This window comes from Streptomyces griseus (assembly GCF_900460065.1).
GTDB classification, from domain to species: domain Bacteria; phylum Actinomycetota; class Actinomycetes; order Streptomycetales; family Streptomycetaceae; genus Streptomyces; species Streptomyces griseus.
Genome location: NZ_UAVD01000058.1, coordinates 1 through 55612 on the forward strand (window position 1 = coordinate 1; position 55612 = coordinate 55612).

The following is a 55612-nucleotide window of genomic DNA, read 5'->3' on the forward strand; positions in this document are numbered from 1 at the left end:
CGCCGGCGCCGTGTGGGCCGCCGACGACGAGGAGGCGGTGGCCTTCGCCCGCCGGATGGACACCGGGCAGGTCGACATCAACGGCGGCCGGTTCAACCCGCTGGCCCCGTTCGGCGGTTACAAGCAGTCGGGGGTGGGACGCGAGCTGGGCCCGCACGGTCTGGCCGAGTACCTCCAGACCAAGTCGCTCCAGTTCTGAACCCCGTAACCCCGCTGACAGAGGAGCCTGTTCGTGGTCCGCGCCGCCGTACTGCCCGCCGTCGGAGCTCCGCTGGAGATCACCGACATCGTCCTGCCGGAGCCCGGCCCCGGCCAGGTGCGCGTCTCCCTCGCCGCCGCCGGCGTCTGCCACTCCGACCTGTCCCTGTCCAACGGCACCATGCGCGTCCCGGTGCCCGCCGTCCTCGGCCACGAGGGCTCCGGCACGGTCCTGGCGGTCGGTGAGGGCGTCACGCGGGTGGCCCCCGGCGACGGCGTGGTCCTCAACTGGGCTCCCTCCTGCGGGGCTTGCTTCCACTGCGGGATCGGCGAGGTCTGGCTCTGCGCCGACGCCCTGAAGGGGACCGCCGGCCTCCACGCCCGTACGGCCGACGGCACCGACCTCCACCCCGGGCTCAACGTCGCCGCCTTCGCGGAGGAGACCGTCGTCGCCGCGAACTGCGTGCTCCCCGCCCCCGACGGCATCCCGCTCACCGACGCGGCCCTCCTCGGCTGCGCGGTCCTGACCGGCTACGGGGCGGTCCACCACAGCGCACGGGTGCGCGAGGGCGAGAGCGTCGTCGTCCTCGGCGTCGGCGGCGTCGGCCTCGCCGTGCTCCAGGCCGCCCGCATCGCGGGCGCCTCCCGGATCATCGCGGTCGACGTCTCCCCGGCCAAGGAGGAGCTGGCCCGGCGGGCCGGGGCCACCGACTACGTCATCGCCTCCGCCACCACCCCGCGCGAGGTCCGCGCACGCACCGGCGGCCAGGGCGCCGACGTCGCGGTGGAGTGCGTCGGCCGGCCCACGACCATCCGGGCCGCCTGGGAATCCACCCGGCGCGGCGGGCGCACCACGGTCGTCGGGATCGGCGGCAAGGACCAGGAGGTCACCTTCAACGCGCTGGAGATCTTCCACTGGGGCCGCTCCCTGACGGGCTGCGTCTACGGCAACAGCGACCCCGCCCGCGACCTGCCCGTCCTCGCGGGCCACATCCGCGCGGGCCGCTTCGACCTGTCGATGATGGTCACCGAGCACATCGCCCTGGACGCCATCCCCGCCGCCTTCGACAACATGCTCGTGGGCAGGGGCGGCCGGGCACTGGTGGTGTTCTAGGGCAGGTCTGTCCGCAACGTCTCGTGCGGCACGACCGCAGGGCGGACGAGGAGACCGGGCGGACACTCCCCACCGGCCCGGCGGTCAGAAGTCCGTGGTCCGGGAGGTGGACGTCACCGGCCCCAGCAGCCGCGCGTCCATCTCGCCCTCCTCGAACAGCCGGGAGGCCGGGCCCACGATCAGCGGGTCCGGCCTGCCGACCACCTCCGGGTCCTTGCCGGGGTAGTCGAAGCGGTCCAGCACATGCCGCATCGCCTCCAGCCTGGCCCGCTTCTTGTCGTTGCTCTTCACCACCGTCCAGGGCGCGTCCGCCGTGTCGGTGTGGAACAGCATCAGCTCCTTCGCCTCGGTGTACGCGTCCCACTTGTCCAGCGAGGCCAGGTCGACGGGGCTCAGCTTCCACTGCCGTACGGGGTCGATCTGCCGGATCATGAACCGGTTGCGCTGCTCGTTGCGGGAGACGGAGAACCAGAACTTCACCAGGTGGATGCCGTCCCGGGCCAGCATCCGCTCGAAGCCCGGCGCCTGGTGCATGAACTCCAGGTACTCACGGGTCGTGCAGAATCCCATCACCCGCTCGACCCCGGCCCGGTTGTACCAGGAGCGGTCGAACAGCACGATCTCCCCGGCGCTCGGCAGATGCGCCGTGTACCGCTGGAAGTACCACTGGGTGCGCTCCCGTTCGGTCGGCTTCTCCAGGGCCACCACCCGCGCGCCCCGCGGATTGAGATGCTCGGTGAACCGCTTGATCGTGCCGCCCTTGCCCGCCGCGTCCCGCCCCTCGAAGAGGATCACCAGCCGCTCGTCGCGCTCCTTCACCCAGTGCTGGAGCTTCAGCAGCTCGATCTGGAGCGCCCGTTTGGCCTTGTCGTAGTCGCGGCGGCGCAGCTTCCGGTCGTACGGGTAGTCCTCGCGCCACGCGTCGCGGGCATGGCCCTCCGGCGTCACGAGGACCGGATCGTCGTCCCCGCTGTCGACCACGCCGAACCCGCCCAGATACGGTCCGCCGTGCCGGGCCGCCCGCTCGCTCGCCCCCGGGGCGTCGGGCGCGTCCCGTCCCGCCCGGCCCCCGGTCCCGCCGCGTGCCGTGCCGCCGGTCCCGCTACGTCCGTTCCGCTTGGCGCTCCTCGTCATGACGGGGTCCCTCCACCGGCCGGGCCGGATTTCCGCGTGTGGACCCAGTCTGCTGACGGCTCCGGGAGACCGCCACCCCGACCAGGCACAGCACGCCGCCCAGGACGCCGAGCGGCGTCGGCACCTCGTCCAGCAGCACCCACGCCATGAGCACGACGATGGCCGGGACGGCGTACGTGGTGGCGCCCATCCGGCCTGCGGTGGTGCGGGCCAGGGCGTAGCCCCAGGTGGTGAAGGCCAGCGCGGTCGGGAAGACCCCCAGATAGATCATGTTCAGCGTCGCGGACAGCGGGGCGTCGGCCGCCTCGGAGACCAGTACCCCGGTGAACGGCAGGCAGGCGACGGCTCCGATCGCGCAGCCGAAGGTGTTGATCTGGAGCGAGGAGCCGTGGGCGAGGGCCGCCTTCTGGCTCACCACGCCCAGCGCGTAGGCCACGGCGGCCAGCAGGCAGAGCGCCACGCCCAGCACGGAGGAGGTGCCGTGCCCGGACATCGCGAGGCCGACGACGACCGCGCCCGAGAACGAGATGCCCATGCCCAGCAGCAGGCGGCGCGGCAGCCCCTCGCCGAGCAGGCGGGCGCCCATCAGGGCCATCAGGATGGGCCCGATGTTCACCAGCATCGCCGCCGTCCCGGCGTCGACCTCCTGCTCGCCCCAGTTGAGCGCCACCATGTACAGCCCGAACCACAGCACGCCGGACGTGATGATTCCGCGCCAGGCGCCGCGCCCGGGCAGCCCCTCCCGCCGTACGAGGAGGATCGCCCCCAGGACCAGCGCACCCGTCACCAGCCGCCCGAGGGCGAGTGCGCCGGGGGAGTAGGACTCGCCCGCACTGCGGATGGACACGAAGGCGGAGGCCCACAGCACGACGGTGGTGCAGGCGGCGGCGGTGGCCCGCAGGCGATGGGCCGGCGGGGCGACCGGAAGGGGCGTCGGGGTCGTCGTCATGCCCACGACCGTAGAGCCGGAACGCCCGGACCCCCACTCAATTGCCGAGGACCGTCAATCGGCGGCCGGGCCGGACGGGCGCTCGCCCGCGGGCCGCGCGTACGGGCCGTACTGGATCGCCAGCCCGTCCAGCAGGGCCCGCAGCCCGGTCTCGAAGGCCCCCTCGTCGACCTGGCGGCGGTGGTCGGCCAGCAGGTGGGCCTGGCCGAGGTGCGGGTAGTCGGCGGGGTCGTAGGCGGTCTCGTCGTCCACGAAGCCCCCGGCGAAGGAGCCCAGCGCGGAACCGGTGATGAAGTAGCGCATCAGCGCCCCGATCCGGGTGGCCTGCGCGGGCGGCCACCCCGCGCCGGTCATCGCCCCGAACACCGCGTCGGCGACCCGCAGACCGGCCGGGCGGCGGCCCGGGCCCCGGGCCAGGACCGGGACGATGTGCGGGTGCGCGGCGAGGGCGGCCCGGTAGGACAGCGCCCAGTCGTGCAGGGCCTCGCGCCAGTCGCGCGGGTCCGACTCCTCGAACATCGACAGGTCGACCTGCGCGGAGACCGCGTCGGCGACGGCGTCGAGGATCTCCTCCTTGTTGCGGAAGTGGTTGTAGAGCGAAGGCCCGCTGACCCCCAGGACGGCCGCCAGCCGGCGCGTGGAGACGGCGTCGAGCCCTTCGGAGTCCACGAGCGCGCTCGCCGCCCCGACGATGCGGTCTCTGCTGAGGAGGGGCTTGCGCGGTCGGGCCATGCGGCTCATAGTAGGGCCTGCGAACCAGAAACTAGCAGTGCTAATTAAAGTGCGCCCGAGCGGCGCCCGGGAAAGGCATGGGAGGCCACGATGGACCTGACGCTCAGCGAGGAGCAGGAAGCCGTCCGCAAGCTGGCCGAGGAGTTCGTCGCCCGCGAGGTCGCCCCCCATGTCGTCGCGTGGGACCGCGCCGAGAACGTCGACAAGTCGATCGTGAAGAAGCTCGGGGACCTCGGCTTCCTCGGGCTGACCGTCCCCGAGGAGTACGGCGGCTCCGGCGGCGACCACCTCTCCTACTGCCTGGTCACCGAGGAGCTGGGGCGCGGCGACTCCTCGGTGCGCGGGATCGTCTCCGTGTCGCTCGGGCTGGTCGCCAAGACCATCGCGTCCTGGGGCGACGAGGACCAGAAGCGGACCTGGCTGCCCCGGCTCACCTCCGGCGAGGCGATCGGCTGCTTCGGCCTCACCGAGCCCGGCACCGGCTCGGACGCCGGGAACCTCGCCACCCGGGCCGAGCGCGACGGCGGTGACTACGTCGTCAACGGCACCAAGATGTTCATCACCAACGGCACCTGGGCCGATGTGGTGCTGCTTTTCGCGCGGACGAACGACGCCCCCGGCCACCGGGGCGTCTCCGCCTTCCTCGTCCCCACCGACACCCCCGGCCTCACCCGCCGCACCGTCCACGGCAAGCTCGGCCTGCGCGGCCAGGCCACCGCCGAACTGGTTCTCCAAGGCGTCCGGGTACCCGCCGGGGCCCTTCTCGGTCCCGAGGGCAAGGGCTTCTCCATCGCCATGTCCGCCCTGGCCAAGGGGCGGATGTCCGTCGCCGCGGGCTGTGTGGGCATCGCGCAGGCCGCCCTGGACGCGGCCGTGCGCTACGCCGGTGAGCGCGAGCAGTTCGGCAAGGCCATCGCCCGCCACCAGCTCGTCCAGGAACTGCTCAGCGACATCGCCGTCGACGTGGACGCCGCCCGGCTGCTGACCTGGCGGGTCGCCGACCTGATCGACCGGGGCCAGGAGTTCGCCACCGCCGCCTCCAAGGCCAAGCTGTACGCCTCGGAGGCCGCCGTCCGCTGCGCCAACAACGCCCTCCAGGTCTTCGGCGGCTACGGCTACATCGACGAGTACCCGGTCGGCAAGCTGCTGCGGGACGCCCGTGTGATGACGCTGTACGAGGGCACCAGCCAGATCCAGAAGCTGATCATCGGCCGGGCGCTCACCGGCGTCTCGGCCTTCTGACCGGAGCGCGGGTCCGTACGGCGTCCGCGGGTTCGTACGGGTGTCTGAGTACCGGCCTGAGTACGGGCGCGGATGTGGCGTGCGCCACGTCGGCGGATGCTGACCCCATGAGTGACACGACATCGGTCAAGCAGCAGAGCACCGCCGCCTTCTACATGCAGGCCGTCGCCTCCTTCATGGTGGCGATCGGCGCGGTCGCCTTCGGTATCTTCTTCCTCGACGCCGACGCCTGGGTGCGCGGCTTCCTCGCCATCGGCGTGCTCTACCTCGTCACGTCCTGCTTCACGCTCGCCAAGGTGATCCGGGACCGCCAGGAGGCCGGGCAGATCCACAGCCGGGTCGACCAGGCCCGGCTGGAGAAGATCCTCGCCGAGCACGACCCGTTCCAGAAGCTCTGACCCGTACCTCGGGCGGGACAACCCCTAAGCGCTTGCTCAGGTTCGGGGTATGGTGTGCGTCCTGTTGACGGAGAGGGGTCCTGGCGATGAGTACGGCGGAGGAGACGAGCGGCGAGGACGCGCCGTGGGGCGAGGTCACTCCGGAGGCGGCCAGGCGGCTCCTCGTCGCCGCCGTGGACGCCTTCGCCGAGCGCGGGTACCACGCGACCACCACCCGTGACATCGCCGGCCGGGCCGGGATGAGCCCGGCCGCGCTCTACATCCACTACAAGACCAAGGAAGAGCTGCTCCACCGGATCAGCACGATCGGCCACGAGCGGGCGCTGCACGTGCTCGAAGCCGAGGCCGACCGGGACGGCACGGCCGCCGACCGCCTCGCCGGGGCCGTCCGCTCCTTCGTCCGCTGGCACGCGGAGCGGCACACCACCGCCCGGGTCGTGCAGTACGAGCTCGACGCGCTCGGCGAGGAGCACCGCACCGAGATCGTCGCGCTGCGGCGCAGGAGCGACGCGGTGGTGCGGCGGATCATCGGCGAAGGGGTGCGGGACGGTGAGTTCGACGTCCCCGACGTCCCCGGCACCGCCCTCGCGGTGCTCTCCCTCTGCATCGACGTGGCCCGCTGGTTCAACGCCCGGGGCGCCCGCACCCCCGACGAGGTCGGCGAACTGTACGCCGGCCTCGTCCTGCGGATGGTCGGAGCGCGGCAGGTCCGGAAGTAGCCCCGGCTCCGGCGGCGGTCCCGGCGCCTCAGAAGTAGTAGCGGGACACCGACTCGGCGACACAGGCCGGCTTCTCGGCGCCCTCGCGCTCGACCGTGACGACCGCCGTGACCTGTACGCCCCCGCCGGTCTCCGCGACCTCGCGGAGCACCGCCGTCGCCCGCAGCCGCGAGCCGACCGGGACGGTCGAGGGGAAGCGGACCTTGTTGGTCCCGTAGTTGATGCCCATCCTCATGCCCTCCACCCGCATCACCTGCGGTACCAGGGCGGGCAGCAGCGAGAGCGTCAGATAGCCGTGGGCGATGGTCGTGCCGAAGGGCCCGTCCTTCGCCCGCTCCGGATCCACGTGGATCCACTGGTGGTCGCCGGTCGCGTCGGCGAACCGGTCGATCCTCTCCTGGTCGATCTCCAGCCAGTCGCTGTGTCCCAGCTGCTCGCCCACTCCGTCCCGCAGCTCCTGCGCGGACGTGAAGATCCTCGGCTCTGCCATGTTCCCGGTTCCTGCCTTCCGGCTCGGCGCACCATCAGGCGCGATGTCTAAGCGCTTGCTCAGCATCGTTGTGCGGCGCGTTCCTGTCAACGACATGGCAGTAGATTCGAGGGGTGCCCCAGATTCCACAGACACTCCACGAACTGTCGGTCGGCCAGCTCTCGGCGCGCAGCGGAGCGGCCGTCTCGGCCCTGCACTTCTACGAGGCCAAGGGCCTGATCAGCAGCAGCCGCACCAGCGGCAACCAGCGCCGCTACTCGCGGGACGCGCTGCGCCGGGTCGCCTTCGTCCGGGCGGCCCAGCGCGTCGGCATTCCCCTGGTCACGATCCGCGAGGCACTCGCCGAACTGCCCGAGGAGCGCACGCCGAACCGCGAGGACTGGGCCCGCCTCTCCGAGGTCTGGCGCAAGGAACTGGACGAGCGCATCGGGCAGTTGCACCGCCTGCGGGACCATCTGACCGACTGCATCGGGTGCGGCTGCCTGTCGTTGGAGAACTGTGTGCTGTCCAACCCCGACGACATCGTCGGTGAGCGGATCACCGGTTCCCGGCTGATGCCCGAGGGCCGGAAGCCGCCCAGGCGCACGTAGGCCCTCCGCCCGGCCCCCGCGTGCCCGGCGCGGTCCCCACGAAGGGCCCCGGTTCCCGGAGCGCGGGCGCCCGTCCTCACGCCGCCGTCGTGGCCGGCCTCCGGTGCCGGGGCAGCCGCGCCCTGGCCAGGGTGCGATCGGTCAGCGCGGGCTGCGGCACCGCGATCCCGCAGCCCGTGCACACCGGGCCCGCCCACGGCGCCTCGCCCCGCTCCTGCCGCCACTCGATGCCGGTGTCCGCGCAGACCGGGCACGCGGAGCCGGGGCCGGCTCCCAGGGCTGCGATCAGGCGGCGCAGGACCTCGGCGAGCGGCTCGGTGGGATGGATGTCCGGGTCGGAGCAGCGGGCCACCCCGTGACCGCCCCAGGTGCGGCGGTGCCAGTCGTCGAACGCACCGGGCCGCCGCAGCCCCGCGTGCTTCTCGCGCCGCCGCCGCTCGGCGAACCCCGCCTCGTACGCGAGCCAGACGGCCCGCGCCTCCTCCAGCTCGTCCAGCGCTTCCACCAGGCGCACCGGATCGGGCGCCCGGTCCTCGGGATCGATCCCGTGCCGGGCGCACAGATGGTCCCAGGTCGCCCGGTGCCCGTACGGGGCGAACCTCTCCAAACACTTGCGCAGCGAATACCGCCGCAGGGCCAGATCCCCCATCGGATCGCGGACCTGTCTCGCAAGACTCCGGAAACCGGCCATGACACCGCCACCTCCGTCGCTCGTCCTTGGACGTCAAGGAATGGACGTACGCCTGCCCGTTTCGGCTCCATCGAAAGATGAAATCCGTCCATTGGCCGAGACTTCCCATCAAGGAGGGGGTGCACGGGCTGGAGCGCAGCGGCGCGCGGACGGGTGGTGCGAAGGCGCACTCCCGGTACGGGCGGCGAAAGCCGATGGCGGAGTCACGGTCCCGTGCGGTTGGGCCGCCCCCCTGGCAACAGCTCGTCCGCGCCTGGAGAAGGTCACCCCCGACAACGTGCTCGCCGCCTGTCGGCCGGAAGTCGCGCCCGGGCAGCGCAGGTTCGTCTCCCCGGTCGCGCAGTCCCTGGCCGAGGCCCAGGTGCACCCCGTCGCCCGGCCCCGGCTGATCTGCGACGGCGAACACCTCGGCGACCCGGACCTCACGCCCCGACCGGACGCCGGGCCTACCCTCCGTACCGCAGATACCCGCGGCGCTTCGCCCGGAACGCCGACAGGTCCCGCTGCCATGCGCGCACCACCGCGTCGGTGTCCGCCCCCGCGTCGATCATCGTGCGGACGCGGGTGTTGCCGGTGAGCTTGTCGATCCAGTTGTCCGGCCGCCAGGCGAAGCCGCTCCAGGTCTGCTTCGCCGTCACCAGCAGGGCGATCCCGGTGCGGACCGGGTCGAAGACCTCCCGGTCCCGGACGTGCACCTGCACCCCGCCCACCGTCTTCCCCGCGAACTTGGAGAACGTCGGCGCGAAGTACGCCTCGCGGAAGGCCACCCCCGGCAGTTCCAGGGCGTTCGCGGCGGCCGCCCAGCGGTGGTCGACGCCCTCCGCGCCGAGGAGTTCGAAGGGGCGCGTGGTGCCGCGGCCCTCGGAGAGGTTCGTTCCCTCGAAGAGGCAGGTGCCGGAGTAGACGAGCGCCGTCTCGGGCGTCGGCATGTTCGGGCTCGGCGGCACCCACGGCAGCCCGGTCTCGTCGAAGAAGTCCGAGCGCCGCCACCCCGACATCGTCACCACGTCCAGCCGCACCGGATGCTCGCGCAGGAACTCCGCGTTGAAGAACAGCGCCAGCTCCGCCACCGTCATCCCGTGCGCCTGGGCGATCTCCCGGCGGCCGACGAACGTGCCGAACGCCGGGTCCAGCACCGGGCCCAGCGCCGCCCGCCCGGTCACCGGGTTCGGCCGGTCCAGCACCACGAGGCGCTTGCCCGCGAGCGCCGCCGCCTCCATGCAGTCGTACAGCGTCCAGATGTACGTGTAGAAGCGCGCGCCCGCGTCCTGGATGTCGAAGAGGACCGTGTCCACGCCCGAGGCGGTGAAGATGTCCGCAAGGTCCTGCCCGCTCTTGAGGTACGTGTCGTAGACCGGCAGCCCCGTCGCCGGGTCGTCGTAGCGGCCCTCGGAGCCGCCCGCCTGGGCGGTGCCCCGGAAGCCGTGCTCGGGGCCGAAGACGGCGGTCAGCTCCACCCGGGCGTCCGGGTGCATCACGTCGACGATGTGCCGGACGTCGGCGGTGACGCCGGTCGGGTTGGTGACGATCCCGACCTTCTGGCCCCGCAGCGACCGGTAGCCGTCGGCCGCCAGCCGGTCGAAACCGGTGAGCACCCGGCCGCGCCCGTGCCCGGAGCCGCGCCCGGGGGCGGCCCCCGCCGCGGCGGGACCGGTGCCGGCCGCTGTCGCCGCGAGCGCGCCCAGGGCGCCTCCCGCGGCCAGCACACCACGTCGGGACAGGCTCATTCCGCTACCTCCATGATCGCGCCGACTGTCATGGCCACGCACGCTAGCGCGGGCCGGGGCCGCACGGAACGACCTGGACCGCGCCGGATTCCCCGAGCCGGTCGCCGTGCCCCGCGCGGCCCGCCGCCGGCCTGCTCCCACGGCTGCCCGGGGCCCCGGCCGGCCCGTTCCCGCCCCCTTCCGGATCACATACCGACCGGTTAGTCTGCCCGTGCAGCCGGATGGGAAGGGCGGGATGACGATGGGTACGGTGCAGGGCGCCGGCGTAGTGGTCACAGGGGCCGGAGGCGGCATCGGGGCCGCTCTGGCCCGCAGGTTCGCCGCCGGGGGCGCACGGGTCGTCGTCAACGACCTCGACCCCGCCCGGATCGAACCGCTCGCGGCGGAGATCGGCGGCTTCGCCGTCGCCGGGGACGCCTCGGGTGTCGTGGACGCCGCCCGGGAGGCGCTGGGCGGCACGGTGGACGTCTACTGCGCCAACGCCGGCCTCGCCTCGCCCGGCGACGCGTTCGCCGACGAGGAGGTCTGGGCCGCCGCCTGGGACGTCCATGTGATGGCCCACGTCCGCGCGGCCAGGGCCCTCCTGCCCTCCTGGCTGGAGCGCGGCAGCGGCCGTTTCGTCACCACCGCCTCCGCCGCCGGGCTGCTGACGATGATCGGCGCGGCCCCGTACAGCGTCACCAAGCACGGTGCGGTCGCCTTCGCCGAGTGGCTCTCGCTCACCTACCGCCACCGCGGGATCAAGGTCCACGCGATCTGCCCGCAGGGCGTGCGCACCGACATGCTCACCGCCGCGGGTTCGGCCGGCGAGCTGGTCCTCGCTCCCGGCGCCGTCGAGCCGGACGCGGTCGCCGACGCGCTGTTCGAGGCCATGGACGCCGACCGCTTCCTGGTCCTGCCGCATCCCGAGGTGGCCGGCTACTACCAGGCCCGCGCCGCCGATCCCGACCGGTGGATGGGCAACATGAACAAGCTCCAGCAGAAGTGGGAGGCGAGCGAGGCATGAGCGCCGTTCCCTCCGCCGGTCCCGGCACCCCGAACGCCGGCACCCCCCATCCCGGCACCCCCGACCCCGGTGGCTCGGTCTACGCCGCCCAGCCCTGGCTGGCCCTGCTCAGCGACGCCCAGCGCGCCCCCGTCACCCCGCCCCCGACCGTGCTCCACGCCTGGCGGGCGGCTGTCGACCGGGCCCCCGTCCACCCGGCCCTGGCCTACTTCGACGGCCGTCTGAGCTACCGCGAGGCCGACGAGCTGTCCGACTCGGTGGCCGGACACCTCGCCGCCCGGGGAGTGCGCCGCGGCGACCGGGTCGCGATCATGCTCCAGAACAGCCCGCACTTCGTCCTCGCGCTGCTCGGCGCCTGGAAGGCGGGCGCGACCGTCGTCCCCCTGAACCCGATGTACAAGTCGGGCGAGGTCGCCCACGTCCTCGCGGACGCCGGGGTCACCGCGCTGATCTGCTCGGACCGGGCCTGGGAGGCCCACCTCCGGGACACCGCGGCGGCGGCCCCGGAGCTCCGTGTCGCCCTGACCGCCTGCGAGCTGGACCTCCAGAGCGTGAACGACCCGCGCGTCCTCGGCTTCGAGAGGCTCCCGGCCCCCGGCCCCGACGACCTCGCGGACGATCTGCTCACCGCCGCCCGCGCCGGGAACCCGGCCCCGGCGGACCGCGATCCCACCGCCGTCGACACGGCGCTGATCAGCTACACCTCCGGGACCACCGGCACCCCCAAGGGGGCGATGAACGCCCACGGCAACATCATGGTCAACGCCGAACGCCAGCGCACCGGCCACCCGGTCCCCGAGGGCTCCGCCTACTTCGCGCTCGCCCCGCTGTTCCACATCACCGGCATGGTCTGCCAGCTCGCGGCCTGCGTCGCCAACGCGGGCACCCTCGTGCTGGCCCACCGCTTCGAGGCGGGCGTCGTCCTGGAGGCCTTCGCCACCCACCGCCCGGCCTACACCGTCGGCCCGTCCACCGCCTTCATGGCGCTGGCCGCGCACCCCGACGCCACCCCGGACCACTTCGCCTCGTTCCTCGTGATCTCCTCCGGCGGCGCGCCCCTGCCGCCCGCACTGGTGGAGAGGTTCCGCGCGGGCTTCGGCCCGTACCTCCGCAACGGCTACGGACTCACCGAGTGCACCGCCCCCTGCGCCTCGGTCCCGCCCGAACGGGAGGCCCCGGTGGACCCGGTCTCGGGCACCCTCTCCGTCGGCGTGCCGGGCCCCGACACCTTCGTGCGGATCCTCGACGAGGAGGGTCGGGAGGTGCCCTTCGGGGAGCAGGGCGAGATCGCGGTGCGCGGGCCCCAGGTCGTCCCCGGCTACTGGAACCTCCCCGAGGCCACGGCCGAGACCTTCCCGGACGGCGAGCTGCGCACCGGCGACATCGGCTTCATGGACCCGGCGGGCTGGCTCTACGTGGTCGACCGCAAGAAGGACATGATCAACGCCTCCGGGTTCAAGGTGTGGCCGCGCGAGGTGGAGGACGTCCTCCACACCCACCCGGCGGTGCGCGAGGCGGCCGTCGTGGGGGTGCCCGACGCATACCGGGGTGAGACCGTCCGGGCCTGTGTGAGCCTGCGCCCGGGGGCCTCGGTGGAACCCGGCGAACTGGGCGCGTACTGCGCGGAACGGCTCGCCGCGTACAAGTATCCGCGGGAGGTGGAGATCCTGGCAGAGCTGCCGAAGACGGCGAGTGGGAAGATCCTCAGGCGGGAACTGCGTTCCCCCCGTTAGAACAGCGTCGAAACAGCGCACGCACGATACGAAAGGAAGGTGGCGGCTCATGGCCAAGGCGACGGACCAGAACGGCACTCCCGTCCCCCAGAGGCTGCTGGCCGCCGCCACCCGACTCTTCGCCGAGCGCGGGTACGACCGCACCTCGGTCCAGGAGATCGTCGAGGCGGCGGGCGTCACCAAGGGGGCGCTCTACCACTACTTCGGCTCCAAGGAGGACCTGCTCCAGGAGGTCTACGCCCGGGTGCTGCGGCTCCAGCAGGAGCGGCTGGACGCCTTCGCGGACGCCGAGGCGCCCGTCGAGCAGCGGCTGCGCGACGCGGCGGCCGACGTGGTCGTCACGACCATCGACAACCTGGACGACGCGGCGATCTTCTTCCGCTCCATGCACCACCTGAGCCCCGAGAAGAACAAGCAGGTGCGCGTCGAGCGCCGCCGCTACCACGAGCGCTTCCGGGCCCTGATCGAGGAGGGGCAGCGCGAGGGCGTGTTCTCCTCGGCCACCCCCGCCGACCTGGTCGTCGACTACCACTTCGGCTCGGTGCACCACCTCTCCACCTGGTACCGCCCGGACGGCCCGCTCAGCCGCCAGGAGGTCGCCGACCACCTCGCGGACCTGCTGCTGCGGGCCCTGCGCCCGTAGCGGGGGTACGGGGCCGGCCGGCGGATCTCGCTACCCACTGGCCCGCTCCGCCGGTCGGGGTGAGTCTGGATACATGACGTATGTCCTGCCTCCCGATGGGGCGCCGGGGTTCACGGGCGAACCACTGTTCGTTAATAGAACGGCTATGTCCGGTTTCCGCTCTTGACGGAGCACTGTCATTTCCTTGAGCATCGGTCACGCATTGCGCACCTCTGGGCCGCTTGTCGGGCCCACGCTCCAGGACCCGGCCGGATCACCGCGCGGCCGGGGACCCCCCGCACGTTCCGTCAGTCCCCAACGGAATCCGGAGCCCGTGAATGAGACCGAACCGCTTCTCCCTGCGCAGATCCCCGACGGCCGTCGCCGCCGTGGCCCTCGCCGCCGTCCTCGCGGCCGGTGCCCCGGCCGCCCAGGCCGCCGGCGCCGCGGCCCCGACGGCAGCCGCCGCGGCCGCGCCCGACATCCCCCTGGCCAACGTCAAGGCCCACCTCACGCAGCTCTCGACGATCGCCGCGAACAACGGCGGCAACCGCGCCCACGGCCGCCCCGGCTACAAGGCGTCCGTCGACTACGTGAAGGCCAAGCTCGACGCGGCCGGATACACCACCACGCTCCAGCAGTTCACCTCGGGCGGGGCCACCGGCTACAACCTGATAGCCGACTGGCCCGGCGGCGACCCCAACAAGGTCCTGATGGCCGGGGCCCACCTCGACTCGGTCTCCTCCGGCGCCGGGATCAACGACAACGGCTCCGGCTCGGCCGCCGTGCTGGAGACCGCGCTCGCCGTCTCCCGCGCCGGGTACCAGCCCGACAAGCACCTGCGGTTCGCCTGGTGGGGCGCGGAGGAGCTGGGCCTGATCGGCTCGAAGTACTACGTCAACAACCTGCCGTCCGCCGACCGCTCCAAGCTCGCCGGATATCTCAACTTCGACATGATCGGCTCGCCCAACCCCGGTTACTTCGTCTACGACGACGACCCGGTCATCGAGAAGACCTTCAAGGACTACTTCGCCGGCCTGAACGTCCCGACCGAGATCGAGACCGAGGGCGACGGCCGCTCCGACCACGCCCCGTTCAAGAACGTCGGCGTCCCCGTCGGCGGACTCTTCACCGGCGCCGGCTACACCAAGTCCGCCGCCCAGGCGCAGAAGTGGGGCGGGACGGCCGGGCAGGCCTTCGACCGCTGCTACCACTCCTCGTGCGACAGCCTGAGCAACATCAACGACACCGCCCTGGACCGCAACAGCGACGCCGCCGCCCACGCGATCTGGACCCTGTCCTCCGGCACCGGCGAACCGCCCACCGGCGAGGGCGTCTTCAGCAACACCACGGACGTGGCCATCCCGGACGCCGGGGCCGCGGTCACCTCGTCGGTCGCCGTCACCGGACGCACGGGCAACGCCCCGGCCGCCCTCCAGGTCGGCGTCGACATCAAGCACACCTACCGCGGCGACCTCGTCGTGGACCTGCTCGCCCCGGACGGCACCGCGTACCGGCTGAAGAACTCCAGCAGCGGCGACTCGGCCGACAACGTCATCGCGACGTACACGGTCAACGCCTCCAGCGAGGTGGCCAACGGGTCCTGGAAGCTCCGTGTCCAGGACATCGCCCGCCAGGACACCGGATACATCGACAGCTGGAAGCTCACCTTCTGAGCCTGCCGCACGCGCACGTGTGCGCGAGCGGCCGCGGCCCCCTCCCGAAGAGCACCTCGGGAGGGGGCCGCACCGCGTCCGTCACACGTACCGCTTGATCTCCCGCCGGGCCAGCGACCGCTGGTGCACCTCGTCGGGACCGTCCGCCAGCCGCAGCGTCCGCGCCGAGGCCCACAGCTCCGCCAGCGGGAAGTCCTGGCTCACCCCGCCCGCGCCGTAGAGCTGCACCGCGGAGTCCAGGATGTCCACCACCGCGCGCGGGGTGGCGATCTTGATGGCCTGGATCTCGGTGTGCGCGCCCTTGTTGCCCACGGTGTCCATCAGCCAGGCCGTCTTCAGCACCAGCAGCCGCAGTTGCTCCACCGTGACCCGGGCGTCCGCGACCCAGTTCTGCACGACGCCCTGCGCGGCCAGCGGCTTGCCGAACGCCGTACGCGCCACCGCCCGCCGGCACATCAGCTCGATGGCCCGCTCCGCCATCCCGATCAGCCGCATGCAGTGGTGGATCCGGCCCGGACCCAGCCGCGCCTGGGCGATGGCGAAGCCGCCGCCCTCCTCGCCGATCAGATTCGCCGCGGGCACCCGTACGTCGTGGAAGACCACCTCGGCGTGGCCGCCGTGCGAGTGGTCCTCGTACCCGTACACCCGCATCGCGCGCCGCACCTCGACGCCCGGGGTGTCGCGGGGCACCAGGATCATCGACTGCTGGCGGCGGACGTCCTCGCCGTCCGGGTCGGTCTTGCCCATCACGATGAAGACCGCGCAGTCGGGGTTCATCGCCCCGGAGATGTACCACTTCCGCCCGTTGATGACATAGTCATCGCCGTCCCGGATCATCCGCGTCTCGATGTTCGTCGCGTCCGAGGAGGCCACGTCCGGCTCCGTCATCGCGAACGCGGAGCGGATCTCCCCGGCAAGCAGTGGCTCCAGCCACTGCTTCTTCTGGGCCTCGGTGGCGAACTGGAACAGCACCTCCATGTTCCCGGTGTCCGGGGCGGCGCAGTTCGTCGCGGTCGGCGCGAGGTGCGGGGAGCGCCCGGTGATCTCCGCGAGCGGGGCGTACTGGAGGTTCGTCAGCCCGGCCCCGTACTCCGCGTCCGGCAGGAAGAGGTTCCACAGCCCCTGCCGCCGGGCCTCGGCCTTCAGCTCCCCGACCACCGCCGGGGTGTCCCACGGCGAGGCGAGCCGCGCCCGCTGCTCCTCGGCGACCTGCTCGGCCGGATACACGTGCTCGTCCATGAACGCGAGCAGGCGGGAACGCAGCTCCTCGGTACGGGCGTCGAATGCGAAGTCCATGGGGGTTCAGCCTTCCTGGAGGGTGGTGAGGCCGTGCGCGATGAAGACGGGGACCAGCTCGCCGATCCGGTCGAAGCCCGCGCCGACGGTCTGGCCGAGGGTGTAGCGGTAGTGGATGCCCTCCAGGATCACGGCGAGCTTGAACCAGGCGAACGCGGTGTACCAGGAGATGGCGGAGGTGTCCCGGCCCGAGCGGGCCGCGTAGCGCTCGATCAGCTCGGCGGGGGACGGGTGTCCGGCCGCCCCGCTGGTGGTGGAGACGGGCGACTTCGGCAGACCCAGATCGGAGCTGTACATCACCAGCAGACCGAGGTCGGTCAGCGGATCGCCGAGCGTGGACATCTCCCAGTCGAGGACGGCCTTGATCCGGTCGTCGGAGCCGAGCAGCACGTTGTCCAGGCGGTAGTCGCCGTGGACGACGGTGGGCGCGGGGGAGGACGGCAGTCCGCGGCCGAGGGAGGCGTGCAGCTCGTCGATGCCCGCCAGGTCGCGGTTGCGGGAGGCGTCCAACTGCTTGCCCCAGCGCCGCAGCTGCCGGTCCAGGAAGCCCTCGGGCCGCCCGAAGTCCCCGAGCCCGGCCGCCTCCGGGTCCACGGCGTGCAGGTCGACCAGGGTGTCGACGAGCCCGAGGACCGCCGCGCGGGTGCGCTCCGGGCCCAGCGGGGCGAGCTGCTCGGCGGTGCGGTACGGGGTGCCCTCGACGTACTCCATCACGTAGAACGGGGCGCCCAGCACGCTGTCGTCCTCGCAGAGCAGCAGCGGCTCCGGCACGGGTACGGCGGTGGGGTGGAGGCCGCTGATCACGCGGTGTTCGCGCGCCATGTCGTGCGCGGTGGCCAGCACATGGCCGAGCGGAGGCCTGCGCACCACCCACTGCCCCGTGCCGTCGCCGACGACGTACGTCAGGTTCGAGCGACCGCCCTCGATCAGCCGGGCTTCGAGGGGTCCGCTCACCAGCCCGGGCCGCTCGCGGTCGAGGTGGCCGCGCAGCAGCTCCGGGTCGAGACCTGGTGGGGGGACTGGGCTCATGGTGCGTACCTCCGGGCGACGGAACGAGGCGACGGGACGATCGGGAACCATGATGCCGACCAGTCGGTATGTCGTCCAGTGCCCTCCGGTGATCCGGTGGTGCGGAAGGCGTCCTGACCCTGGCGGCGGAACGCATCCCTGAATAGAGTTCACGTATGAATACAGATGATCTGGTGATCGAAGAGGTCCGGCTCACCCCGATCCTCGTCTCCGACCCGCCCCTGCTGAACACCCAGGGCGTCCACCAGCCGTACACCCCCCGCCTGATCGTGGAGGTCGTCACGCGAGGCGGGGCGAGCGGCGTGGGGGAGACGTACGGCGACGGCGCCTACCTGGAGCCCGCACGCTCCCTCGCCGAGGCGCTCCCCGGTCGGTCGGTCACGGATCTGAACGGGCTGTTCGCGCTGGCCGAGGAGGTGTGCGGCGACCCGCACACCGCCGACGGCCACCGGGTCGACGCCGGAGGGTTGCGCGGAGTCAGGAACGCGGAGAAGATCCGGCTCTCGGCCGTCTCCGCCTTCGAGGTCGCCTGCCTGGACGCCCTCGGCAGGGCGCGGGGCCTGCCGGTCCACGCCCTGCTCGGCGGGAAGGTCCGCGACACCGTCGAGTACAGCGCGTACCTCTTCTACCGCTGGGCCGCCCACCCCGGCGCGGGCGAGGCCGACGACTGGGGGGCCGCGCTCGACCCGGCCGGCGTCGTCGCCCAGGCCCGGCGCTTCGCCGACGCCCACGGCTTCGGTTCGTTCAAGCTCAAGGGCGGCGTCTTCGAGCCCGACCGGGAGATCGCCGCGATCCGCGCGCTGGCCGAGGCGTTCCCCGGCCGCCCGCTGCGCCTGGACCCGAACGGCGCCTGGTCCGTCCCCACCTCGCTGTACGTCGCCGGGCAGCTGAAGGGCGTCCTCGAATATCTGGAGGACCCCACCGGCGGCACGGAGGGCATGGCCGCCGTCTCGGCCGGAACCGACGTCCCGCTCGCCACGAACATGTGCGTCACCACCCTCGCCGAGGTGCCCGAGGCCTTCGCCCGCGACGCCGTCCAGATCGTGCTGAGCGACCACCACTACTGGGGCGGACTGCACCGCACCCGGGAACTGGCGGGCATCTGCCGCACGTTCGGTGTCGGACTCTCCATGCACTCCAACACCCACCTCGGCATCAGCCTGGCCGCGATGACCCATGTCGCCGCCACGGTGCCCGACCTCGCGTACGCCTGCGACAGCCACTACCCCTGGCAGACCGAGGACGTCATCACCGAGCGCCACACCTTCGCCGACGGCCGGCTGACCGTCTCCGACGCCCCCGGCCTCGGCGTCGAGCTGGACCGCGAGCGGCTCGCCGCCCTGCACCGGCGCTGGCTGGAGGACGACGGAACCCACCGGGAGCGCGACGACGCGGCGGCGATGCGCGCCGCCGACCCGGCGTGGCCGACGCCGAAGGTCCCGCGCTGGTGAGATCCGGCGCCCCGCGCCGGTGGGAGGGGCGGCCCCCGGCCGTCCCCCTGAGTTGCGGCGGCCCCGCCCCGCACGGAAGGTCGAGGGATGAAGGCGATCAGCTACAGCGCGTACGGTTCCGCCGACGTCATGGAGTACGGCGAGCGGCCCGACCCCAAGGTCGGCCCCGACACGGTCCTGGTGAAGGTACGGGCCGCCGCCGTCAACCCGGTCGACTGGAAGGCCCGCGAGGGCTTTCTCCAAAGCGGCCTCGAAGCCGTCTTCCCGGTGATCCCCGGCTGGGACGTCTCCGGGGTCGTCGTGCAACCGGGCGTCGCCGTGGACGAGTTCGCGGTGGGCGACGAGGTCATCGGCTACGTGCGCGAGGACTTCCTCTCGCGCGGTACGTTCGCCGAGTACGTCGCCGCCCCCGTGCGCACCCTCGCCCGCAAGCCGCTGAGCCTGAGCTTCGAGGAGGCCGCGGGGCTGCCGCTGGCCGGGCTGACCGCCTACCAGGTGCTGCACCGCACCCTGAAGATCCGCGAGGGCGACACCGTCCTGGTCCACGCGGCGGCCGGTGGCGTCGGATCGCTCGCCGTCCAGATCGCCCGGCACACCGGCTGCCGGGTGGTCGGCACCGCGAGCGCCCGCAACCACGAGCACCTGCGCAGCCTGGGCGCGGAGCCCGTGGAGTACGGCGACGGCCTCGTCGACCGGTTGCGGGCCCTGGTCCCGGACGGCTTCGACGCCTCCTTCGACACGGTGGGCGGCGACGCCCTGCGGGCCTCGGCCGACACCCTCGCGCCGGGTGGCCGGCTCGCCTCCATCGCGGACGGCGAGGTCTTCTCCTACGGTGGCCGCTACGCCTTCGTGCGCCCCGACGCCGACGACCTGGCCCGGGTCGCCGAACTGGCCGAACGGGGCATCGTCACCGTCCACGTGGACCGGGTGTTCCCGCTGGAGCGGGCCGCCGACGCCTACCGGCTCAACGAGGAGGGGCGCACCCGCGGCAAGATCGTCGTGACGGTGGACTGGGACGGCTGAGGAGCCCGCCGGAGCGGGCCCGGGAGCGGGCGTCCGGCCGCGCTCCCGGAACGGCGCCTGCCCCCGCGTCCTTGCCGGGCCCCGGGACGGGCCGGCGCCCGCGTCCGGCGCGGCTCCCGGCACAGGCCCGACCGCGCTCCCGGGACGGGCCCGACCGCGCTCCGGGCACAGGCCCGACCGCGCTCCCGGGACGGGCCCGTACCCGCGTCCGGCAGCCCGGCCCTCAGAACAGCATCGCCGCCGCGAACACCGCCAGCGCCACCGTGCACAGCGTCGCCGCCAGCGCTCCGCGCGGGGCGAGCGGCTCCGGCCGCGCCGCCTCCATCCGCAGCATCCGGCGGTGGGCCACCACCAGGAACCCCAGCCAGGCCGCCGCGCTCAGCGCCACCGCGATGAGCGCGGCCGGAGTCACCCCGCCGTGCAGCGCCTGCCGCACCGCGAGCAGCGCGACGACCGTGGCCGACAGCGTCGTGCGCCGCCAGGCCAGCCGCGTCCGCTCGGGCTGCAGCCCGGGATCCCGGCTCGCCGCCGCCGTCACACGCCCTCCCAGCCGAAGACCACGACCACCACCATCGCCACGGCGACGACGGCGACGACCAGACTCAGCAGGGTCGGGAACCGGGAGACCGGCAGGTCCTCGCCCCGCCGCATCGCCCGCTCGCACCGCACCCAGTGGTTGACCGCCCGCAGCGCGCAGAGCACCCCGGCGGCCAGCAGCCCGAGCGCGAGCCCGGCCCGCACGCCCCACACCAGCTCCGGCAGGAACTGGTCGACGGCGAAGCCTCCGCCGATCAGCGCCAGGGCCGTCCGGATCCAGGCGAGGAACGTCCGCTCGTTGGCCAGCGAGAACCGGTAGTCGGGGGTGTCCCCCTCGTCCCGGATCCGCTGCGGCGCGAACCACAGCCTTACGCTCTGCACGATCCTGTCCACACCTGGAACCCTAGAGGCTGCTCACCGATCAGGCCTGGTCAGCCCCGGTCGGTCCCAGTCGGCTCCGGTCAGTCGCGGTCGGACCTGTTCGGGGAAGGCGGAGCCCGTCATCCCGCCCGGAACTCCCGCAGCCGCCGGTACGCCTCCGCCCCGTCGGGCACCCAGGGCCACTCGTCCAGCCGCCGCTCCAGCTCCGCGTCGTCCAGGAACGCGTGCCAGGCGACCTCCTCCACCTGCGGGGAGACCGGCAGCTCGCACCGCACCCGGTAGACCGCCGACCACCAGGTGTGCCCCGCGTCGGCGTACAGGAACCGGAACAGCGGCTCGGGCCGCGGCAGCCCCGAGACCCCCAGCTCCTCCTCCGCCTCGCGCAGCGCCGCCTCGTCGTACGACTCGCCCGCGCCCACCACCCCGCCGACGAACATGTCGTAGTGCGAGGGGAAGACCAGCTTCGTGGGCGTACGCCGATGGACGAACACCCGTCCCCGCGCGTCCCGCGCCTCGATGAACACACAGCGGTGCCGCAGTCTCCGCGCGGTCGCCTCGCCGCGCGTGGCCTGACCGACGACCTCGTCGTTCTCGTCGACGATGTCCAGAATCTCCTCGGAGGGCGTCATGCGTCCCATCCAACAGCAGCCGGACGGTTGACGTGGCCCCGGCGGTTACCCAAGATCTGACGCACGGGTAACTTGAACGTTTCTCCGCATGGCCCCGAACGGTCCCGAACGGCCCCGCCCGCCTCCGAGCCACCCCGACAGGATGGAACCCATGGCCTACGACGCCGATGTGATCGTGATCGGGGCAGGACTCGCCGGGCTCGTGGCCACCGCCGAACTGGTCGACGCCGGACGTTCCGTGATCCTCCTCGACCAGGAGCCCGAGCAGTCCGTCGGCGGCCAGGCGCACTGGTCCTTCGGCGGCCTCTTCCTCGTGGACTCGCCCGAACAGCGCCGGCTGCGGATCAGGGACAGCCGGGAGCTGGCCCTCCAGGACTGGTACGGCACGGCGGGCTTCGACCGGGAGACCGAGGACCGCTGGCCGCGGAAGTGGGCCGAGGCCTACGTCGACTTCGCCGCCGGCGAGAAGCGCTCCTGGCTGCACCAGCAGGGGCTGCGCATCTTCCCGGTCGTCGGCTGGGCGGAGCGCGGCGGCTACGACGCGACGGGCCACGGCAACTCCGTGCCCCGCTTCCACATCACCTGGGGCACCGGCCCCGGCGTCGTCGCCCCCTTCGAACGACGGGTCCGCGAGGGCGTCGCCAAGGGGCTCGTCCACCTGCGGTTCCGCCACCGCGTCACCGGACTCTCCCGCACCGCCGGGGCGCTCGACACGGTCACCGGCGAGGTGCTGGAGCCGAGCGCGGCCGAGCGCGGCACCGCGAGCAGCCGGGAGGTCGCCGGAGCCTTCGAGCTGAAGGCCCAGGCGGTGATCGTCACCTCCGGCGGCATCGGCGGCAACCACGACCTGGTCCGCGCCCAGTGGCCCGAGCGGCTGGGCACCCCGCCCGAGAAGATGCTGTCCGGGGTGCCCGCGCACGTCGACGGACTGATGCTCGGCATCGCCGAGAAGGCGGGCGCGCACCACATCAACCGCGACCGGATGTGGCACTACACCGAGGGCATCGAGAACTGGAACCCGATCTGGGCCGAGCACGGCATCCGGATCCTGCCCGGTCCCTCGTCCCTCTGGCTCGACGCGCGCGGCCGGCGGCTGCCGGTCCCGCTCTTTCCCGGCTTCGACACGCTCGGCACCCTCGAACACATCATGGGCTCCGGGCACGGCTACACCTGGTTCGTGCTCAACCAGCGCATCATCGGCAAGGAGTTCGCCCTCTCCGGCTCCGAGCAGAACCCGGACCTGACCGGCAAGTCCGTCCGCGACGTGATCGGCCGGGCCCGCGCGGACGTGCCCGCACCGGTCAAGGCGTTCATGGACCACGGCGCCGACTTCGTCGTGGAGCGGGACCTCGACGCGCTCGTCCGGGGCATGAACGCGGTGACGGGCGACGGCCTGATCGACGCGGCCGACCTGCGCCGCGAGATCACCGCCCGCGACCGGGAGATCGCCAACCCCTTCACCAAGGACCTCCAGGTCACCGCCATCCACGGAGCCCGTGCCTACCTGGGCGACCGGCTCATCCGCACCGCGAAGCCGCACCGGATCCTGGACCCGGCGGCGGGCCCGCTGATCGCCGTCCGCCTCAACATCCTCACCCGCAAGTCCCTGGGCGGCCTGGAGACGGACCTGTCCTCCCGCGTGCTGACCGCCGAGGGCACCCCGCTCCCCGGCCTGTACGCGGCGGGCGAGGCCGCGGGCTTCGGCGGCGGCGGAGTCCACGGCTACCGCTCCCTGGAGGGCACGTTCCTGGGCGGCTGCATCTTCTCCGGCCGGGCGGCGGGCCGGGCGGCGGCGGAAGCGGTCGCCTGAGCGCGGGCCGAGCCCGTCCGGCCACGGCGGGCCGGGCCCGCGATCCAAGCCCCCGGGTCGTGGCGGGCCGGGTCCGCGACTCAAGCCCCTCCGGCGATCGAGGAGCGGGGGCCGGGGCGGAGCCCCGCGGGTCACCCGGCCGAAGGCCCGCCCTCACCCGCCGACGAACCGAACCCCCGCTCACCCCAGCCGCTCGACCACCCGGAACCGCTCCGCGACGATCAGCGTCGCGTCGTCCACCGTGAACCCCGGGTCGCCCAGCGCCTCCCGCATCTCCTCGCTGTGCCAGAACCGCTCGTGCCCCGCCCGCCATTCGGCCACCGACCGATAGCCCTCGCCCTCGTCGAGCACGTGCTGGAGATCCACCTCCCCCAGGGGCAGCACCCGTACCTCGATCAGCTCCAGCACTGCCACCTCCCGTCCTTCCGAGTCGATCAGCGCGGACCGTTCGCCCACGGGGGGAAGCTCCTCCTGCTCCCGTTCGTACTCGGCCAACAGCCCGGAGGTGGACACCTTTTCGCCGGAGAGGACCGCCGCCACCAACTGGTCGCGCAACGGCCCGGGAAAGGCGAGGAGGAAGGGGCTGAGGGGTTCGCGAGGTTCCATGTCCTCAGTGTGTCAGGCGCCACTCCGCACCCGCCGACCCCGCCGCACGCTGTGCGAACGCCTCGCCCGACAGGCTGCGATCCAGCCAAGTAGCCTAAAAGTGAACGGAGTTGACATAGGGCGCCCCTTGACGGGGGGTACGGCCTACCGCTTTGCTGTGCGCGATCATCCGCTCGCACACCGCATCGAAAGAAGCCCGCGGCATGTCCCCGCCTCCGCCGCCCCTGGGCCGCTCCCGCCGTCGGGGCGGTCGCTCGGACCACGTCTTCGACCTGGCCCTCGACGACGATGAACTCATCGCCGCACGCGGCCGGTTCGTCCAGGGCAGATGGTCCGAGGCCCGCACCCTGCTGGTGGGCACCGGGCGCGACTGGGACCGCCGCGGACATCGCGTGCTGGCCCTCGCCGAGACCCCGTCCGCCGTGGACTGGGCAGGTGACTGGCTGCTCGTCGAACCCGAGAGCGCCGACGCCGCCACCCTCCTCGGCTGCGCCCGGGTCGCCCGCGCGCTGCGGCCCAAGGCCAAGGCCGCCGACGCCGCCCGCGCCCGGGAGGCCTGTCTGGCCGCTGCCCGCCTCCTCCCCGACGACCCCACCCCCTGGCTCGCGCTGCTCCTCCTGGACCGGGGCCGCACCGACGGGGCGGACGAGACGGGCCGACTCTTCGAGGAGGTGCGCTCCCGCCACCCCGACCACCACCACGCCCACCACGTGATGACCGCGCTGCTGGCCGAGAGCAACCCCGCCAGCGGCCACGACCCCCTCCACGAGGTGTACGACTTCGCCGCCTGGGCCGCCGAACTGGCCCCCGCCGACTCTCCGTTGTCCGTTCTCCCGGTCATCGCCCACGCCGAGCGCTACCGGGTCCTGGTCGCCGCGGGCATCGAGCCCGACGACCCCGCGCTCTCCGGGCACTGGTCCGGGCGCCGGGCCCGCCAGGTGATGAAGGCGGCCTTCGACTGGTGGCTGGAATGGGAGCGCGAGGACCATCCGCGCCACCGCCTCGATCTCAACTTCCTGGCCCACGCCAAGGTCTGCGAGGGCCGGCCCGCCGAGGCCGCCGCCCTGTTCCACCGCATCGGCCCGTACGCGACCGCCGCGCCCTGGTCGTACTCCGGCCGGGAGCCCCACGCCGCGTTCGTCGCCGCACGCGCCTACGCGCTCGGCACCCCGTGATCCACGAGAGGCACCACCCCACCACGAAGAAGGGACCCATCCCGCCATGTCGAGGGGCAGTTCGATTTCCAGCGAGACCGGCACCACGAGGGGGACGGCCGACACCGGCGGGATCAACACCTACAAGGGCGAGGAACGAGCCCTGCGGGCCGACCGGCTCGGCACCCCCGGGCTCCTGCTGTCGGTGATCGCCGCCAGCGCCCCCCTGATGGTGGTCGCCGGAGTGATGCCCACGGTCTTCGGCGTGATGGGCATCGTCGGCCAGCCGCTGCTCTACCTCATCCTCGGCGTCGTCCTGATGCTGTTCAGCGTCGGCTACGCGGAGATGAGCAGGCACGTCCACAACGCCGGCGCGTTCTACGCCTACATCGCCCGCGGGCTCGGTCCGACGGCCGGCGCCGGAGCCTCGCTGGTGGCTCTGGTGGCGTACAGCGCGATGCAGGTCGGCATCTACGGAATCCTCGGCTTCGAGATCTCCGGCATCTTCGCCACGTATCTCGACACCGAACTGGCCTGGTGGATACCGGCCCTGGCCGCGGCGGCCGTCGTCGGCGTCCTCGGCTGGCTGAAGATCGACCTGAACGCCAAGGTGCTCGGCGTCCTGCTGGTCATCGAGTGCGCCCTCGTCGTGATCTTCGACATCGCCGCCGTGAGCAAGCCGGGCTCCGAGGGCCTGTCGCTGCACGCGTTCAACCCCGAGACCCTCACCGGCGTCGGCCTCGGCACGGCGCTCTGCTTCTGCATCGCCGCGTTCGTCGGCTTCGAGCAGGCCCCGGTGTACGCGGAGGAGACGAGCCGCCCGCAGATCGTGGTCTCCCGGGTGATGTTCCTCGCGGTGGGCTACGCCGCGCTGTTCCTGGCGATCAGCTCCTGGGCGCTCACCGTCGCCGCGGGGCCCGGCTCCATCGTCGACACCTCCCTCAAGGAGGGCCCCGGCATGCTGTTCGGCCTCACCGAGGCGCGGCTCGGCTCCACCTTCACCGACGTGCTGCACGTCCTCTTCGTCACCGGCATGTTCGCCGCGCTCCTCAGCTTCCACAACGTCGTCGCCCGTTACGCGTTCGCCATGGGCCGCGAGGGTCTGCTGCCCGCCCGCTTCGGCCGCACCAACCGGGCGAGCGGGGCCCCCGGCACCGGCTCGCTGCTCCAGACCGTCGTCTCCGTCGTGATCATCGCGGCCTTCGCCGTCACCGACGGCAACCCGGTCGGCGACCCCACCGCCCCCGTGCTGCGGCTGTTCACCTGGATGGGCAACGTCGGCGCGCTCGGCGTCATCCTGCTGATGGCCGCCGCCTCCTTCGCCGTCATCGCGTTCTTCGTCAAGCGCGGCGCCGGCCGCGCACAGGCCCCGCGCCTGGTCGCCTCCGGCCTCGCCGGACTCGCGCTCCTGACGATCGCCGTCTTCACCGTCCGCGACTTCGGCGTCCTCGTCGGCTCCGGCCCCGGCTCCGCCCTCGACTGGCTGCTGCCGGGCGTGATCATCCTCGCCCTCGTCGGCGGCCTGGTGTACGGGGCGGTGCTGCGCAGGGCCAAGCCCGAGGTGCACGCCCGGATCGGCCTCGGCAACGAGGCGTTCCAGCTGGAGAAGGCGGCCGAGAGCGAGGCGGCCCGCCGCTGACACCCCCGTACCCGCTCCGCGTACGCGAGACGCCCGCCCCGGTGACGTACCGGGGCGGGCGTCCGTCGTTCACGGCCGTACGGAAGCGGCTACAGCAACAGCGACAGCAGCAGGATGAAGGCCATGGCGACCACGGAGATGATCGTCTCCATCACCGACCAGGTCTTGATCGTCTGGCCGACGTTCATGCCGAAGTACTCCTTCACCAGCCAGAACCCGGCGTCGTTCACATGGCTGAAGAAGAGCGAACCGGCGCCGACGGCCAGGACCAGCAGGGCCGCGTGCGAGGTCGACATGTCGGCGGCCAGCGGGGCGACCAGACCGGCGGCCGAGATGGTGGCGACCGTGGCCGAGCCGGTGGCGAGGCGGATCGCGACGGCGATCAGCCAGCCCAGCAGCAGGGCCGGGATCGACCAGTTCTCGGAGAAGTCCAGGATCATCTGGCCCACACCGGCGTCGATCAGCGTCTGCTTGAAGCCGCCGCCCGCGCCGACGATGAGCAGGATCCCGGCGATCGGGGCGAGGGACTTCTCCACCGTGCCGGCCAGCCGGTCCTTGGTGAACCCGGCGGCCCGGCCGAGGGTGAACATCCCGACCAGGACCGCCGCGAGCAGGGCGATCAGCGGCGAACCGATGACCGAGGTGACCTTCTGGAGACCGTTCTCCGGGTTGTCGACGACGATCTCGACGAGCGCGTTCAGCAGCATCAGGACGACCGGCAGCAGGATCGTCGCAAGCGTCGCACCGAAGCTCGGACGGCGGTCCAGTTCCTCCGAGGGACGCTGCGGGATCATGTTCTCCGGCGGCTTGATGTCCACCCAGCGCGCGGCGTAGCGGGAGAAGACCGGACCGGCGATGATCACCGTCGGGATGGCGACCAGCACACCGAGCGCCAGCGTCACACCGAGGTTGGCGTCCAGGGCGTCGATCGCGACCAGCGGGCCGGGGTGCGGCGGGATCAGCCCGTGCATCACCGAGAGCCCGGCGAGCGCGGGGATGCCGATCCGCATCAGGGAGTAGTTGCCGCGCTTGGCGACGAGCAGCACGACCGGGATCATCAGCACGATCCCGACCTCGAAGAACAGCGGCAGCCCGATGATCGAGGCGATGAGCACCATCGCCCAGGGCATGGCCCGGCCGCTCGCCTTCGCCAGGATGGTGTCGACGACCTGGTCGGCCCCGCCCGAGTCGGCGAGCAGCTTGCCGAGGATCGCGCCGAGCGCGATCAGGACGCCCACTCCCGCGACCGTGGAGCCGAGGCCCGCGGTGAAACTGGCGATCGTGTCCGCCGGGGCGGCTCCGGCGAAGGAGCCGAGCGCCAGCGAACCGATGGTCAGCGCCAGGAACGCGTGCATCTTGAGCTTGGTGATGAGGAGAACGATGACGGCGATGCCCGCGAGCACGGCGATGCCCAACTGAGCGTTGCCTGCCGAAGTGATCGGTTCGGCGGCTTCCGCTGCCAGCATCTCGACGCTGAGACTGGTCACGGTGATGGTCCTTAACTATCGAGCCGGCGCAGTGCGGCGACGGCTCGCCGGGTGATTTCCTCAGGAGTGCCGGACACGTCGACGCTCACTCCGGCCTCGTCGGCCCGGAGCGGTTGCAGCGTCGCGAACTGCGAGTCGAGCAGCGCGGTGGGCATGAAGTGGCCCTTGCGGTCCGCCATCCGCTCCTCGATCAGCGCCCGGTCACCGGTCAGATGCAGGAAGACGGCGTCCGGCGCCCCCTCCCGCAGCCGGTCCCGGTAGACCCGCTTGAGCGCGGAGCTGGAGACGACCCCGCCGAGCCCCGCCCGCTCGTGCGCCCACGCGCCGATGGCGTCCAGCCAGGGCCACCGGTCGTCGTCGTCCAGGGGGGTGCCGGCCGACATCTTGGCGATGTTCGCCGGGGGATGGAAGTCGTCGCCCTCGGCGTACGGAACGCCGATTTCGGCGGCGAGCAGGGGACCGATCGTGGTCTTGCCGGTTCCTGCGACGCCCATCACCACGACGACGTGGGGGGTGCTCATGCGGGGTGCGGTGTTCATGGGGGTGTCTCGCTGTCTTCTTCGACATCGGTCCGTCGCGCTACTGAAACCCATTAGGTACGACTTATTCAAGAGTCTGTGACGTAAACGTCGTACTTATTGTTCCCGAGGGTCTCCCCGTAGGCTTGACCCATGACCACACAGAGCCAGGGGCTGCATACACATGTGCTGGACACCCTGGGTCTGGAGATCTCCTCCGGCCAGTGCCCGCCCGGCAGCGTCCTACGCACCGACGAGCTCGCCCAGCGCTTCGACGTCTCCCGTACGGTCGTGCGCGAAGTGGTCCGCGTCCTGGAATCGATGCACCTGGTGGAATCCCGCCGCCGCGTCGGCGTGACCGTCCGCCCCACCGAGACCTGGAACGTCTACGACCCCCAGGTCATCCGCTGGCGCCTGGCCGGCGCCGACCGCCCCCGCCAGCTGCGCTCCCTCACCGTGCTGCGCTCCGCGATCGAACCGGTCGCGGCCGGCCTCGCCGCCCGCCACGCCACCGCCGAGCAGTGCGCCGAGCTCACCGAACGCGCCCTCGGCATGGTCGCCACCTCGCGCGGTCAGCAGCTGGAGGGCTACCTCGAACACGACATCGCCTTCCACCGGATCGTCCTCAACGCCTCCGGCAACGAGATGTTCGCCCGGCTCGGGGACGTGGTCGCCGAGGTCCTCGCGGGCCGCACCCACCACCAGGTGATGTTCGAGGACCCCGACCCGGCCGCCGTCACCCTGCACGTCCGCCTCGCCGAGGCGGTCCGCGAGGGCGACCCGGAGGCCGCCGAACGGATCACCAAGGAGATCGCGGTCGGCGCCCTGCACGAGCTGGACGTCCTCGCCCCGTAGCGGGTCCCCCAAGGCGTACGGTTGGCCGCGATCGATCATCGCGAAAGCTCAGGAACAGGGAGAGCACGGTTATGGCGCAGCAGGTGCAAGGGGTCATCGCACCGGGGAAGAACGAGCCGGTCAGGGTCGAGACGATCGTGATTCCGGACCCCGGCCCCGGCGAGGCGGTCGTGAAGATCCAGGCGTGCGGCGTCTGCCACACGGACCTGCACTACAAGCAGGGCGGCATCAACGACGAGTTCCCCTTCCTCCTCGGCCACGAGGCGGCGGGCGTCGTGGAGTCCGTCGGCGAGGGCGTCACGGACGTCGCCCCCGGCGACTTCGTCGTCCTCAACTGGCGTGCCGTGTGCGGCCAGTGCCGCGCCTGTCTGCGCGGCCGACCCTGGTACTGCTTCGACACCCACAACGCCGAGCAGAAGATGACCCTGCTCGACGGCACGGAGCTGTCGCCCGCCCTCGGCATCGGCGCGTTCGCCGAGAAGACCCTCGTCGCCTCCGGCCAGTGCACCAAGGTCGACCCCGAGGTCGCCCCCGAGGTCGCCGGTCTGCTCGGCTGCGGCGTCATGGCCGGCATCGGAGCCGCCATCAACACCGGTCAGGTCGGCCGCGGCGACTCGGTCGCCGTCATCGGCTGCGGCGGCGTCGGCGACGCGGCCATCGCCGGATCCCGGCTGGCCGGCGCGGCGAAGATCATCGCGGTCGACATCGACGACCGCAAGCTGGAGACGGCGAAGAAGATGGGCGCCACCCACACCGTCAACTCCCGCACCTCCGACCCCGTCGAGGCGATCCGCGCCCTCACCGACGGCAACGGCGCCGACGTCGTCATCGAGGCCGTCGGCCGCCCGGAGACCTACCAGCAGGCCTTCTACGCCCGCGACCTCGCCGGAACGGTCGTCCTCGTCGGCGTCCCCACCCCGGAGATGAAGCTCGAACTGCCGCTCCTGGACGTCTTCGGCCGCGGCGGCTCGCTCAAGTCCTCCTGGTACGGCGACTGCCTGCCCTCCCGCGACTTCCCGATGCTCGTCGACCTCCACCAGCAGGGCCGCCTGGACCTCGCCGCGTTCGTCACCGAGACCATCGGCCTGGGCGACATCGAGCAGGCCTTCGCCCGGATGCACGACGGCGACGTCCTCCGCTCGGTGGTGGTCTTCTGATGACCGCCCGCATCGACCACCTGGTCACCTCCGGCACCTTCGCCCTCGACGGCGGCGAGTGGGACGTCGACAACAACGTCTGGATCGTCGGCGACGACACCGAGGCGATCGTCATCGACGCCGCCCACGACGCCGCCGCCATCGAAGCCGCGCTCGGCGGCCGTACGCTGCGCGCCATCGTCTGCACCCACGCGCACAACGACCACATCGACGCCGCCCCCGCCCTCGCGGACGCCACCGGAGCCCCGATCCTGCTCCACCCGGACGACCTGCCGCTCTGGCTGAAGACCCACCCGGAGCACACCCCCGACGGCGCCCTCACCGACGGCCAGGAACTCACCGTGGCGGGCATCACGCTCACGGTCCTGCACACCCCGGGCCACGCCCCCGGCGCGGTCTGCCTGTACGCCCCCGAGCTGGCCACGGTCTTCACCGGCGACACCCTCTTCCAGGGCGGCCCCGGCGCCACCGGACGGTCCTTCTCGTCGTTCCCCACGATCATCGACTCGATCCGGGACCGGCTGCTCACGCTCCCGGGCGACACCAAGGTCCGCACCGGCCACGGCGACCCCACCACCATCGGCGCGGAGGCTCCGGGGCTCGACGAGTGGATCAAGCGCGGCCACTGAGCGCCGCGCGCCTCACCCCACCGGCCAGGCGGAGAGCCGCAGCCCGCTGTCGAAGCGGCGCGGCTCCCCGCCGACCGGATCGGCGAACTCCAGCACCCGCGCCAGCAACTGCAACGGCCGCGAGAAGTCGTCCGGAGCGCCCTCCTCCGCCACCACCGGATACAGCGGATCGTGGACGATCGGCAGCCCCAGCGCGTTCATGTGGACCCGCAGCTGATGCGTCCGCCCGGTCGCGGGCAGCAGCCGGTACCGCCCGACCCCGCCCCGGCGCTCCACCAGCTCCACCCGGCTCTCACTGTTCGCCTCGCCCGGCTCCTCCCGGGCGGCGAGCACCCCGCGCTCCTTCACGATCCGGCTGCGTACGGTCCGGGGAAGGGCCACGTCGGGGTCGTACGGGGCCAGCGCCTCGTACTCCTTCCGCACCCGCCGGTCCCGGAACAGCGTCTGATACGCACCCCGGTCCTCCGGCCGCACCACGAACAGCACCAGCCCCGCCGTCAGCCGGTCCAGCCGGTGCGCGGGCTGCAACGCGGGCAGCTCCAGCTCCCGCCGCAGCCGGGCCGCCGCGGTCTCGGTGATGTGCCGCCCCCGCGGCATCGTCGCCAGGAAGTGCGGCTTGTCCGCGACCACGATCCGCTCGTCCCGGTACACCACCCCGACCGGGAAGGGCACCGGCTCCTCGGGCGAGAAGTCCCGGTGGAACCAGAGATACCGCCCCGCGGCGTACGGTTCCGAGCCCCGCACGGCGGTCCCGTCGGCCCCCACGATCCGCCCGGCGTCCAGCATCCCGGCCACCCGGTCCGCCCCGATCGCCCCGCCGAACCGGCCGGCCAGATGCTCCCCGACGGTGGCCCAGAGCCCCTCGGGATCCTCCGGCAGCCGCACCCGTACGGCATCGATCCCGTCCCGCTGGGGAAGAGGGGCGGCGGGCGGCCTTCTGCGACCCCGCATCCTCGCCCCTCTCCGTGCTCGCCCGGTGACGCAAAAGAGCCCCACCGAAGTGGGGCTCCCGCTGGTGTCCGAGGGGGGACTTGAACCCCCACGCCCGATAAAGGGCACTAGCACCTCAAGCTAGCGCGTCTGCCATTCCGCCACCCGGACAAGGTGTCTGTCTCGCGGGCCGTGCCCGTTCCGACGTGGAAAACCATAGCAAACATTCGGGGGTGCTCGATCACGCCCCGATGGCTGTGAACGGTGCGTGACGGGGGGTGCGCGGCCTTGGGCGTAAGCCGTGGGCGCGGGAGGATGAGAAGGAGCACCACAGCGACAGTGGAAGGAACCAACGTGAGCGAGAGCAGCACGGGCAGGGCCGGCGCCGGCAGGGCCGAGCAGGAGGTCGTCGACCTCTGTCGTGACCTGATCCGGATCGACACCAGCAACTACGGCGACCACTCGGGCCCCGGCGAGCGGCTCGCGGCCGAGTACGTCGCGGAGAAGCTCGCGGAGGTCGGCCTGGAGCCGCGGATCTTCGAGTCGCACAAGGGACGCGCCTCCACCGTCGCCCGGATCGAGGGCGAGGACCCCTCCCGCCCGGCGCTGCTGATCCACGGACACACCGACGTCGTCCCGGCCAACGCGGCGGACTGGACGCACGACCCGTTCTCCGGGGAGATCGCGGACGGCTGCGTGTGGGGCCGGGGCGCGGTTGACATGAAGGACATGGACGCGATGACCCTCGCGGTCGTCCGGGAGCGGATGCGCAGCGGCCGCAAGCCCCCGCGCGACATCGTGCTCGCCTTCCTCGCGGACGAGGAGGCGGGCGGCACGTACGGGGCCCGCTATCTCGTGGACAACCACCCGGGCCTCTTCGAGGGCGTCACCGAGGCGATCAGCGAGGTCGGCGGCTTCTCCTTCACCGTCAACGAGAACCTGCGGCTGTATCTGGTGGAGACCGCCCAGAAGGGCATGCACTGGATGAAGCTGACCGTGGACGGCACCGCCGGACACGGCTCGATGATCCACAAGGACAACGCCATCACGGAGCTGTCCGAGGCGGTCGGGCGGCTGGGCCGGCACAAGTTCCCGGTGCGGGTCACCAAGACGCTGCGGCACTTCCTGGACGAGCTCTCCGACGCGCTGGGCACCGAGCTGGACCCGGAGAACATGGACGAGACGCTCGCCAAGCTCGGCGGCATCGCCAAGCTCATCGGCGCCTCCCTCCAGAACACCGCCAACCCCACGCAGCTCGGCGCCGGCTACAAGGTCAACGTCATCCCGGGCCAGGCGACCGCCCACGTGGACGGCCGGTACCTCCCCGGGTACGAGGAGGAGTTCCTCGCCGACCTGGACCGGATCCTCGGGCCCAACGTCCGGCGCGAGGACGTGCACGCGGACAAGGCCCTGGAGACCACGTTCGACGGCGCGCTGGTCGACGCCATGCAGACCGCGCTGGTCGCCGAGGACCCCATCGCCCGTGCCGTGCCCTACATGCTCTCGGCCGGCACCGACGCCAAGTCCTTCGACGACCTGGGCATCCGGGGCTTCGGCTTCGCCCCGCTGAAGCTGCCGCCGGAGCTGGACTTCGCCGGCATGTTCCACGGCGTCGACGAGCGCGTCCCGGTCGACGGGCTGCAGTTCGGCGTGCGGGTGCTCGACCGGTTCATCGACCACTCCTGACCGTTCCCCGACCGATTCGCCCGTGATTCGTCCACCTGTGCGGGCATGTCCGAACGAGTGAAACGAGCCGTTCACACGTAGCCCCGGCAGATCCTCCTCGTTACAAGGTTTGCGGTCCGCGGCTGGGACCGCATTTTCCAACTAGGAGGAATCATGATCAAGAAGGTCGTCGCAGTTGCGGCTGCCACCGGTGGCCTCGTTCTCGCGGGTGCGGGCATGGCTTCCGCCGACGCGGGCGCCCAGGGTGCCGCCATCGGCAGCCCCGGCGTTCTCTCCGGCAACGTCGTCCAGGTTCCGGTCCACGTGCCGATCAACGTGTGCGGCAACACGGTCTCCGTGATCGGTCTGCTGAACCCCGCCTTCGGCAACACCTGCGTCAACGCCTGATCGTTGAACGTCAACCCGTAAGGGTTTGAGCTCGACCGGTCCCGGAGTGCACTCCATGCACTCCGGGACCGTTCGGCATTCGGCTCCCGCACGGTCATGTCCGGGGGTTTATCGGAAGCCAGAAGGCAGGAAACGAACCTATGCGACAGGTCACTCGTAAAGGCCTGATCACCATGGCGGCTGCGGGCGGAGTGCTCGCGCTGAGTGGCGGATACGCCCACGCCGACTCCGGGGCGGCCGGTACCGCCGCCGGCTCACCGGGCGTGCTGTCCGGCAACTCGGTCCAGGTCCCGATCGACGTCCCGGTCAACGTCTGCGGCAACTCCGCCAGCGTCGGCGGGCTGCTCAACCCCGTCTTCGGCAACGAATGCGGAAACGGATCAGCAGAATCCGACCACTCCGGGAACCGCTCGGCGGCTCCCCAGGAGCGCTCGGCCCAGGGAGGCTCCGGAAACGGCGCCCGGGCCGGCGACACCACCGCATCGGACGGGCACAGCGGCACGTCGGACCGGCACTCCGAGCCCGGCACCGGACGTCACCGGGCCCCGGGCGGCGGCGCCACCGCCGAGGGGACCGCCCAGGGCTCGCCCGGCATCCTCTCCGGCAACCTGATCCAGGCGCCGATCGACATCCCCGTGAACCTCTGCGGGAACAGCGTCACCGTCGGCGGACTGCTGAACCCGGTCTTCGGCAACGGCTGCTCCAACAACGCCGAGGTTCCGCCCCCGCCGCCCGAGCAGCCGGAGAAGCCCCCGGTCACGCCGGAGAAGCCGGTCGTCCCGCCGGCCAACCAGCCGCCCGAGCCGAACGCCCCCGAGACGCAGCACATCCCCGGGGAGCAGCTCGCGCAGACCGGTGGGGGCGGGCTCGAACTGCTCATCCCGGCCAGCGCCGGACTGCTGCTCGCCGGCGCGGGATCGGTTCTCTACCGTCGCTCGCGCAGCGCCGCCTGATCAGGGCGAGCGCGGCACGGCACGGCACGGACGAGAGAGCGGGCCCCGCGACCGCGGGGCCCGCTCCCTGTCACCAGGTGGCCCGCAGCTGACGGATGATCCGCCTGCGCAACCGCACCCTGCGGCTGCCGTCCCTGCGGAGCGTCAGGCGGTCCAGCTCCCAGTGCCCGTACTCGGCGTGGTCGGTCAGGAGTCGGGCCGCTTCCTTGCGGGAGACCCCGCGCGGCACGTACACGTCGACGAATTCGTATTCCGGCATCGCATCTATTGTGCGGGCAGAGCCCCGGTACGGATAGCGTCTGCACTATGTCTGATGCTGCGCAGCCCACCGCTGCCGAGGTACGTGCCGCCGCCGAGGCGGTCAAAGCCGCGATCGACCGTCACCTCGACGCGGTCGAACGCCGTACCGGGGACGACGACCCCGCCGTCTACGACGCGTTCAACGGCCTTGCCGCCGCCGCCGAGGTCTACGACGAACTCCTCTACGAGCGCTACGACGAAGTCACCCCCTTCGAGATCCCCGGCGCGGACGACTCCCTGCCCCCCTACGCCGGTCCCGCCGAGCCCAGCGCGCTCAGCGTCCTGATCCGGCGCGACTACGTGGTCGCGGAGCCCCCGCGGCTGCTCGCACAGGCACAGCGCCTCGCCGACCTCGACGCCGGACCGGGCGGCGGGCCGGACACGGCCCCGGTGGTCGGCACCAGCGTCCACGCGGCGCTCGGCGTGCTGTTCGGCGAGTACGAGCCGGACGAGATCGCCTCCCGGCACAAGGAGTTCGGCCTGGAGGAGGGCGACTCCACCCTCTGGGTCTCGGCCGGGGAGGCGCCTCCGGAGCCGGGGGAGTGGCTCGGCGCCCCGTTCGAGGACGCCGACCCCGAACTGGTGGTCTGCCGCTTCGACGTGAGCGCGGTCTTCGACGAGGAGGACGAGTCGGACGAGGACTAGGTCGTGTCCGCGAAATCTCGTCCGGCCCGCGACGCCCGGCACGCACTCCCGCACCGGACATGACGGTGGGGCCCCGGCGCACGGCGCACCGGGGCCCCACCGCTGTCCGGTCCCGACCGGCCCGGGTCCGCTCAGGAGGCCGCGTCGGGCGTCGGGAGCGCCTCCAGCAGCGATCGCAGCCGGGTCGTCCGCTCCTGGGCCGGGACCCGCGCCACCGCGTGCGCCAGCGCCTGGTCCACCCCGTGCACCACAGACAGATGCCGCTCGCCCCGGCCGAACGCGGTGTACACCCAGGGCCGGCTCAGCCCCTGCGCGGCGTCGCCCGGCAGCACCACGACCGCGGCGGGCCAGCGCATCCCGGCCGCCTGGTGGGCGCTGAGAGCCCAGCCGTGCCGCACCGACGACTCCACCCGCTCCTGCGGTACGACGACGGGGACGCCCCCGCAGTCCAGCCGCAGCCCCTCGGCGTCGGCCGAGCGCACCACGCCGGGCACCGTCCGCCCGGGCGCGGGCACATGGACCACGCGGTCGCCCGGGTCGAACCCGCCGAACCGGCCGGGGCCCGGGTTGAGCCGCTGCTTCAGCGCCTCGTTCAACGCCCTCGTCCCGGCGGCCCCGCCGTGGCCCACCGTGATCACCTGGGTCTCCCCGGCGGGGATGGAGAAGGCCCGGGGCACCGAGTCGGCGACCAGCTGCACGGTGCGGTGGACGGCCTCGCCCGCGTCGCGGACCGGGACGATCACCACCTCCTTGCCCGGGGCGTCGACCTGATGCAGCTCGCCGATGCCGATACCGGAGACCAGCTCGCCGATCGGCCCGGGGTCCGGGGTGCGGGAGACGACCTGCGGGCAGGCGTGGGAGGCCAGCACATCGGCGAACACCCGCCCGGCGCCCGCGGAGCCCAGCACGCCCGGGTCGCCGCTCAGCACCAGCCGGGCGCCGTCGGCCAGCGCCTCGACCAGGACCGCCGCGCTCTCCACGTCCAGCTGCGGGGCGTCCAGCACGACCAGCAGGTCCAGGGCGAGCGTCCCGTCCTCGTCCCGGCCGGGGCCCTGCGCTCCGGACAGCAGCCCGGCCAGGGTGACCGCCGTGTCCGGATCGCCGGTGGCCGCCGCGAGCCGACGGCGGCCGTCCTCGCTGTGCGTGGCGCCCAGGGCCCGCAGCCCCAGGCCGCGCGCCGCCGCGATCAGGGCGGCCGGCTCGGCCCGCGCCGCCTCGCCGCCGCTGTGCGCGACCAGCCCGGCCGCGGCGGCCGTCCGGATCAGCTCGGCGGCCGAGGGGCCGGGGGCGGAGGCCGCCGCCTCCGACCAGTCGGCGGCCTTCTCACAGGCGTTGACCAGCCGGGCCAGACCGTCGGCGAGACTCTCCTCGGCCAGCGCGTAGCGGTCGAGGCCCAGCAGCACCTGGACCGGCTCCCGGTCCGGCTCGGCGTCCTCGGCGAGGCCCACCCCGTCCGCTTCGCCGTCCGCCGCCTCGGTCTCGTCCGGCTCCAGGTCCCCGCCCTCCTGGAAGATCAGGGCGACGCCCTCCTCGACGGCGTCCCGCACCGCCGCGTCCGGGTCGCCCACCGCACGCTCGGCGAGCGCCGCCCGTACGGTGTCGGCGTCCAGCGCCGTGTGGCCCTGGAGGGCGGCGCGCTCCAGCACCCAGCCGACCAGCGCCGCCGTCCTGCGGCCGTCGTCGGGGCCGCAGTCGGCGCCCAGCAGGGCCCGGGCGAAGCCGTCGGCCTGCTCGGGCCGCACGCCGGGCACCCCCAGCAGCTGCCAGGGGTCGGCGCGCAGCAGCTCGGCCGCCTGCTCGCCGAGCGCGCCGACGGCCGCGCGGGCCAGCGCCTCGGGCGCGCCGCCCTCCACGAGCACCGAGCGCACCGCGTCCAGGGCCTCGGGGGAGGTGGCCCGGGGCGTCGGGGCGGCGGCGGGGGACCGGCGTGGCTGCGCGGCGGCCGGAGCGGGACGCTGGGGAGCGGGGGCCGGGGCGGGCGAGTCGAAGAACTGGCTCCCGGCCTTCTCGCCGCTCTCCACGGCCCGTACGGCCGCGAGCAGATCGGCGGCCTTGCCGCTCAGACCGGTGCCGGCGGCGATGGGCGCGACCTTCGCCGCCTTGCGCTGCTCGATCCGCTCCCGCAGCTCGCGCTGGGCGGCCAGCTCGGCCTGCGCCTCCGAGAGCTCGGGGGCGGGCGCTGCTTCGGAGTCCGGGCCGTCGGTGGGCGCTGCTTCGGAGTCCGGGCTCCCGGCGGACTCGGCGTCGGCGTCCGGGCCCTCGGCCGACACCTCGGCGGGCGCCTCCCCGGTGGCGGAAGCCGCGTCCCCGTCCCCGGGGGCTCCGTCCTCCGTGTCGGACACGTCGCCCGGGTGGTCCTCCGACGCGGCCGCCTCCGCCGCGGGCTCCCCGGCGCCCGCCGCCCGGCCCGGCGGCTCGGCGGCTCCGGGCGCTTCGGGCGCGTCGGCGTGCGCAGGGCCCTCGGCACCGGCCTCCGGCGGCGACACGGCGTCCTGTGGTGTGTCCGTGCCGACGGTGCCGGGGGTCTCCCCGGGATGCGCAGTCACAGCGTGCTCCAGTCCTGGTCGGGATAGCGGTGCACGGGCGCCGACACATCGTCGAGCGCCTGGCAGATCTCGTAGGGAAGACTAAGCGCCTCCACCGACAAAGCCTCCGCGAGCTGCCCGGCGTTGCGCGCGCCGATGATCGGCGCGGCCACCCCGGGCCGGTCCCGGACCCAGGCCAGCGCCACCTGGAGCGGGCTCGTCGCCAGGCCGTCGGCCGCCGTCGCCACCGCGTCGGTGATCCGGGCCGCCGCGTCGTCGAGATACGGCTCGACGAACGGGGCGAGCCGCTCGGACGCGCCCCGGGAGTCGGACGGGGTGCCCTGGCGGTACTTGCCGGTGAGCACGCCGCGCCCCAGCGGCGAGGACGGCAGCAGCCCGACCCCCAGGTCCAGCGCGGCGGGCAGCACCTCGCGCTCGATGCCCCGCTGGAGCAGCGAGTACTCCATCTGCGTACTGGCCAGCCGGGTGCGCACCCCGGGGGCGGCGAGCTGCCAGGTGGCGGCCTTCGCCAGCTGCCAGCCGCAGAAGTTCGACACGCCCGCGTAGCGGACGCGGCCGGAGGACACGGCCAGGTCCACCGCCTGGAGCGTCTCCTCCAGCGGGGTCTCCGGGTCGAAGGCGTGGACCTGCCACAGGTCCACGTAATCCGTGCCGAGGCGCTCCAGGGACGCGTCCAGAGCGGCCAGGAGGTGCCCGCGCGAACCGTTGAAGCGGCGACAGGGGTCCGCGACGCTGCCCGCCTTCGTGGCGAGGACCAGATCCTGACGGGGGACCAGGCTCCCGACGAGCCGCCCGAGCAGGTACTCGGCCTCGCCGCCCCCGTACACGTCGGCGGTGTCCACCAGGGTGCCGCCCGCGTCCCAGAAGGCCTTGAGCTGGTCGGCGGCGTCGTGCTCGTCCGTGTCCCGGCCCCAGGTGAGGGTGCCGAGCCCGATCCGGGACACGCGAAGGCCGGTACGGCCGAGATGCCTCTGCTCCATGGGCGCTGAGATTACTGGCCGGGACCGCGCCGGGTGGAGGGCCTGTGGACAACCGGAGGTCCGCCGGGCCTGCCGGATCTCCGTCGCCCGCGCTAGAGTCCGGGGAAAGGGACGTTACTGATCAGTAAGGGGAGCGGTTATGCGGCTCGGCATCAATCTCGGTTACTGGGGCGCCGGCATGGACGGCGACAACCTCGCCGTCGCGCAGGAGGCCGACCGGCTCGGCTACGACGTCTGCTGGGCGGCCGAGGCGTACGGCTCCGACGCCCCGACCGTGCTGACCTGGGTCGCGGCCCAGACCGAGTCGATCGACGTCGGCTCCGCCATCATGCAGATCCCGGCCCGCCAGCCCACCATGACGGCGATGACCGCCGCGACCCTCGACTCGCTGTCCGGCGGACGCTTCCGCCTCGGCCTCGGGGTCTCGGGCCCGCAGGTCTCCGAGGGCTGGTACGGCGTGAAGTTCGACAAGCCGCTGGCCCGCACCCGGGAGTACGTGGAGATCGTCCGCAAGGCCATGACCCGCGAGCGCGTCGCGTACGAGGGCGCGCACTGGACGCTGCCGCTGCCCGACGGCCCCGGCAAGCCGATCAAGCTCACCGTGCACCCCCAGCGCGAGCACATCCCGCTCTACATCGCCGCGATCGGCCCCAAGAACCTGGAGCAGACCGGCGAGATCGCCGACGGCGCCCTGCTGATCTTCCCCTCCGCCGAGCATCTGGAGGAGACCGCGATCCAGCCGCTGCGCGCGGGCCGCGAGAAGGCGGGCAAGACCATGGAGGGCTTCGACGTCAGCCCGACGCTGCCGCTCGCCGTCGGCGACGACGTGATCGGCCTCGCCGACATGTTCCGCCCGTACACCGCGCTGTACGTCGGCGGGATGGGCAGCCGGAAGCAGAACTTCTACAACCAGCTCGCCCAGCGCATGGGGTACGAGAAGGAGGCGGCCGAGATCCAGGACAAGTACCTGGACGGGGACAAGGCCGGGGCCGCCGCGGCCGTACCGCACCAGCTGATCGACCAGACCGCGCTGCTCGGTCCCGTCGAGCGGATCGCCGAGCGGATCCAGGCCTACGCCGCGGCGGGGGTGACCACGCTCAACCTCGCCCCGGCCGGCTTCACCCTGGAGGAGCGGCTCACCGCCCTGCGCGCCGGCACGGACGCCCTGGAGCGCTCCGGGCTGGCCTGACGGGTCCCCTGGTCCCGGGACAGCACTACGGCCGTGGTGGGGGCTCGGGGGTCCTCCCCGCCACGGCCGTCACCCGGAACAACGCAGTCCGCGCCCAAGGGTTACGCGGCCGGTGACCGCTGTTCCCGGCCGCTCCGGTTGCCGATCGGCCCGAGGCGCTTTTGACTCTTTCTGCGCACTACTGCTCCGCGGACTCGGGCTCCGCGGGCAACGGGTACGGAGGTGGCCGTCATGCTCTCAGCGCAGACCCTGTTCCAGGAGATCCTGGACGACGACGAGTCCTACCGTCTCTTCTGTTCCATCGCCGCCAGCGGTGAGGCCCAGGGTGGCTGGGAGAACGCCCGCATCGCCGCCCTCGTCCCGGAGAGCGGCCGTGACCTGGCCCCCAAGATCGTCCGGCACGGCGCCGACGAGGACAAGCACGGCCGCATCTTCAACGCGCTCCTGAAGAAGCGCGGCCTCCCGCCCGTCGAGGTCCCGCCGGAGACCGACTACACGATGCTCCTGGAACAGCAGGGCATCGGGCTCGCGCACTCCCGGCTGCGCGGCGAGCAGCGGCTCAGCGAACGCGACATCATCACCTATCTGGCCCACAGCCGCGTCACCGAGCAGCGCGCCTCCGAGCAGATGCGCCTGCTGCGCCGGTACTTCGCCGACCACCCCGACATCGGCCGCGCGGTGAAGATGATCTCCCACGACGAGGACAACCACCTCGCCTACTGCCACGAGGAACTCCTCCGCCTCGCCCGCGCCGGACACGGCCGGACCATCCAGCGGATCATGCGCGAGTGCGCCCTGGCCGAGATCCGGGTCTACCGCGACGTGAGCCTCGCCGTGATGGCCAACATGGGGCGCGTGCTGGGCTGGTCCCGCCCCAAGGCCGCCGTGCTCGCCGCGGGCATCCACGCGGTGTACGCGTACGAGCGCCTCGTCGGCTGGCGGCGCATGGTCACCCTGGAGATGCCGCGGCGGCGCGACGCGCTCGGCGGCCCCGTCGCACCGGAGCACGAGTTCGCCTGAGGGCCCGGACCGGGTCCGCCGGGCGCTCAGAGCCAGCCGCGCCGCTTGAACAGCCGGTAGAGACCGAACACGGCGCACCCCATCAGGCCGACCACCGCCGGGTAGGTCCACACCCAGTGCAGTTCGGGCATGTGGTCGAAGTTCATGCCGTAGACGCCCGCCACCATCGTCGGGACCGCGGCCATGGCCGCCCAGGCGGAGATCTTGCGCATGTCGTCGTTCTGCCGCACGCCCATCTGGGCAAGATGCGCCGAAAGAATGTCCGAAAGAAGCCGGTCCAACCCTTCCACCTGCTCGTTGGCGCGCGTCAGATGGTCGGCGACGTCCCGGAAGAACGGCTGCGCGTGCTCGTGGACGAACGGCACGCCCGCGCCCGCGAGCCGGGCCATCGGAGCGGTCAGCGGTCCGGCCGCCCGGCGGAACTCCAGCACCTGCCGCTTGAAGGTGTAGATCCGGGCCGCGGTGTTCTTCGAGTCGCCGCCGCTCGGGGCGAACACCTGCGCCTCCAGCTCCTCCAGGTCGAGCTGGAGCTCACCGGCGACGTCCATGTAGTGGTCCACGACGGCGTCGCTGACCGCGTACAGCACCGCCGTCGGGCCGTGCTTCAGCACCTCGGGCTCGGCCTCCAGCCGGCGGCGCACGGCCGCCAGCGGGGCCCCCTCGCCGTGCCGGACCGTCACCACGAACGAGTCGCCTATGAAGACCATCAGCTCGTCGGCGCTGACCGTGTCGCTCTCGGGCTCGTAGACGATCGGCTTGAGCACCGCGAACAGGGAGTCGTCGTAGACCTCCAGCTTGGGCCGCTGATGGGCCCGCAGCGCGTCCTCCACGGCCAGCGGATGCAGCCCGAACTCGTCCCGTACGCGGTCGAACTCCTCCTCCGTCGGCTCGTGCAGCCCGATCCACAGGAACGCCTCCCGTGCGGCCCGCGCCTCGTCCAGGGCGTCGGAGAAGTCGTCGGGCCGTTCGGTGCGGCGCCCGTCCCGGTAGATGGCACAGTCCACGATCACGGCGGGCATTCTTCCCCGAGATCGGCTCCCGCGCACCTCGGCCTCCCCTCTACGCTGGCGGGTATGCCCACGCTGATCCTCGTACGCCACGGACGCTCCACCGCCAACACCGCCGGAGTGCTCGCGGGCCGCACCCCCGGCGTCTCCCTCGACGAACGCGGCGCCGAACAGGCCGCGGCCCTGCCCGCGCGGCTCGCCGCGGTGGTCCCGGTGCTCGCCGTCAGCAGCCCCCTGGAGCGCTGCCGGCAGACACTCCAGCCGCTCCTCGACGCCCGCCCCGGCCTGCCCCTGCACACCGAGGACCGCATCAGCGAGTGCGACTACGGCGACTGGTCGGGACGGAAGCTGGCCGAACTGGCCGACGAGCCCCTGATGTCCGTCGTCCAGCAGCACCCCTCGGCCGCAGCCTTCCCGGGCGGCGAGTCGATGCGCGCGATGCAGGCCCGCGCCGTCGACGCCGTACGCGACTGGAACGCCCGGGTCGAGGCGGAGCACGGTGAGGACGCCACCTACGTCATGTGCTCGCACGGCGACATCATCAAGTCCCTCGTCGCCGACGCGCTGGGCATGCACCTGGACCTCTTCCAGCGCGTCCACGTCGACCCCTGCTCGGTCACCGCGATCCGCTACACCCGGCTGCGCCCCTTCGTCATGAGGCTCGGCGACACCGGCGACCTCGACGCCCTGGCCCCCCGCGAACACCCCGTCGGGGCGGACGCCACCGCGTCCCCCACCGACGACGGTGCGGCGGACGCGACGGTCGGGGGCGGTGCTGGCGCGCCGTGATCGCTCCGGGCAGTAGGGTGGACGCGCCGTAGCGCCGCCCAACCACCATCGAAGCTCAAGGGAGCAGGACGTGTCCCGTCAGGTGTTCCTCTACGACCCGCCGGACCGATTCGTGGCCGGTACGGTCGGGCTGCCTGGCCGCCGTACGTTTTTCCTGCAGGCGTCCTCCCAGGGCCGGGTCACCAGCGTCGCCCTGGAGAAGGCTCAGGTCACCGCTCTCGCCGAGCGGATCGACGAACTGCTCGACGAGGTCGTACGCCGCACCGGGGGCAACTCCCCGGTGCCCGCGGTGGCCCCCACCGACGTCTCCGACACCGCGCCCCTCGACGTGCCCGTCGAGGAGGAGTTCCGGGTCGGCACCATGGCCCTGGCCTGGGACGGCGAGGAACAGCGCATGATCGTCGAGGCGCAGGCCCTCGTCGAGCTCGACGCCGACTCCGAGGACGACCTCGCCGAGGCCGAGGAGAAGCTCCTCCAGGACGAGGAGAACGGCCCGCCGATGCTCCGCGTCCGGCTCAGCGGCGCCCAGGCCCGCGCCTTCGCCAAGCGGGCCCTGGACGTCGTCAACGCCGGCCGGCCGCCGTGTCCGCTGTGCAGCTTGCCACTTGATCCGGAAGGACACGTATGCCCGCGCCAGAACGGATACCGTCGCGGAGCCTGACCGGCACCGACCTGCTCACCCTGCTCACGGAGGGCACGATCACCGTCCTCGGGCAGGTCGGCGGGGCGTCCAACGCGGTGCTGCACTGCACGGTGGCGCACGAGGGCGAGGAGCGTCCCTGCGCCTACAAGCCGGTCGCGGGCGAGCAGCCGCTGTGGGACTTCCCCGACGGGACCCTCGCCCAGCGTGAGGTCGCCGCGTACGAGATCTCCCGGGCGACCGGCTGGGACCTCGTGCCGCCGACCGTGCTGCGGGACGGGCCGTACGGACAGGGCATGGTCCAGCTCTGGATCGACGGGCCCGAGGACGGTGAGGACGTCCCCGAGCTGCTGGCGCTCGTCGAGGGCGAGGAGCCCGGCGACGGCTGGAAGGCCGTGGGCTTCGCGGACGTGGGGGAGGGGAAGACCGCGCTGCTGGTGCACGCCGACGACATCCGGCTGCGGCGGCTCGCCGTGCTGGACGCGGTCATCAACAACGGTGACCGCAAGGGCGGACACCTGCTGCCCGCCCCCGGCGGACGGATCCTCGGCATCGACCACGGTGTCACCTTCAACGCGGACGACAAGCTCCGGACCCTGCTCTGGGGCTGGGCGGGCGAGCCGCTGACCGAGGAGGCGCTGGCGGTGCTGGGCAGGCTCGGCGGTGAGCTGGAGCCGGGGGCCGCCCTCTCCACCCGGATGGCCGAACTCATCACAGCGGCCGAACTGGAGGCCCTGCGGCACCGGGTCGCCGCGCTGGTCGAGAGCGCCGTGCACCCGAAGCCGAGCGGCCAGTGGCCGCCCATTCCCTGGCCGCCGGTGTAGGAGGCTCCGCGTGCCGGCGCCGGCCGCTACCGCCTGACGGGGGTCTCGCGCAAGAGGGCCTCTTCGGACAGGTTTCCGGTGCCGGTTCGTATCCGGAAGCATCGTCCGGTTACGCTCATGACATGCATGCCTGGCCCGCTTCTGAGGTCCCCGCCCTGCCTGGCAAGGGCCGCGACCTTCGGATCCACGACACCGCGACCGGCGGACGGATCACCCTTGACCCCGGTCCCGTCGCCCGCATCTATGTCTGCGGCATCACGCCGTACGACGCGACCCACATGGGTCATGCGGCGACCTACAACGCGTTCGACCTCGTTCAGCGCGTGTGGCTCGACACCAAGCGGCAGGTCCACTACGTCCAGAACGTGACCGACGTGGACGATCCGCTGCTGGAGCGGGCCGTGCGCGACGGCCAGGACTGGACCGAGCTCGCGGAGCGCGAGACGGCACTCTTCCGCGAGGACATGACCGCCCTGCGGATGCTGCCCCCGCGGCACTACATCGGAGCGGTCGAGGCGATACCGGGCATCGTGCCCCTCGTCGAACGCCTCCGGGACGCGGGCGCGGCCTACGACCTGGACGGCGACATCTACTTCTCCGTCGACACCGACCCGCACTTCGGCGAGGTCTCCGGCCTCGACGCCGAGGCGATGCGCCTGCTCTCCGCCGAACGCGGCGGCGACCCGGAGCGCCCCGGCAAGAAGAACCCCCTCGACCCGATGCTCTGGATGGCCGCCCGCCCGGGCGAGCCGAGCTGGGACGGGGCCTCCCTGGGCGAGGGTCGCCCGGGCTGGCACATCGAGTGCGTCGCCATCGCGCTCGACCACCTCGGCATGGGCTTCGACATCCAGGGCGGCGGCTCCGACCTCGCCTTCCCGCACCACGAGATGGGCGCCTCCCACGCCCAGGCGCTGACCGGCGAGCACCCGTTCGCCAAGGCGTACGTCCACGCCGGAATGGTCGGCCTGGACGGCGAGAAGATGTCCAAGTCGCGCGGCAACCTGGTGTTCGTCTCGACGCTGCGCCGCGAGGGCGTGGACCCGGCGGCGCTCCGGCTCGCCCTGCTCTCCCGCCACTACCGGTCCGACTGGGAGTGGACGGACCAGGTGCTGGCCGAGGCCGTCGAGCGCCTCGCGCGCTGGCGGGCCGCCGTCTCGCGCCCCGACGGACCGTCCGCCGAAGCCCTGGTCGAAGAGGTCCGCGAAGCCCTCGCGGACGACCTGGACAGCCCCGCCGCGCTCGCCGCGGTGGACCGCTGGGCCGCGCTCCAGAGTGCGGAGGGCGGCACCGACGAGGGCGCGCCCGGCGTCGTCTCGCGTACGGTCGACGCCCTGCTCGGGGTCGCGCTCTAGCTCCTGTACGGGGCGGAGCGTGGCTCCGGCACAGAGACGGAGCGCCGCACGGGATCGTCTCCCGTGCGGCGCTCCGCCGTTCGTCACCGCTGTGCGGTCAGTCCTCGTCGGGGGTCTCCCCGGAGCCGTTGCCGGGGTCCTTGCCCGGCGTCTCGTCCGGCCCCTCGGCCCCCTGGCCGTCGGCGTCCCTGCCCCGCCCCGGCTCCGTGCGCGGCGGCTTCGGCGGGCGGGTGCGGCCGGTTGCGGGGTCGCGCAGATACGGTATGTCGCCGGACTCCGTCGCATGGCCGCCGGGCCCCTGCCCGGGGCCGCCGTCCCGGCGTCGCAGATAGCGCTCGAACTCCCGGGCGATCGCCTCGCCGGACGCCTCGGGAAGCTCCGCGGTGTCCCGCGCCTCCTCCAGCGTCTGCACGTACTCGGCGACCTCGCTGTCCTCCGAGGCCAGTTGGTCCACCCCGAGCTGCCAGGCCCGCGCGTCCTCGGGCAGTTCGCCCAGCGGGATCCGCAGCCCGATCAGGTCCTCCAGGCGGTTCAGCAGGGCCAGCGTCGCCTTCGGGTTCGGCGGCTGCGACACGTAGTGCGGGACCGCCGCCCACAGGCTGACCGCCGGCACCCCGGCGTGCGTGCAGGCCTCCTGGAGGACCCCGACGATGCCCGTGGGCCCTTCGTACCGCGTCTCCTCCAGGTCCATCGTCCGGGCCAGGTCAGCGTCCGAGGTGACCCCGCTCACCGGCACCGGCCGGGTGTGCGGGGTGTCGCCGAGCAACGCGCCCAGGATGACGACCATCTCGACGCCCAGCTCATGGGCGAAGCCGAGGATCTCGTTGCAGAACGACCGCCAGCGCATGGAGGGTTCGATGCCGCGCACCAGGACCAGGTCCCGGGGCTTGTCGCCGCCCACCCGCACCACGGACAGCCGCGTCGTCGGCCAGGTGATCTTCCGGGTGCCGCCGTCCAGCCACACCGTGGGCCGGTTGACCTGGAAGTCGTAGTAGTCCTCGGCGTCCAGCGCCGCGAACACCTCGCCCTTCCACTCCCGGTCCAGATGACCGACCGCTGTGGAGGCGGCGTCCCCGGCGTCGTTCCAGCCTTCGAACGCGGCCACCATGACCGGGTCGATCAGCTCGGGCACCGACTCGAGCTCGATCACCCGGGCCTCCTTCCGATGTCTCCATACGTACGGAGCAACCTTACGGCTTCCGGGCCTTCCCGCCGCAGCTCTCTTGCACGGCCGGGTGAACCCTGCCACCAGGAGTGGATCATCGGCTCGATCAGTGCATCATGCCCCCGCCGGGCGGGCGGTCGGCCGGCTCCGCCTCAGTCGCGCGGCGCGGACGGGGCCTCCCGCCGCACCACCGGGGCGATCTCCTCCGCGAACCGCTGGAGCGTCTCCAACTGCTCCGGCCGGCCGAGGCCGAAACCGTCCACCGTGATCGACTGGAGGTCGTGGCGGTAGACCTCGTGCCAGCGCAGGATCTTGTCGATGATCTGCTGCGGGCTGCCGATCAGCTGCGGGCCGTCCTCGATCGCCTCCTCGATGGTGCGGAACGGGGTGTTGTAGCCGGCCTTGCCCTCCAGGTGCGGTTGGAAGATCTGCCGCACCCGTGCCTCGTACAGCTCCTTGTACCGTGTGACGGCCGCCTGCGAGGTGTCGGCGATGAGGAGGCCGCCCGATCCCGCCGCCACCTCGGCGTCCGCCGGATCGTGCCCGTAGGCCTCGAACCGCTCCCGGTAGTGGGCGATGAGCCGGGCGTAGGCCTCCAGCGGCTGGATGGCGTTGGCGGTGAACAGCGGGTCGCCGTGCTTGGCGGCCAGCTCGGGGGAGTTGAGGCTGGTCGCCGAGCCGTGCCAGATCCGGGGCACGCCCGCGTACGGGCGCGGCACCGTCGTCACGTTCTTCAGGGGCGGCCGGAACTCGCCCTCCCAGTCGACGCCCTCCTCGCTCCACAGCCGCCGCAGCAGCTCGTACTTCTCCTTCTGGAGGTCCCACTGCCGTGCCTCGTCGAGCCCGAACAGGTCGAAGTGGCCGGCCTCCGCGCCCTTGCCGACGACGAGTTCGACCCGGCCGCGGGATATCTGGTCGAGCGTCGCGAAGTCCTCCGCCACCCGGACCGGGTCGAGGATCGCGACGACGGTCACCCCGGTGAGCAGCCGGATGGTGCTCGTACGGGCCGCGATCGCGCCCAGCACCACGCTCGGGCTGGAGGAGAGGAAGGCCCCGGCGTGCCGTTCGCCGACGGAGTACGCCTCGAAGCCGAGCCGCTCCGCCACCGCGGCGGTGTCGATCACTTCCTCGAACCGGTCGGCGGCGGGGAGGAGTTCACCGGTGAGCGGGTGCGGCTCGTGGCCGATCAGGGAGAGCACGGAGAATCTCATGAACTCCACTGTCCCCGGGGCACGTTGCGGGCGTATGGCGGGAGTGTGGCGCGTGTGCCGGGGCGTTCGCGCGGGGCGGCGGGGCGGCTCCTTTACGGTGAGCCGCCCCGCCGCCCGTCCACGGCGGACCCGTGGCGACGGGGTCAGTCCTTGTCGGCCAGCAGCTTCTCGACGCCGGCGCGGACGTCGTCCGTCGCCAGGCCCCGGATCGTCAGCGTGGTCCGGCGGCGCAGCACGTCGTCCGCCGTCTCGGCCCACTCGTGGTCCCGGGCGTAGGCGACCTGGGCCCAGATCTCCGGGGCGTCCGGGTGGACGCGCTCGGCCAGCTCCGGGCTCTCGTTGGCCAGCCGGGCGATGTCGAAGGCGAGCGAGCCGTAGTGCGTGGCCAGGTGCCGGGCGGTGTCCGGGGCCATGCGCGGGCCGGGCGCCGGGCCGTCGATCAGCAGCCGGTGGGCGACCGCGTTCGGGTTGGCGATGCCGGGCAGCGGGAGCTTGCGCGGCAGCCGGTTCATCGGCTCCATGTCCTCGGCCAGCGGGTGCCCGGGGAGGGCGGCCAGCTTGTTCATGACGGTGCGGCCGATGTGGCGGAAGGTCGTCCACTTGCCGCCCGCGACCGACAGCATCCCGCCGCGGCCCTCGGTGACGACCGTCTCGCGCTTGGCCTTGGAGGTGTCGCCGGGACCGCCGGGCAGCACGCGCAGACCGGCGAAGGAGTAGGTGATCAGATCGCGCGAGAGCTGCTGGTCCTTGATCGAGAACGCCGCCTCGTCGAGGATCTGCGCGGTGTCGGCCTCGGTCACCGAGACGTCCGCCGGGTCGCCCTCGTACTCCTCGTCCGTCGTGCCGAGGAGCAGCATGTCCTCCCACGGCAGCGCGAACGTGATGCGGTACTTGTCGATCGGGGTGGCCAGCGCCGCGCGCCACGGCCGGGTCCGCTTGAGGACCAGGTGCGCGCCCTTGGAGAGCCGGATGGAGGGGGCCGCGTTGGGGTCCTCCATCTTCCGCAGGTGGTCGACCCAGGGGCCGGTGGCGTTCAGCACGAGGCGGGCGTCGACGCCGAACTCGGTGCCGTCGGTGCTGTCCTTCAGCTCGGCGCCGGTGACCCGGCCCCGGGTGAAGCGGAGCCCGGTGACGGCCGCGTGGTTGAGGACGACCGCGCCCGCGTCGACCGCCGCGCGGACCGTCATCAGCGCCATGCGGGCGTCGTTCATCTGGTCGTCGCGGTAGACCGCGACCGCCTTCAGGTCGTCCGTGCGCAGCTCGGGGACGTCGCGCTGGGCCTTGGCCGGGGAGATGACGTGGCCGACGCCGTCGCCGAACGCGGACAGCGCGGAGTAGGCGAAGACGCCCGCGCCGAGCTTGGCCGCGCCGTGCGGGCCGCCCTTGTAGACGGGCAGGTAGAAGGTGAGCGGGTTGGCCAGGTGCGGGGCCACCTCGCGGGAGACCGCGCGGCGCTCGAAGTGGTTCTCCGCGACCAGCTTGACCGCGCCGGTCTGGAGGTAGCGCAGACCGCCGTGGAGGAGCTTGGAGGAGGCGGAGGAGGTGGCGCCGGCGAAGTCGCCGGCGTCCACCAGGGCCACCCGCAGCCCGGACTGCGCGGCATGCCAGGCGGTGGAGATGCCCAGGATGCCGCCGCCGATGACCAGGAGGTCGTACGTGGCCCGGGACAGCTGGTCCCGGGTCTCGGCGCGGCTCGGCAGCGAGCCGGAGGCCGGGTGCGTTCCGAGGGCGGGAACGCTCTGCAGGGTGGTCATGGTGATGCTCCTCGTCAGCTTTCTTCGTCCTCGATCCAGCCCATGGTCCGTTCGACGGCCTTGAGCCAGCTCTTGTACTCGCGGGCACGGGTGTCCGCGTCCATGCGGGGTGTCCACTCGGCGGCCCGGCGCCAGTTGGCGCGCAGCGCGTCGGTGTCCGGCCAGAAGCCGACGGCCAGACCGGCGGCGTAGGCGGCGCCGAGGCAGGTGGTCTCGGCGACCATGGGGCGCACCACGGGCGCGTCCAGGAAGTCGGCGAGCGTCTGCATCAGCAGGTTGTTGGAGGTCATCCCGCCGTCGACCTTGAGCGCGGTCAGCTCGACGCCGGAGTCCTTCGTCATGGCGTCGCTGATCTCGCGGGTCTGCCAGGCGGTGGCCTCCAGGACGGCACGGGCGATGTGCGCCTTGGTGACGTAACGGGTGAGACCGGTGATCACCCCGCGGGCGTCGGGACGCCAGTAGGGGGCGAAGAGGCCGGAGAAGGCGGGCACGAAGTACGCGCCGCCGTTGTCCTCGACCGAGGAGGCCAGGGTCTCGATCTCGGCGGCCGACTTGATCAGGCCCATCTGGTCGCGCATCCACTGCACCAGCGAGCCGGTGACCGCGATGGAGCCCTCCAGCGCGTACACCGGGGGCTGGTCGCCGATCTGGTAGCCGACGGTGGTGAGCAGCCCGTTGTACGAGTTCACCGGGGTGCCACCGGTGTTCATCAGCATGAAGGTGCCGGTGCCGTACGTGGACTTGGCCTCGCCCTCGGAGAAGCAGGTCTGGCCGAACAGGGCCGCCTGCTGGTCGCCGAGCGCGGAGGCGACCGGGACGCCGTCGAGGATGCCGCCCTTGGCGTTGCCGTAGACCTCGGCGGAGGAGCGGATCTCGGGGAGCACCGCGGCCGGGATGCCGATGGAGGACAGGATCTTCTCGTCCCAGGCCATCGTGTGCAGGTTCATCAGGAGGGTGCGCGAGGCGTTGGTGACGTCGGTGACGTGGACGCCGCCGTCGGTGCCGCCGGTCAGGTTCCAGATGACCCAGGAGTCCATGGTGCCGAAGAGGATGTCGCCGCGCTCGGCGCGCTCGCGCAGTCCCTCGACGTTGTCGAGCAGCCAGCGGACCTTGGGCCCGGCGAAGTACGAGGCGAGCGGCAGTCCGGTCTCGCGGCGGAACCGGTCCTGGCCCACGTTGCGGCCGAGCTCCTTGCAGAGCGCGTCGGTGCGGGTGTCCTGCCAGACCAGCGCGTTGTGCACCGGCTCGCCGGTGTTCTTGTCCCAGAGCAGCGTGGTCTCGCGCTGGTTGGTGATGCCGATCGCCTTGACGTCGGCGGAGGTGATGCCGGCCTTGACGATGGCCCCGGCGACGACCTCCTGGACGTTCTCCCAGATCTCGGTCGCGTCGTGCTCGACCCAGCCCGGCTTGGGGAAGATCTGCTCGTGCTCCTTCTGGTCGACGGAGACGATCCGGCCGTCCTTGTCGAAGACGATGCAGCGGCTGGAGGTGGTGCCCTGGTCGATGGCGGCGATGAACGGTCCGCTGCCGTGGGTGCCGGTGGTGTGTGCGTCGGTCACGATGTGCTCCCGGAAGTCTGTGGAATGAGGAGGGTGCGGCTAGGCGAAGGCGAGGTTGTAGAGCCCGCCGGCGAGTGCGCCGCCGACGAGCGGACCCACGATGGGTACCCACGCGTAGCCCCAGTCCGAACCACCCTTGTTCGGCAGCGGCAGCAGGGAGTGCACGATGCGCGGACCGAGGTCGCGGACCGGGTTGATGGCGTAGCCGGTCGGGCCGCCGAGCGAGAGGCCGATGCCGACGACGACCAGGGCGGTGATCAGCGCGCCGAGCACGCCGATGCCGTTGCCCCCGTCGTTCAGGCCCTGGGTCAGGATCGCCAGGACCAGCACGGCGGTCGCGATGATCTCGGTGACGACGTTCTGGACACCGTTGCGGATCTCGGGGCCGGTGGAGAAGATCCCGAGCACCGGGCCCGCCTTCGGGGCGGCGGTCTGGTCGACCATGCCCTCGTCGGTGGACGTGGTGCCGACGATCTCCGGGTCGGTCAGGTGGGCGTGGAACTGGCCGTAGTAGACCGCCCAGACCAGCAGGGCGCCGATCATCGCGCCGAGCAGCTGCGAGCCGAGGTAGAGGGGGACGTCGCCCCACTCCGTGCCGCCCTGGATGGCCAGGCCGACCGTGACCGCGGGGTTGAGGTGGGCGCCCGATACGCCGCCGGCGAGGTAGGCGCCGGTCAGCACGGCGAAGCCCCACCCGAAGGTGATGGCCAGCCAGCCCGCGTTCCGGGCCTTCGAGCTCTTCAGCGTGACGGCGGCACAGACACCGCCGCCGAGCAGGATGAGTACGGCGGTACCTATGGTCTCGCCGATGAAAATGTCGGAGCTGGACACCCGCGACTCCTTTGTCCTTCGTCCAGGGGAGAGCGGAGCACCGGTCCCGCCGGTGTTCCGCGCCCCAGATGGGTATCCACGAAGCGTGGGCAGCCCACCTGTAAGGGCTTGACCGGCCCTTGGCACTGTCACACCCTAACGCGTATTGCCGTTAGTCGTTCGACAATGCCGACCGTTGAACGGCAGTGTTTCCCCCGAGTGAAGGAAGCGTCAAGGGTTCCGGGGACCACGACTCGGTGCGCGACGGGATCGTTACCGCAAGGGACCGGGACGGGCCGGGCCGGGGCGCGCGTGGGTGCGACACCGGACGCCGGGCGTCGGGGGCGGACGCGGCTGCGCAGGGGCCCATGGGGGCGGTCCCGCCCGCGGGGCGTGCGTACGGGGTCGGAGGGACGGTGGCGCGCGGAGCGGCGGGCGGGACGCCCCCGCGGACCGTCAGAAGCGGCCGGCGCCCAGATCCCGGGAGACCGCGCGGGCGCAGTCCCGTACGGAGGCGATCAGCTCGGGGCGCAGCGTCCCGCCCGGGGCCACCCGCTCCACCGCGCCCGTCACGGCGACCGCCCCGACGGGCATCCTGCGCCGGTCGTGGACCGGGGCGGCCACCGCGGCCACGCCCTCCCAGGTCTCCTCGGCGTCGGCGGCCCAGCCCTGGGCGCGGATCAGGTCGAGCATCGACTCGAACGCGCCCGCCTCGGTGACGGTGCGCCCGGTGAAGGAGCGGCGCTCCGCCTCCATGACCTCGCTGTGGGCCACCGGATCGTACGCGGACAGCACCTTGCCCAGCGCCGTGGAGTGCAGCGGCTGCATGGCCCCGACCTCCAGCACCTGGCGGCTGTCGTCGGGCCGGAAGACGTGGTGGACGATCAGGACGCCGTGCTGGTGCAGCACCCCGAGGTGGACGCTCTCGCCGCTGGAGCGGGCCAGGTCGTCCGTCCAGACCAGGGCGCGGGCCCGCAGCTCGTGGACGTCCAGGTAGCTGTTGCCCAGGCGGAGCAGTTCGGCGCCCAGCTGGTAGCGCCCGGACGCCGCGTCCTGCTCGACGAAGCCCTCCAGCTGGAGCGTGCGCAGGATGCCGTGCGCGGTGCCCTTGGCCAGCCCCAGCGAGGAGGCGATGTCGGAGAGCCCGAGCCGGCGCTCGCCGCCCGCCAGCAGACGCAGCATCGCGGCCGCCCGCTCCAGCGACTGGATGTTCTTGGCCATCGCGCCGTACTCCTCCACCTCGGTTCGACAATGCTGAACACTATCGGTCGATGCCGACCTGCGCCGGACTCCGGGGGAAAGTCTCCGCCACCGTGTCGCGCGCGCCGCACCCGCACAGCATGCAGTCCGTCCCATGGACGCACCTACGGTCCCGGGCGGCGTCCGGCTACGCTGGCGAGGTGCGCCTTCCCCGAGAAGGACGCAAAGCCGACAGCCGTCGCATCCCTGGGAGATCATCCATGGCCTCGTTGCCGACATCCGCCGCCGACAGCCGGACCCGCGCAGACGCGCTCCGAGAGGCACTCGCCACCCGCGTGGTGGTGGCCGACGGGGCGATGGGCACCATGCTCCAGGCACAGGACCCCACGCTGGAGGACTTCGAGAACCTCGAAGGCTGCAACGAGATCCTGAACATCACCCGGCCCGACATCGTGCGCTCGGTCCACGAGGAGTACTTCGCGGTCGGCGTCGACTGCGTCGAGACCAACACCTTCGGCGCGAACCACTCCGCCGCCAACGAGTACGAGATCGCCGACCGCATCTTCGAGCTCTCCGAGTCCGGCGCTCGCATCGCCCGCGAGGTCGCCGACGAGTTCGGCGCGAAGGACGGCCGCCAGCGCTGGGTCCTCGGCTCGATCGGCCCCGGCACCAAGCTGCCCTCGCTCGGCCACATCGCCTACGACGTCCTGCGCGACGGCTACCAGAAGAACGCCGAAGGCCTCCTCACGGGCGGCTCCGACGCCCTGATCGTCGAGACCACCCAGGACCTGCTCCAGACGAAGTCCAGCATCATCGGCGCGCGCCGGGCGATGGACGCCCTCGGCGTCCACGTGCCCCTGATCTGCTCCCTCGCCTTCGAGACCACCGGCGTCATGCTGCTGGGCTCCGAGATCGGCGCCGCCCTGACCGCCCTGGAGCCGCTGGGCATCGACCTGATCGGCCTGAACTGCTCGACCGGCCCGGACGAGATGAGCGAGCACCTGCGCTACCTCGCCCGCCACTCCCGTACGCCGCTGATGTGCATGCCCAACGCCGGTCTGCCCGTCCTCACCAAGGACGGCGCGCACTTCCCGCTCGGCCCCGACGGTCTCGCCGACTCCCAGGAGAACTTCGTCCGGGACTACGGCCTCTCTCTCATCGGCGGCTGCTGCGGCACGACCCCGGAGCACCTGCGGGCCGTCGTCGACCGCGCCCGCGAGCTGACACCCACCGAGCGCGACCCGCGCCCCGAGCCCGGCGCGGCCTCCCTCTACCAGACCATCCCCTTCCGGCAGGACACCGCCTACCTGGCGATCGGGGAGCGCACCAACGCCAACGGCTCCAAGAAGTTCCGCGAGGCCATGCTGGAGGCCCGCTGGGACGACTGCGTGGAGATGGCCCGCGACCAGATCCGCGAGGGCGCGCACATGCTCGACCTCTGCG

At 72.5% G+C, this 55612-nt stretch carries 54 protein-coding genes, 1 tRNA gene and 1 pseudogene (1 of these 56 cut by a window edge); 30 read left to right on the forward strand and 26 right to left on the reverse strand.

From position 1 onward, the window contains the following. A partial coding sequence (locus DTB53_RS36070; RefSeq protein ID WP_146777742.1) for an aldehyde dehydrogenase family protein occupies positions 1 to 199 on the forward strand: 199 nt, incomplete at its 5' end. Positions 200 to 232: 33 nt separating this feature from the next. Next, on the forward strand, positions 233 to 1312 hold the full coding sequence (locus tag DTB53_RS36075) for a zinc-binding dehydrogenase (RefSeq protein WP_012381539.1): 1080 nt from the start codon (positions 233 to 235) through the stop codon (positions 1310 to 1312). A gap of 84 nt (positions 1313 to 1396) precedes the next feature. Here DTB53_RS36075 and ppk2 read toward each other — a convergent pair whose 3' ends face one another. Genes ppk2 through DTB53_RS36090 form a run of 3 tightly spaced genes read right to left on the reverse strand, consistent with a single transcriptional unit; the run spans position 1397 to position 4127 of the window. Beyond that, on the reverse strand, positions 1397 to 2446 hold the full coding sequence (ppk2, locus tag DTB53_RS36080; protein ID WP_030706055.1) for a polyphosphate kinase 2: 1050 nt from the start codon (positions 2444 to 2446) through the stop codon (positions 1397 to 1399). Next, positions 2415 to 3395, reverse strand: a complete 981-nt coding sequence (locus tag DTB53_RS36085; protein ID WP_012381541.1) for a DMT family transporter — start codon at positions 3393 to 3395, stop codon at positions 2415 to 2417. Before DTB53_RS36085 ends, ppk2 begins: the two co-directional genes overlap by 32 nt. 54 nt (positions 3396 to 3449) lie before the next feature. Continuing rightward, positions 3450 to 4127, reverse strand: coding sequence for a TetR/AcrR family transcriptional regulator (locus DTB53_RS36090; RefSeq protein ID WP_012381542.1), 678 nt, complete (start codon positions 4125 to 4127; stop codon positions 3450 to 3452). Positions 4128 to 4217: 90 nt separating this feature from the next. Here DTB53_RS36090 and DTB53_RS36095 point away from each other — a divergent pair, with 90 nt between their 5' ends. From DTB53_RS36095 to DTB53_RS36105, 3 genes are all read left to right on the forward strand, one after another. After that, positions 4218 to 5369 carry an acyl-CoA dehydrogenase family protein gene (locus DTB53_RS36095; RefSeq protein ID WP_012381543.1) on the forward strand — a complete coding sequence of 384 codons (1152 nt, stop codon included), beginning with the start codon at positions 4218 to 4220 and terminating at the stop codon, positions 5367 to 5369. 107 nt (positions 5370 to 5476) lie between these two features. Then, positions 5477 to 5767, forward strand: coding sequence for a YiaA/YiaB family inner membrane protein (locus tag DTB53_RS36100; protein ID WP_003970108.1), 291 nt, complete (start codon positions 5477 to 5479; stop codon positions 5765 to 5767). 86 nt (positions 5768 to 5853) lie between these two features. Continuing rightward, a complete protein-coding gene (locus tag DTB53_RS36105) occupies positions 5854 to 6486 on the forward strand; it encodes a TetR/AcrR family transcriptional regulator (RefSeq protein WP_003970109.1) in 633 nt (210 codons plus the stop codon). Between the two features lie 28 nt (positions 6487 to 6514). Here DTB53_RS36105 and DTB53_RS36110 read toward each other — a convergent pair whose 3' ends face one another. Further along, the gene (locus tag DTB53_RS36110; protein ID WP_012381544.1) at positions 6515 to 6976 is read right to left on the reverse strand and encodes a MaoC family dehydratase; all 462 of its coding nucleotides are present in this window, start codon (positions 6974 to 6976) and stop codon (positions 6515 to 6517) included. 113 nt (positions 6977 to 7089) lie between these two features. Here DTB53_RS36110 and soxR point away from each other — a divergent pair, with 113 nt between their 5' ends. Further along, the gene (gene soxR / locus DTB53_RS36115; protein WP_012381545.1) at positions 7090 to 7566 is read left to right on the forward strand and encodes a redox-sensitive transcriptional activator SoxR; all 477 of its coding nucleotides are present in this window, start codon (positions 7090 to 7092) and stop codon (positions 7564 to 7566) included. Positions 7567 to 7642: 76 nt separating this feature from the next. On the opposite strand, the gene DTB53_RS36120 is transcribed toward soxR, so the two are convergent. Then, positions 7643 to 8257 carry a hypothetical protein gene (locus tag DTB53_RS36120; RefSeq protein WP_003970112.1) on the reverse strand — a complete coding sequence of 205 codons (615 nt, stop codon included), beginning with the start codon at positions 8255 to 8257 and terminating at the stop codon, positions 7643 to 7645. Positions 8258 to 8489: 232 nt separating this feature from the next. Here DTB53_RS36120 and DTB53_RS37840 point away from each other — a divergent pair. Further along, positions 8490 to 8666: pseudogene (locus DTB53_RS37840) on the forward strand (GNAT family N-acetyltransferase); the annotation flags it as partial. A 37-nt stretch (positions 8667 to 8703) separates the two neighbouring features. Here DTB53_RS37840 and DTB53_RS36130 read toward each other — a convergent pair. Further along, positions 8704 to 9984, reverse strand: a complete 1281-nt coding sequence (locus DTB53_RS36130) for an exo-beta-N-acetylmuramidase NamZ family protein (protein WP_075025196.1) — start codon at positions 9982 to 9984, stop codon at positions 8704 to 8706. A gap of 235 nt (positions 9985 to 10219) precedes the next feature. Between DTB53_RS36130 and DTB53_RS36135 the strand changes: the two genes are divergently transcribed. From DTB53_RS36135 to DTB53_RS36150, 4 genes are all read left to right on the forward strand, one after another. Next, on the forward strand, positions 10220 to 10990 hold the full coding sequence (locus tag DTB53_RS36135; protein ID WP_012381547.1) for an SDR family oxidoreductase: 771 nt from the start codon (positions 10220 to 10222) through the stop codon (positions 10988 to 10990). Then, on the forward strand, positions 10987 to 12723 hold the full coding sequence (locus tag DTB53_RS36140) for a class I adenylate-forming enzyme family protein (RefSeq protein WP_236586404.1): 1737 nt from the start codon (positions 10987 to 10989) through the stop codon (positions 12721 to 12723). Before DTB53_RS36135 ends, DTB53_RS36140 begins: the two co-directional genes overlap by 4 nt. Before the next feature lie 49 nt (positions 12724 to 12772). Continuing rightward, a complete protein-coding gene (locus tag DTB53_RS36145) occupies positions 12773 to 13366 on the forward strand; it encodes a TetR/AcrR family transcriptional regulator (RefSeq protein ID WP_003970116.1) in 594 nt (197 codons plus the stop codon). A 317-nt stretch (positions 13367 to 13683) separates the two neighbouring features. Further along, positions 13684 to 15021, forward strand: coding sequence for a M28 family metallopeptidase (locus DTB53_RS36150; RefSeq protein WP_012381549.1), 1338 nt, complete (start codon positions 13684 to 13686; stop codon positions 15019 to 15021). Positions 15022 to 15102: 81 nt separating this feature from the next. On the opposite strand, the gene DTB53_RS36155 is transcribed toward DTB53_RS36150, so the two are convergent. Continuing rightward, positions 15103 to 16317: an acyl-CoA dehydrogenase family protein gene (locus DTB53_RS36155; RefSeq protein WP_012381550.1), complete on the reverse strand. Its 1215-nt coding sequence runs from the start codon at positions 16315 to 16317 to the stop codon at positions 15103 to 15105. A gap of 6 nt (positions 16318 to 16323) precedes the next feature. Further along, positions 16324 to 17346 (reverse strand): phosphotransferase family protein, encoded by a 1023-nt coding sequence (locus DTB53_RS36160; RefSeq protein WP_003970119.1) that lies wholly within the window; start codon positions 17344 to 17346, stop codon positions 16324 to 16326. Positions 17347 to 17501: 155 nt separating this feature from the next. Here DTB53_RS36160 and DTB53_RS36165 point away from each other — a divergent pair, with 155 nt between their 5' ends. Next, entirely contained in the window at positions 17502 to 18797 is a 1296-nt protein-coding gene (locus DTB53_RS36165) for an enolase C-terminal domain-like protein (protein ID WP_012381551.1), read from the forward strand. An 87-nt stretch (positions 18798 to 18884) separates the two neighbouring features. Further along, entirely contained in the window at positions 18885 to 19820 is a 936-nt protein-coding gene (locus DTB53_RS36170; RefSeq protein ID WP_003970121.1) for an NADP-dependent oxidoreductase, read from the forward strand. A gap of 223 nt (positions 19821 to 20043) precedes the next feature. Here DTB53_RS36170 and DTB53_RS36175 read toward each other — a convergent pair whose 3' ends face one another. The 3 genes from DTB53_RS36175 to DTB53_RS36185 form a co-directional block, all read right to left on the reverse strand. After that, on the reverse strand, positions 20044 to 20358 hold the full coding sequence (locus DTB53_RS36175; RefSeq protein ID WP_003970122.1) for a DUF202 domain-containing protein: 315 nt from the start codon (positions 20356 to 20358) through the stop codon (positions 20044 to 20046). Next, complete coding sequence (locus DTB53_RS36180; RefSeq protein ID WP_012381552.1) at positions 20355 to 20750, reverse strand: YidH family protein; 396 nt, start codon at positions 20748 to 20750, stop codon at positions 20355 to 20357. Before DTB53_RS36180 ends, DTB53_RS36175 begins: the two co-directional genes overlap by 4 nt. 107 nt (positions 20751 to 20857) lie before the next feature. Beyond that, positions 20858 to 21367 (reverse strand): NUDIX domain-containing protein, encoded by a 510-nt coding sequence (locus DTB53_RS36185; RefSeq protein WP_030706046.1) that lies wholly within the window; start codon positions 21365 to 21367, stop codon positions 20858 to 20860. Between the two features lie 151 nt (positions 21368 to 21518). Here DTB53_RS36185 and DTB53_RS36190 point away from each other — a divergent pair, with 151 nt between their 5' ends. After that, on the forward strand, positions 21519 to 23177 hold the full coding sequence (locus DTB53_RS36190; protein WP_003970125.1) for an FAD-binding dehydrogenase: 1659 nt from the start codon (positions 21519 to 21521) through the stop codon (positions 23175 to 23177). 180 nt (positions 23178 to 23357) lie between these two features. On the opposite strand, the gene DTB53_RS36195 is transcribed toward DTB53_RS36190, so the two are convergent. Beyond that, positions 23358 to 23783, reverse strand: coding sequence for an ASCH domain-containing protein (locus tag DTB53_RS36195; RefSeq protein WP_012381554.1), 426 nt, complete (start codon positions 23781 to 23783; stop codon positions 23358 to 23360). 203 nt (positions 23784 to 23986) lie between these two features. Between DTB53_RS36195 and DTB53_RS36200 the strand changes: the two genes are divergently transcribed. Beyond that, complete coding sequence (locus DTB53_RS36200; RefSeq protein WP_003970127.1) at positions 23987 to 24958, forward strand: hypothetical protein; 972 nt, start codon at positions 23987 to 23989, stop codon at positions 24956 to 24958. A 46-nt stretch (positions 24959 to 25004) separates the two neighbouring features. Further along, positions 25005 to 26576, forward strand: a complete 1572-nt coding sequence (locus tag DTB53_RS36205) for an APC family permease (RefSeq protein ID WP_012381555.1) — start codon at positions 25005 to 25007, stop codon at positions 26574 to 26576. Between the two features lie 89 nt (positions 26577 to 26665). On the opposite strand, the gene DTB53_RS36210 is transcribed toward DTB53_RS36205, so the two are convergent. Together DTB53_RS36210 and DTB53_RS36215 are read right to left on the reverse strand one after the other, a co-directional pair. After that, complete coding sequence (locus DTB53_RS36210) at positions 26666 to 28063, reverse strand: GntP family permease (RefSeq protein WP_003970129.1); 1398 nt, start codon at positions 28061 to 28063, stop codon at positions 26666 to 26668. 11 nt (positions 28064 to 28074) lie between these two features. Then, positions 28075 to 28584, reverse strand: a complete 510-nt coding sequence (locus DTB53_RS36215) for a gluconokinase (RefSeq protein WP_042498858.1) — start codon at positions 28582 to 28584, stop codon at positions 28075 to 28077. A gap of 150 nt (positions 28585 to 28734) precedes the next feature. On the opposite strand from DTB53_RS36215, the gene DTB53_RS36220 reads away from it, so the two are divergent. The 3 genes from DTB53_RS36220 (at position 28735) to DTB53_RS36230 (ending at position 31222) form a co-directional block, all read left to right on the forward strand. Beyond that, complete coding sequence (locus DTB53_RS36220; RefSeq protein ID WP_012381557.1) at positions 28735 to 29436, forward strand: FadR/GntR family transcriptional regulator; 702 nt, start codon at positions 28735 to 28737, stop codon at positions 29434 to 29436. A 71-nt stretch (positions 29437 to 29507) separates the two neighbouring features. Next, positions 29508 to 30593: an S-(hydroxymethyl)mycothiol dehydrogenase gene (locus DTB53_RS36225; RefSeq protein ID WP_012381558.1), complete on the forward strand. Its 1086-nt coding sequence runs from the start codon at positions 29508 to 29510 to the stop codon at positions 30591 to 30593. Next, entirely contained in the window at positions 30593 to 31222 is a 630-nt protein-coding gene (locus DTB53_RS36230; protein ID WP_012381559.1) for an MBL fold metallo-hydrolase, read from the forward strand. The genes DTB53_RS36225 and DTB53_RS36230 overlap by 1 nt, the downstream gene beginning before the upstream one ends. Before the next feature lie 12 nt (positions 31223 to 31234). On the opposite strand, the gene DTB53_RS36235 is transcribed toward DTB53_RS36230, so the two are convergent. Together DTB53_RS36235 and DTB53_RS36240 are read right to left on the reverse strand one after the other, a co-directional pair. Next, positions 31235 to 32173 (reverse strand): pseudouridine synthase, encoded by a 939-nt coding sequence (locus DTB53_RS36235; RefSeq protein WP_012381560.1) that lies wholly within the window; start codon positions 32171 to 32173, stop codon positions 31235 to 31237. 62 nt (positions 32174 to 32235) lie between these two features. Further along, a tRNA-Leu gene (locus DTB53_RS36240) sits at positions 32236 to 32323 on the reverse strand. A gap of 183 nt (positions 32324 to 32506) precedes the next feature. Here DTB53_RS36240 and DTB53_RS36245 point away from each other — a divergent pair. From DTB53_RS36245 to DTB53_RS37920, 3 genes are all read left to right on the forward strand, one after another. Continuing rightward, positions 32507 to 33838 (forward strand): M20/M25/M40 family metallo-hydrolase, encoded by a 1332-nt coding sequence (locus DTB53_RS36245; protein WP_003970135.1) that lies wholly within the window; start codon positions 32507 to 32509, stop codon positions 33836 to 33838. Positions 33839 to 33991: 153 nt separating this feature from the next. Continuing rightward, on the forward strand, positions 33992 to 34225 hold the full coding sequence (gene chpH / locus DTB53_RS36250) for a chaplin ChpH (protein ID WP_003970136.1): 234 nt from the start codon (positions 33992 to 33994) through the stop codon (positions 34223 to 34225). A gap of 140 nt (positions 34226 to 34365) precedes the next feature. After that, positions 34366 to 35178 carry a chaplin gene (locus tag DTB53_RS37920; protein WP_003970137.1) on the forward strand — a complete coding sequence of 271 codons (813 nt, stop codon included), beginning with the start codon at positions 34366 to 34368 and terminating at the stop codon, positions 35176 to 35178. 70 nt (positions 35179 to 35248) lie between these two features. Here DTB53_RS37920 and DTB53_RS36260 read toward each other — a convergent pair whose 3' ends face one another. Then, on the reverse strand, positions 35249 to 35437 hold the full coding sequence (locus DTB53_RS36260; protein WP_003970138.1) for a DUF5703 family protein: 189 nt from the start codon (positions 35435 to 35437) through the stop codon (positions 35249 to 35251). Positions 35438 to 35484: 47 nt separating this feature from the next. Here DTB53_RS36260 and DTB53_RS36265 point away from each other — a divergent pair, with 47 nt between their 5' ends. Further along, entirely contained in the window at positions 35485 to 36123 is a 639-nt protein-coding gene (locus DTB53_RS36265) for a hypothetical protein (protein ID WP_012381561.1), read from the forward strand. Positions 36124 to 36254: 131 nt separating this feature from the next. On the opposite strand, the gene DTB53_RS36270 is transcribed toward DTB53_RS36265, so the two are convergent. Further along, complete coding sequence (locus DTB53_RS36270; protein WP_012381562.1) at positions 36255 to 38669, reverse strand: helix-hairpin-helix domain-containing protein; 2415 nt, start codon at positions 38667 to 38669, stop codon at positions 36255 to 36257. Further along, a complete protein-coding gene (locus tag DTB53_RS36275; protein WP_012381563.1) occupies positions 38666 to 39649 on the reverse strand; it encodes an aldo/keto reductase in 984 nt (327 codons plus the stop codon). Before DTB53_RS36275 ends, DTB53_RS36270 begins: the two co-directional genes overlap by 4 nt. 139 nt (positions 39650 to 39788) lie before the next feature. On the opposite strand from DTB53_RS36275, the gene DTB53_RS36280 reads away from it, so the two are divergent. Continuing rightward, entirely contained in the window at positions 39789 to 40838 is a 1050-nt protein-coding gene (locus DTB53_RS36280) for an LLM class F420-dependent oxidoreductase (RefSeq protein ID WP_012381564.1), read from the forward strand. A 231-nt stretch (positions 40839 to 41069) separates the two neighbouring features. Continuing rightward, a complete protein-coding gene (locus DTB53_RS36285) occupies positions 41070 to 41858 on the forward strand; it encodes a hypothetical protein (protein ID WP_012381565.1) in 789 nt (262 codons plus the stop codon). A 26-nt stretch (positions 41859 to 41884) separates the two neighbouring features. On the opposite strand, the gene corA is transcribed toward DTB53_RS36285, so the two are convergent. Then, complete coding sequence (corA, locus tag DTB53_RS36290; protein WP_003970144.1) at positions 41885 to 42877, reverse strand: magnesium/cobalt transporter CorA; 993 nt, start codon at positions 42875 to 42877, stop codon at positions 41885 to 41887. Between the two features lie 54 nt (positions 42878 to 42931). Between corA and DTB53_RS36295 the strand changes: the two genes are divergently transcribed. The 4 genes from DTB53_RS36295 (at position 42932) to mshC (ending at position 46470) form a co-directional block, all read left to right on the forward strand. Then, a complete protein-coding gene (locus DTB53_RS36295) occupies positions 42932 to 43654 on the forward strand; it encodes a histidine phosphatase family protein (protein WP_012381566.1) in 723 nt (240 codons plus the stop codon). Between the two features lie 70 nt (positions 43655 to 43724). Continuing rightward, complete coding sequence (locus tag DTB53_RS36300; RefSeq protein ID WP_003970146.1) at positions 43725 to 44315, forward strand: DUF3090 domain-containing protein; 591 nt, start codon at positions 43725 to 43727, stop codon at positions 44313 to 44315. Next, positions 44279 to 45118, forward strand: coding sequence for an SCO1664 family protein (locus DTB53_RS36305; RefSeq protein ID WP_003970147.1), 840 nt, complete (start codon positions 44279 to 44281; stop codon positions 45116 to 45118). Before DTB53_RS36300 ends, DTB53_RS36305 begins: the two co-directional genes overlap by 37 nt. Positions 45119 to 45240: 122 nt before the next feature. Beyond that, complete coding sequence (gene mshC, locus DTB53_RS36310) at positions 45241 to 46470, forward strand: cysteine--1-D-myo-inosityl 2-amino-2-deoxy-alpha-D-glucopyranoside ligase (protein WP_012381568.1); 1230 nt, start codon at positions 45241 to 45243, stop codon at positions 46468 to 46470. A 97-nt stretch (positions 46471 to 46567) separates the two neighbouring features. Here mshC and DTB53_RS36315 read toward each other — a convergent pair whose 3' ends face one another. The 6 genes from DTB53_RS36315 to DTB53_RS36340 all read right to left on the reverse strand — a co-directional run bounded on the left by DTB53_RS36315 (position 46568) and on the right by DTB53_RS36340 (position 54190). Continuing rightward, the gene (locus DTB53_RS36315; RefSeq protein WP_012381569.1) at positions 46568 to 47620 is read right to left on the reverse strand and encodes a PAC2 family protein; all 1053 of its coding nucleotides are present in this window, start codon (positions 47618 to 47620) and stop codon (positions 46568 to 46570) included. A 167-nt stretch (positions 47621 to 47787) separates the two neighbouring features. After that, a complete protein-coding gene (locus DTB53_RS36320) occupies positions 47788 to 48846 on the reverse strand; it encodes an LLM class flavin-dependent oxidoreductase (RefSeq protein ID WP_003970150.1) in 1059 nt (352 codons plus the stop codon). A gap of 143 nt (positions 48847 to 48989) precedes the next feature. Continuing rightward, the gene (locus tag DTB53_RS36325; protein ID WP_003970151.1) at positions 48990 to 50600 is read right to left on the reverse strand and encodes a glycerol-3-phosphate dehydrogenase/oxidase; all 1611 of its coding nucleotides are present in this window, start codon (positions 50598 to 50600) and stop codon (positions 48990 to 48992) included. Between the two features lie 14 nt (positions 50601 to 50614). After that, positions 50615 to 52159, reverse strand: a complete 1545-nt coding sequence (gene glpK / locus DTB53_RS36330; RefSeq protein ID WP_012381570.1) for a glycerol kinase GlpK — start codon at positions 52157 to 52159, stop codon at positions 50615 to 50617. A gap of 39 nt (positions 52160 to 52198) precedes the next feature. After that, on the reverse strand, positions 52199 to 52990 hold the full coding sequence (locus tag DTB53_RS36335) for an MIP/aquaporin family protein (protein ID WP_003970153.1): 792 nt from the start codon (positions 52988 to 52990) through the stop codon (positions 52199 to 52201). Positions 52991 to 53425: 435 nt separating this feature from the next. Then, entirely contained in the window at positions 53426 to 54190 is a 765-nt protein-coding gene (locus DTB53_RS36340) for an IclR family transcriptional regulator (RefSeq protein WP_012381571.1), read from the reverse strand. Positions 54191 to 54429: 239 nt separating this feature from the next. Here DTB53_RS36340 and metH point away from each other — a divergent pair, with 239 nt between their 5' ends. After that, positions 54430 to 55612: the start of a methionine synthase gene (metH, locus tag DTB53_RS36345; protein ID WP_003970155.1), read on the forward strand. 2330 nt of this gene lie beyond the right edge of the window; the window shows 1183 of its 3513 coding nt (coding positions 1–1183); it begins with the start codon at positions 54430 to 54432; its stop codon lies beyond the right edge, outside the window.

Bases quoted from the DNA above. Each gene is read 5' to 3' on its own strand.
- ppk2 (WP_030706055.1), bottom strand. From the start codon at position 2,446: ATGACGAGGAGCGCCAAGCGGAACGGACGTAGCGGGACCGGCGGCACG.
- DTB53_RS36085 (WP_012381541.1), bottom strand. From the start codon at position 3,395: ATGACGACGACCCCGACGCCCCTTCCGGTCGCCCCGCCGGCCCATCGC.
- DTB53_RS36090 (WP_012381542.1), bottom strand. From the start codon at position 4,127: ATGGCCCGACCGCGCAAGCCCCTCCTCAGCAGAGACCGCATCGTCGGG.
- DTB53_RS36095 (WP_012381543.1), top strand. From the start codon at position 4,218: ATGGACCTGACGCTCAGCGAGGAGCAGGAAGCCGTCCGCAAGCTGGCC.
- DTB53_RS36100 (WP_003970108.1), top strand. From the start codon at position 5,477: ATGAGTGACACGACATCGGTCAAGCAGCAGAGCACCGCCGCCTTCTAC.
- DTB53_RS36105 (WP_003970109.1), top strand. From the start codon at position 5,854: ATGAGTACGGCGGAGGAGACGAGCGGCGAGGACGCGCCGTGGGGCGAG.
- DTB53_RS36110 (WP_012381544.1), bottom strand. From the start codon at position 6,976: ATGGCAGAGCCGAGGATCTTCACGTCCGCGCAGGAGCTGCGGGACGGA.
- DTB53_RS36120 (WP_003970112.1), bottom strand. From the start codon at position 8,257: ATGGCCGGTTTCCGGAGTCTTGCGAGACAGGTCCGCGATCCGATGGGG.
- DTB53_RS36130 (WP_075025196.1), bottom strand. From the start codon at position 9,984: ATGAGCCTGTCCCGACGTGGTGTGCTGGCCGCGGGAGGCGCCCTGGGC.
- DTB53_RS36135 (WP_012381547.1), top strand. From the start codon at position 10,220: ATGACGATGGGTACGGTGCAGGGCGCCGGCGTAGTGGTCACAGGGGCC.
- DTB53_RS36140 (WP_236586404.1), top strand. From the start codon at position 10,987: ATGAGCGCCGTTCCCTCCGCCGGTCCCGGCACCCCGAACGCCGGCACC.
- DTB53_RS36145 (WP_003970116.1), top strand. From the start codon at position 12,773: ATGGCCAAGGCGACGGACCAGAACGGCACTCCCGTCCCCCAGAGGCTG.
- DTB53_RS36150 (WP_012381549.1), top strand. From the start codon at position 13,684: ATGAGACCGAACCGCTTCTCCCTGCGCAGATCCCCGACGGCCGTCGCC.
- DTB53_RS36155 (WP_012381550.1), bottom strand. From the start codon at position 16,317: ATGGACTTCGCATTCGACGCCCGTACCGAGGAGCTGCGTTCCCGCCTG.
- DTB53_RS36160 (WP_003970119.1), bottom strand. From the start codon at position 17,346: ATGAGCCCAGTCCCCCCACCAGGTCTCGACCCGGAGCTGCTGCGCGGC.
- DTB53_RS36165 (WP_012381551.1), top strand. From the start codon at position 17,502: ATGAATACAGATGATCTGGTGATCGAAGAGGTCCGGCTCACCCCGATC.
- DTB53_RS36170 (WP_003970121.1), top strand. From the start codon at position 18,885: ATGAAGGCGATCAGCTACAGCGCGTACGGTTCCGCCGACGTCATGGAG.
- DTB53_RS36185 (WP_030706046.1), bottom strand. From the start codon at position 21,367: ATGACGCCCTCCGAGGAGATTCTGGACATCGTCGACGAGAACGACGAG.
- DTB53_RS36190 (WP_003970125.1), top strand. From the start codon at position 21,519: ATGGCCTACGACGCCGATGTGATCGTGATCGGGGCAGGACTCGCCGGG.
- DTB53_RS36195 (WP_012381554.1), bottom strand. From the start codon at position 23,783: ATGGAACCTCGCGAACCCCTCAGCCCCTTCCTCCTCGCCTTTCCCGGG.
- DTB53_RS36200 (WP_003970127.1), top strand. From the start codon at position 23,987: ATGTCCCCGCCTCCGCCGCCCCTGGGCCGCTCCCGCCGTCGGGGCGGT.
- DTB53_RS36205 (WP_012381555.1), top strand. From the start codon at position 25,005: ATGTCGAGGGGCAGTTCGATTTCCAGCGAGACCGGCACCACGAGGGGG.
- DTB53_RS36215 (WP_042498858.1), bottom strand. From the start codon at position 28,584: ATGAGCACCCCCCACGTCGTCGTGGTGATGGGCGTCGCAGGAACCGGC.
- DTB53_RS36220 (WP_012381557.1), top strand. From the start codon at position 28,735: ATGACCACACAGAGCCAGGGGCTGCATACACATGTGCTGGACACCCTG.
- DTB53_RS36225 (WP_012381558.1), top strand. From the start codon at position 29,508: ATGGCGCAGCAGGTGCAAGGGGTCATCGCACCGGGGAAGAACGAGCCG.
- DTB53_RS36230 (WP_012381559.1), top strand. From the start codon at position 30,593: ATGACCGCCCGCATCGACCACCTGGTCACCTCCGGCACCTTCGCCCTC.
- DTB53_RS36235 (WP_012381560.1), bottom strand. From the start codon at position 32,173: ATGCGGGGTCGCAGAAGGCCGCCCGCCGCCCCTCTTCCCCAGCGGGAC.
- chpH (WP_003970136.1), top strand. From the start codon at position 33,992: ATGATCAAGAAGGTCGTCGCAGTTGCGGCTGCCACCGGTGGCCTCGTT.
- DTB53_RS37920 (WP_003970137.1), top strand. From the start codon at position 34,366: ATGCGACAGGTCACTCGTAAAGGCCTGATCACCATGGCGGCTGCGGGC.
- DTB53_RS36260 (WP_003970138.1), bottom strand. From the start codon at position 35,437: ATGCCGGAATACGAATTCGTCGACGTGTACGTGCCGCGCGGGGTCTCC.
- DTB53_RS36265 (WP_012381561.1), top strand. From the start codon at position 35,485: ATGTCTGATGCTGCGCAGCCCACCGCTGCCGAGGTACGTGCCGCCGCC.
- DTB53_RS36275 (WP_012381563.1), bottom strand. From the start codon at position 39,649: ATGGAGCAGAGGCATCTCGGCCGTACCGGCCTTCGCGTGTCCCGGATC.
- DTB53_RS36280 (WP_012381564.1), top strand. From the start codon at position 39,789: ATGCGGCTCGGCATCAATCTCGGTTACTGGGGCGCCGGCATGGACGGC.
- DTB53_RS36285 (WP_012381565.1), top strand. From the start codon at position 41,070: ATGCTCTCAGCGCAGACCCTGTTCCAGGAGATCCTGGACGACGACGAG.
- corA (WP_003970144.1), bottom strand. From the start codon at position 42,877: ATGCCCGCCGTGATCGTGGACTGTGCCATCTACCGGGACGGGCGCCGC.
- DTB53_RS36295 (WP_012381566.1), top strand. From the start codon at position 42,932: ATGCCCACGCTGATCCTCGTACGCCACGGACGCTCCACCGCCAACACC.
- DTB53_RS36305 (WP_003970147.1), top strand. From the start codon at position 44,279: ATGCCCGCGCCAGAACGGATACCGTCGCGGAGCCTGACCGGCACCGAC.
- mshC (WP_012381568.1), top strand. From the start codon at position 45,241: ATGCATGCCTGGCCCGCTTCTGAGGTCCCCGCCCTGCCTGGCAAGGGC.
- DTB53_RS36320 (WP_003970150.1), bottom strand. From the start codon at position 48,846: ATGAGATTCTCCGTGCTCTCCCTGATCGGCCACGAGCCGCACCCGCTC.
- DTB53_RS36325 (WP_003970151.1), bottom strand. From the start codon at position 50,600: ATGACCACCCTGCAGAGCGTTCCCGCCCTCGGAACGCACCCGGCCTCC.
- DTB53_RS36340 (WP_012381571.1), bottom strand. From the start codon at position 54,190: ATGGCCAAGAACATCCAGTCGCTGGAGCGGGCGGCCGCGATGCTGCGT.